Consider the following 49032-nt stretch of genomic DNA (forward strand, 5'->3'; position numbering starts at 1 on the left):
ATCTGCGATAAATCGCCGACCAAAGGAATCAATGCTGTGGGTTTCACTTCCGCGAGGGCCGAGAAGAGGATGACGTTGTCCACCAGGTCGATTTTTGCATCAAACACCCCGTCAAAATTCTGCATGTGCGGCAGGTGCAGTGCCTGGCAGGCATCGCATTCGAACCAGGTGATATTTTGTTGATCCAGCCAGCGACGCAGGATGTCGATGTCAGGAACGACCAGTGAATCCATCGTTATGTCCTGTGGGGTGAAGAAATAAGCGCCTTAGCTTACGGAAAAAGTCTAACTGATGCCACGAAAACCACGTAAAAGCGCGCCTAGCCCCCGGTTTTAAGACGATAGCCGGGGCAAGCATGCGCTTCTACCCAATGAATCATCATGGAAGCGATGTCGAGGCCGGTGGTGCCTTCGATGCCCTCAAGCCCTGGCGAGGCATTGACCTCCATCACCAGTGGGCCGCGATTGGCGCGTAAAATATCCACCCCTGCGATTTCCAGCCCGAGCGTGGATGCGGCTTTCACGGCGATTTCGCGCTCTTTTTCGGTGATGGTCACCGCGTGCGCTTTACCGCCACGATGAAGATTTGAGCGGAAATCCCCCTCTTTCGCTTCACGCTCAATCGACGCCACCACTTCATTGCCGATCACCAGGCAGCGAATATCTCGCCCCTGTGCCTCTTTGATAAACTCTTGCACCAGAATGTGGGCGTTTAGGCCACGAAAGGCATCAATCACGCTCTCCGCCGCCTGGCGCGTTTCCGCCAGCACCACGCCAATCCCCTGCGTGCCCTCTACCAGTTTCACCACCAGCGGCGCACCACCGACCATGGCGATCACATCCTGGGTATCATCAGGCGAAGAGGCGAACCCGGTGATCGGCATATCAATGCCTTCGCGCGCCAGCAGCTGCAGCGATCGCAGTTTGTCACGCGCCCGGGTGATGGCCACCGATTCATTCAGCGGATAGCTGCCCAACATCTCGAACTGGCGCAGCACCGCCGTGCCGTAAAAGGTGGTCGCCGTGCCAATACGCGGGATAACGGCATCAAAGTGGCCCAGCGGTTCGCCACGATAATGCACCGCGGGCGAATCGGAGTTGATGTTCATGTAGCAGGAGAGCGGATCGATCATCTGCACCTGATGGCCACGCTCTTCCGCGGCGTCGCGCAGGCGCTTACACGAGTATAGCGTTCCATCACGCGTGAGAATGGCCATCTTCATTGCAGAATTCCTTGTGCTTAGCGCGTTGCCCAGCCCTGTTGATGCAGATAATCCAGCATAAACGGACGCGTTTCTTTGATGATCAGGCGTTGAATCAGTTCGCTCCAGGTTTCCGAACGCTGGTTGCTGTCACGTTGCTGGTAATAAGCCGTGATTTGGTTATCGTACTGGTCCAGCACGCTTTTATCGACAGATTGATAACGATTTTCATGCACCAGCATCGCCGCTGGCATACGCGGTTTCACGTCTGGGGCAGAGGCTGGATGGCCGATGCAGAAGCCAAACAGTGGCAGCACAAATTTCGGCAGTTCCAGCAAATCGGTGACTTGCGCAATACTGTTACGGATACCACCAATAAACACGCCACCCAGCCCCAGCGATTCCGCCGCGACCATGGCGTTTTGTGCCATTAATGCGGTATCGACACAACCCAACAGCAGTTGCTCGGCGCGTCCGAGATGCGCATCCGGGCAAATCTGCTGATGACGATTAAAGTCGGCACAAAACACCCAAAACTCAGCGGCGGCACTCACCCATGGCTGCCCGCCGGTGAGTTGCACCAGCTGATCACGCTTTTCCTGGTCGGTAATGCGAATAATCGAGGAGCATTGTAAAAAACTGGAGGTCGAGGCCGCTTGTGCTGCAGCAATGATCGCGCTGCGCTGAGCATCATCAATGCCCTGCTCGGTAAAGGCGCGAATGGAACGGTGGCTGCACAGTAAATCGATGGTCGGCGTCATAATCCTCTCCGGTTACTTCTTTTTGTGGTTGTGATTGAACAACTGCGGTGCCATCGCTTGCGCGGTACGCCACATCATCAGCCAGGCGGCAGGCAGCATCAGCGCAATGCCAAGGAAAAAAAGCAGCGTCGCCAGCGACTTCTGCGCCATAAAATCAGGTGCCGCAATCCAGTTATTAACCAGTAATAGCGCACCAATCACCGCGAGCACGCCAAGCACTTCCAGCAGCAAAACCGGTTTCGGCAACGTGGCCAGATTACGCATGGGCGATTTCCTCAGTTGCTCAATAGGTCAGTCGCATTTTAGACCCGAATAATTCGCTCTGCAGCAAGGCATGGCTATCACCAGCAGCTTAACTGAAGCCAAACGCGTCTGCGGAGTGAAGTATGATGGACATAGATTGCGGTCATTAGAGTAACAGGCATTTTCTTCTTTGCTTAAGCAGGATGGGCGGGCATGATGTTAGCCATTATTCACGCTGTAATGTGAAACTGGTCACAAAACAGCAGCGGAAGGAGAGAAGCAATGATTGCAGTGATTTTTGGCCGTTCAAGCTGCCCATACTGCGTACGTGCGAAAGAGTTAGCCACCAAGCTGACCAGCGAGCGCGATGATTTCAACTATCAGTACGTCGATATTCAGGCGACCGGCATCACCAAGGCCGACCTGGAAGCACGTGCCGGCAAACCGGTAACCACCGTGCCGCAGATTTTCCTTGATGACCAGCACATCGGTGGTTACACCGAATTTGCGGCATGGACCAAAGAAAATCTGGGTGTTGAAGCCTAAGCAAACGGGCCTGCGGGCCCGTTTTTGATCGTGCTATTCGGCACGCATCGCCAGCATAATCCTCATCAGGCGGATCAGTAACGCCCCGCATCCAGCCCAAAACAGCGCACTTAAACTCCATGCAACAATCAGCAGCCAACTGTGCATCTGCGTGACGGTGAGCCACATCCAGGCCATACCCAAAAGCGTGCCCACCACGGCGACCCACAGTGTACTGACCAGGGGACTATCCGGCTGCAACAGCGCCATTAACATGCCCGGCAATAAAAACAGCAATAATTCAGGCTGTCCGCGCATCGCTTGTTCCGCGGCAACGGCCCAAAAATGGTGTGCAAAAATAAACACCAGCGTATAAAGCATCATACCCAGAACCGATGCTGGCCAGCGATTATTGCGCTGCAACATAACCATCCTCAACTTTGTTGTTAACAATATTGAAACGTTTACTGCCCTGATGCGCACAAGTGGAAATAAAAAGAAACAGCCGCTGGCAGAAGGATTAAAAACTGCTGATAGCTGAGGAAGTTATTTATGATTAGAATGACGCCGTTTTAAATAATGGTCTGCACCTTCCTGGCGGCAAGGACATTCACAGCTGCCACAAGATAGCGAAAAAAGGCCCTTTCATCAACTTGTTACAGGTAAAGAAGAAGTTAAACCGTGAACATTAACGTCGCAGAATTGTTAAGCGGAAATGACGTTCTGTTATTATTTGTCGTCTTAGCCCTGGGGCTGTGCTTAGGCAAATTACGTCTCGGCTCGGTACAGCTAGGAAATTCCATTGGTGTCCTCGTTGTTTCATTGATTTTAGGTCAGCAGCACTTTGCGATAAATACCGACGCACTCAGTCTCGGCTTTATGTTGTTTATTTTTTGTGTCGGTGTTGAAGCCGGACCTAACTTTTTCTCGATCTTTTTCCGCGACGGTAAAAACTACTTCCTTCTTGCCATTGTTATGGTGGTCAGCGCCCTGCTCGTTGCGTTGGGACTCGGCAAAGTGTTCGGCTGGGATATTGGTCTCACGGCAGGCATGCTGGCCGGTTCCATGACCTCCACGCCGGTGCTGGTGGGCGCGGGTGACACGCTGCGACAAAGCATCAGTGACAACCATCAGCTCAGCATGATGCAGGATAACCTCAGCCTCGGTTACGCCCTCACCTATTTGATTGGTCTGGTCAGCCTGATCTTTGGCGCGCGCTATCTGCCTCGTCTGCAACATCAGGACTTACCCACCTGCGCGCAGCAGATTGCACGGGAACGTGGTCTGGATGCTGACAGCCAGCGCAAAGTATTCCTGCCTGTGATCCGCGCCTATCGCGTTGGCCCGGAACTGGTGGAATGGAGCGGCGGTAAAAATCTGCGCGAGCTGGGCATTCATCGCCAGACCGGCTGCTACATTGAACGCCTGCGCCGTAACGGTATTCTCGCCAGCCCGGATGGGGATGCGATGCTACAACTCGGCGATGAGATCTCGCTGGTGGGCTATCCCGACGCACACGCACGCCTCGATGCCAGCTTCCGTAACGGCAAAGAGGTGTTCGACCGCGATTTGCTCGACATGCGCATCGTCACCGAAGAGATTGTAGTGAAGAACCACAATGCGGTGAATAAACGCCTGAGCCATCTGAAACTCACCGATCATGGTTGTTTCCTTAACCGAGTGATTCGTAGTCAGATTGAGATGCCGATTGATGACAGCATCATGCTGAACAAAGGCGATGTATTGCAGGTGAGCGGTGAAGCGCGCCGTGTGAAAAGCCTGGCGGATCGCATCGGCTTTATTGCGATTCACAGTCAGATGACCGATCTGCTGGCCTTCTGCGCCTTCTTTATCATCGGGTTGATGATCGGCATGATCACCTTCCAGTTCAGCAACTTCAGCTTTGGCATCGGTAACGCCGCCGGTTTGCTGTTCGCGGGTATCATGCTCGGCTTCCTGCGCGCCAACCATCCGACCTTTGGCTACATTCCGCAAGGGGCGCTGACCATGGTGAAAGAGTTCGGTTTGATGGTGTTTATGGCAGGTGTCGGCCTGAGCGCCGGTAGTGGCCTGCAACATGGCCTTGGCAGCGCGGGCGCCTTGATGTTGCTCAGCGGTCTGCTGGTGAGTCTGATCCCGGTGGTGATTTGCTATCTGTTTGGTGCCTACGTGCTGCGTATGAACCGCGCGCTGCTGTTTGGTGCCATCATGGGCGCTCGCACCTGTGCCCCAGCCATGGAGATTATCAGCGATACCGCACGCAGTAGCATTCCGGCACTCGGCTATGCAGGAACTTATGCGATTGCTAACGTTTTGCTGACGCTCGCCGGCACGCTTATTGTGATAATTTGGCCGCTTTTGCCTTTTTAAAAATATTTTTACTGCGTTCAGAACTTTCTATTTGGGGCGCAGTCTGAATAAGTGCCACTGCTTTTCTTTGAAATCCCCAAATTGTGGAGCCCGCCGGTCACTGACTTGCGGGTTTTTTTATGCCTGCAATTCCTGTTGCTTAAGGTTCTCCTAAGCGTAAATTGCGACCCTGCCACTCTGGTTTCGCTATTTTCCAATATTCATGCAACTTTCATCAAAGTTAAACACTCCAACAACCCACGATAAGATTAAGAGCCCGACTATTTATTGTTTGTCTGGTCGCTTTTACGCTATCAACTTTATTTTACTGGCAATTTCAGCACTGGTGTTTATGTGGTGGTCACGCCACGAAAGCCTGGATATCGCGATCAGCCAGCAGTGGTTTGACCCACAGACGCAGACGTTTCCATGGCAACACAACCGCTGGCTGGATCTGATCAATCATCGCTTGTTCAAGGATGTGATCATCGCTGGAGCGGTATTGATGTTGTTACGAGGTGTGCAGAAGCGTGATGGCCGCCGCGTGTTGGTGGCCCTGCTATTTGGTATGGGGCCGCTAGTGGTGGGCATCCTGAAGGCGCACAGCGCGCACTCCTGTCCGTGGGATTTGGCGATGTTTGGCGGTAAGGCAGCCAGTTTTGTGCTGCTGGATCCCACTCCGGTCAATAGCGGTGCGGGGCAATGTTTCCCTGGCGGTCACGCTTCCAGCGGCTTTGCCCTGATGGCGCTGTTCTTCCTGTGGTGGCCCGAGCGTCCGCGCCGCGCCGTGCTGGCGCTGTTGTTCGGTATCGCGGTGGGCTTACTGATGGGATACGGACAGGTGATGCGCGGTGCCCACTTTTTCTCTCACAACTTGTGGGCTGGCTGGTGGGTGTGGCTGAGCCAGGTGCTGATTTTTGCTGGTGTTTCTTTTTGGGTAGACAAGATGAGGAAAAGCAAACGTGATGGAAGCGCTCAACCATAGCCTGTTTCTATGGATCAACGCCACGACGGATTCACCGCCATGGTTGATTAATCTGGCGACCTTTATCGCCAAAGATGTGATTGCCATTGTCCCGCTGCTGATTGTGGCCTTATGGTTTTGGGGGCCGCGCGATCAGGTGCAATCTCAACGCGCGCTGGTACTGAAAACCGGCATGGCGCTGATTTATGCATTAAGCATTTCATGGTGTGTCGGCCAACTGCTGCCACATCCGCGCCCGTTTGCCATTGGCTTCGGACATCAATTCCTGGCACACGCCGCCGATGACTCTTACCCCAGCGATCATGGCACCACTATTTTCACCTTTGCGCTGGCGTTTATCTTCTGGCACCGACTGTGGTCAGGGGTGATTTTACTGGCGGTCGGCAGCACCATTGCCTGGTCGCGCGTCTATCTGGGCGTGCATTGGCCAATGGATATGCTGGGCGGATTTTTGGTGGGCTTGCTGGCGTGTCTGGCTTCGCATATGGCGTGGCAGCTGTATGGCGACCGCATGCTGGCTTTCACCCATCAGGTGTATCGCACGCTGTTCGCTACGCCGATTAAGAAAGGCTGGGTGCGCGGATAATGCTAAGGGCGGCCCGATCGGGTCGCCCTTATGCTGATTAGCCAAACCACTTCCCAAACCAGCCGTTAAATTTCATCATAATGAAATCCCAGATACGGCCAATAAATCCGCCCTCCGGCACCGCTTCCATCACCACCAGCGGACGCTGATCCACGGTTTTGCCATCCAGCTGGAAATCAATAGTCCCCACCACCTGATTCTTCTCCAGTGGCGCTTCCAGCTGCGGTGAGTTCAGGGTGAAACTCGCCTTGAGGTTTTTCATCTGCCCTTTCGGCACGGTGATCGCTGCGTCTTTCGCGACACCGAGATTGACCTGACTCTGCTCACCGAACCACACGCGCTGCTGGGCAAAAGGCTTATCGCTTTTAATCGGTGTCACTGTCTCGTAGAAACGGAAACCCCACGTGAGGAGCTTCTCACTTTCACGGAAGCGGATCGCATCGGTTTGCGTACCCAGTACCACTGAGATCAAACGCATGTCTCCGTCCACGGCGGACGCGACCAGGTTATTACCCGCGCCCGAAGTGTGTCCGGTTTTAATCCCATCCACCTTCAGGTTACTGCTCCACAACAGGCGGTTACGGTTCATCTGCTTGATGTGATTAAAGGTGAACTCTTTCTCACTGTTTAACGCATACTCTTCAGGTACATCGCTGATCAAACGCTGGCCGATAATCGCCATATCGCGCGCGGTACTGTATTGCCCATCGGCATCCAGCCCGTGCACGGTCATAAAGTGGGTATTCTGTAATCCAAACGCCTTAACGTAGTTGTTCATCAGACCGATAAACGAGTCCTGGCTACCGGCGACATAATCGGCCAGCGCGATACAGGCATCATTGCCTGACTGAATCACCACGCCCTTGTTGAGTTCAGAGACCGGAATACGGTCACCCGGTTTCAGGAACATCAGTGAAGAACCGCGCAGCTTCGGGTTGCCGGTTGCCCATGCATCCTGGCCGATAGTGACCAGGTCATCGTTGTGGATCTTGCCGGCTTTTAGCGCCTGGCCGACCACGTAGCTGGTCATCATTTTGGTCAGGCTGGCGGGGTCCAACCGCTGGTCGGCATTGGACTCAGCCAATATCTTGCCGCTGTTGTAGTCCATTAAAATCCAGGCTTTGGCCTCAATTTGCGGTGCAGCAGGCGCCTGTTCAGCCTGAGTGGTGATGGGAAGGAAAAGCACTAATAATGAAGTGGCAGCCAGCGGCCGCAAGGCAGAAATGACGGAGTTTTTTCTCATGAGCGTGACCAGATTGTCCTTGTTAAATCATGGTTTTCTAGCAGGTAAGACATGTCTTAATAAAAGCTACACGCTTACCACCTGCGAACAAAACCGTCCAACCGTAAAGTTTTATAGAGTTTATTAGAGTAACCCTGGCATCAACCCCGACCCGCTGCCACTTTTACTGTTACGCCGTAGTGGAAAAAGTGAGAGAAATTCCGATTTTTCGCAGAACGGTTAAGCCAGTCACAAAATTCCGCTAACCTGATGCCAATCAGCCCGAGGAGAACCACGATGGACTTAGCCGTTTTCGATCTGGACGAAACCCTGATTTGTGAAGACAGTACCAGCCTGTGGCTGCGCTGGCTGGTCTCACAGGGATTTGCCCCCGAAGCACTCATCTCTCAGGAACAAGCCTTAATGGAGAAATACCATGCCGGCACCCTGTCGATTGAAGAGTATATGAACACCACGCTTTCCCCGCTCGCCGGTATGGCGACCCTGACGGTTGAGGGTTGGGTACGGCGTTTCATCCATCGCGATATTCTGCCACGCGTCTTCCCCGCCGCACGGGAACGCATAAACTGGCATCAGCAACGCGGCGACACCGTGATGATCATTACCGCCAGTGGCGATCATCTGGCGGTGCCGATTGCGCAACGTCTGGGTGTACACGGCGCGTTGGCGATTGGCGTAGAAGTGGTTGACGAGCGCTACAGCGGCCAGATTTATGGCACCGCCACCTATCGCGAGGGGAAAGTCACTCGTCTGAGTGACTGGAAGGCTTTGCAACAGGATAAGCGCTTTGAAAAAACCTGGGCTTACAGCGACTCCATGAACGATTTACCCTTGCTCAACCATGCTGATCACGCCTGGGTCATTAACCCGGATGCGCTGCTGCAGCAGGAAGCGCAGCAGCGGGGTTGGGAAGTATGCAGCTGGGTGCGTTAAGTTAACCACGCGAGGCGCTGGCGGGTTCCGCCAGCCCGACTTTTAGCAGCTTACCGTTGGCTTCGTCGGTGAGCACATAGAGATAACCATCCGGCCCCTGACGCACATCGCGAATACGTTCACCGCGATCCTCCAGCAGTCGCTGCTCTTCGACCACTTTCTCGCCGTTCACCCGCAGGCGAATCAGGCTTTTTTCCTTTAATGCGCCGATAAACAGCGAGTTTTTCCACTGCGGGAAACGTGCACTGTTGTAAAACGCCATCCCGCTGATGGCTGGTGACACTTTCCACCAGAACTGCGGTTGTTCCGTGCCCGCCACGTGCGTGCCCTGCGCTTCCGGCACTTTCTGTCCGCTGTAATCAATGCCGTAGGTGGCCAATGGCCAGCCGTAATTTTTGCCTTTCTGCGGGATATTCACTTCATCGCCGCCGCGTGGGCCGTGTTCACTCTCCCACATTTGCTGTGTCCACGGATTGAAAGCTAATCCCTGTGGATTACGCATGCCGTAAGACCAGATTTCTGCCCGCGCGTCTTTGCGCTGGATAAAAGGATTGTCTGCCGGGATTTCACCGTTCTGGGTCAGGCGCACGATTTTTCCTGAAAGCTTGTCGAGCTGTTGGGCGCTGAGGCTGGAAAAGTTGTCGCCAAAGGCAATGTAGAGATAGCCCTGACCATCAAACGCCAGCCGGGTCCCCATATTGGCACCGCTGGAGAGTTTCGGTGTCTGCTCCAGCACCACCTTGAAGTCGCTCAATTGACGGTTATCGTCGCTGAGCCGACCATAGCCGACCACACCGCCCGCCCGCCCCTCGTCATCTGCCGTGGTGTAACTGAGCCACACGCGGCGGCTTTGGGCGAAATCCGGTGCCAGCACCACATCCAGCAAGCCGCCCTGACGATTTGCCCACACTTTGGGTACGCCGCTAATGGGTTGCGACAAGCCTTTTCCCGGCTGCCAAATGCGGAGTTGCCCGGAGCGTTCGGTAATTAACAACGTTTGATTGTCAGGCAGAAAAGCCACTGACCACGGATGATCAAGTTTGTCCTGTAATACCTGAACCTGAACATCAGCAGCCAGGGTCGAATGGGCATAACTCAATGCGCCAAGCAACAGCGCGACAGGCAGTAAACGCATGGGATTCTCCTTTATCACGGTCTGCCGTTAAGGGTAGTCAGCCCGTAAGAAAGGATGTGCAGGATTTACAAAACATTAAGCCCGACATCATGCCGGGCAACGAGATTAAGGCGCGGAGAAGGCCACGACATCACGAATCATTTCGTCTATGCCCGGACGAAGATCGTTGAGCGTAATTGGCGTACTGTTGTTCGGCAGGGATTTACCAAAGGCTTTGCGCACGACTTTGATCATTGGCTTACCGGTCTGCGCATCGACCGCTTCCACCTCGAGGAACAGCGCACTGTTTTGCGTACGGTGGCCAGTGGCCGCCATGGTGCTCGCTACAACTGCCGCAATCGGCACCACTTCGTAGAACTGCATCCCTTCGTTTTCTGCCGTCACGGCGGTGATGGCGCTTTTCACCCTGAGCGTATGTGCACCAGGCTTGCCCACAACCGGTTTACGTTCTGCGACCGCGCGTTTTAACTGACTATCGGTGTACTGACGGATTTGATCCAATGTCTGCTGGCTGATGCGTTCAGTCGGTCGCGCGGCGGGATAGTAAACCACGGGTTCGAACACCACGTTGGTGTAATCCGCGCTGTGATAATCCGGCGAGATCCAGCGCAATGTCGGTTTACCGCTGGGTGACTGTTCAGATTTTAACTGGCTGTAATCGCCGAGAAAGCCGGAAAAATGCTGTTTATCCGCAACATGAGAGGTACAACCTACCGCCAGCATAGCCAGCGTTAAAGCAGGAATATAAAGACGAAATCGCATGAGAAAGCCCTTATAAGAGGTAAATCGCTTCTCAAGTGTAGAGCGCACGCTGCGCTTTGGCGGGAAATTTTCACAGAGTGGGAGAAGAAACCACCTGCATTGCAGGTGGTTAGGGAATCACTCGAAGCAGGTCTCAGGATTCTCAGACAACGAAATGAACCTTTCGCCGCCTTTGGTCAGGGCAATAATGCCGCCGCTCTCAATATCATAAACCCACCCATGCAGACGCACTTTGCCTTTACGCAGCGCCACCGCTACCGAAGGGTGTGTTTTGATATTGTTCAGCTGAGCAATCACGTTCTCTTTGACCATTTCATTGAGACGGGTTTCCACCGCTTCATAATTGCGCTCTTCCACCACAGCTTTAGCTGCATTGGCGTAGTGCAACCAGTGATCAACCGCGGGCATGCTTTCTAAATCCGCATTAGACGCGATGGCGTTCATGGCACCACAGTTGGAGTGACCGCAAATGATGATCTCAGTCACACCCAGCGCAACGACCGCGTATTCAATCGTCGCGGAGACACCACCCGGTTCGGGACCAAACGGCGGCACAATATTACCGGCGTTACGGATCACGAACAGCTGGCCTGGCTCGGATTGGGTGACCAGTTCAGGCACCAGACGGCTGTCTGAGCAGGAGATAAACAGGGCTTTGGGATTCTGGTTTGACGCCAGACTTTTGAAAAGATCCTTCCTTTCAGGGAACACATTCTGTTGGAAATTCAGAAAACCTTTAACGATCTCTTGCATTTGTCTGCTCTCACTTTATCCGCATCTGCGCTGGCGGTACGATCTGCACCGTCAGCACGCGTTCAAATTCTTCAGTGCGGTGAATAACTTACAATCACCAACCGAACATTTAAGCAAAACAGGCTGGATTACACAACTCGGATCACCGTTAACGGTTCGCAGTCGCCAGCCTTATCGGCGACGATTTGAACGGATAACAGCTCCATTAAGCATAGCGGGAAACGCCCATTACGCGGTTAAGGAGATTCTTACATCACCTATACATTTTCCCTCGCAACCTCTGTACAATCCCCCGCCTATCCACACTAATTATGATGAATTATTATCCTTATGAGCCATGTCAAAAATCCGCCGCGCGTAGGCTTCGTCTCACTCGGCTGCCCAAAAAACCTCGTCGACTCAGAACGCATCCTGACGGAACTGCGTACTGAAGGCTACGATGTGGTGCCACGCTACGATGATGCGGAGATCGTCATCGTTAACACCTGTGGATTTATTGATAGCGCCGTACAGGAATCACTGGAAGCGATCGGTGAAGCGCTGAACGAGAATGGCAAAGTGATCGTCACCGGTTGCCTGGGTGCCAAAGTGGATCAGATCCGCGAAGTACATCCTAAGGTACTGGAAATCACCGGCCCGCACAGCTACGAGCAAGTGCTGTCGCACGTTCACACCTATGTGCCAAAGCCGGAACACAACCCGTTCCTGAGCCTGGTGCCAGAGCAAGGCGTTAAGCTGACGCCACGCCACTACGCTTACCTGAAAATTTCTGAAGGCTGTAACCATCGCTGCACCTTCTGCATTATCCCGTCCATGCGTGGCGATCTCGACAGCCGTCCGATTGGTTCGGTGCTCGACGAAGCCAAACGTCTGGTGGAAGCTGGCGTCAAAGAACTGCTGGTGATCTCACAGGATACCTCGGCTTACGGCGTGGATGTGAAGCACCGCACCGGTTTCTGGAACGGATCCCCGGTGAAAACCAGCATGGTCAGCCTGTGCGAACAGCTGGCGAAACTCGGCGTGTGGGTGCGTCTGCACTATGTCTACCCGTATCCGCATGTGGATGACGTGATTCCGCTGATGGCCGAAGGCAAAATCCTGCCGTACCTCGACATCCCATTACAGCACGCCAGCCCGCGCATCCTGAAGCTGATGAAGCGTCCTGGTGCGGTTGAACGTACGCTGGAGCGCATCAAACGCTGGCGTGAAATTTGCCCGGAACTGACGCTGCGTTCGACCTTTATCGTCGGCTTCCCCGGCGAAACCGAAGAAGATTTCCAGATGCTGCTCGACTTCCTGAAAGAAGCGCGTCTGGATCGCGTTGGCTGCTTCCAGTACAGCCCGGTTGAAGGCGCGACGGCCAACCAACTGCCGGACCAGGTGCCGGAAGAGGTGAAGCAGGAGCGTTTCGATCGCTTCATGCAATTGCAGCAGAAAATCTCCAGCGAACGTTTGCAGGAGAAAATCGGCCGTGAAGTGTTGGTGATCATCGATGAAGTGGATGAAGAAGGCGCGGTGGGTCGCAGCATGGCCGATGCACCTGAGATCGACGGTGCGGTGTATCTGAATGGCGATCGTCAGGTGAAAGTCGGTGATGTGGTGCGTGTCAAAGTTGAACACGCCGATGAGTACGATTTATGGGGTACGCGCGTTTAACCGTGCAGCTGCTGGTGCGCACGTTTGCGCGCCAGATAATCGGTGTCCGATCTCAGCCGATCCCAGCATGATTTGAAGATGGCCGCCGCAGCGGCCTTTTCTTTTTCTGTGGTACGAGGTAGCTCGTTACCGTCTGCATCATATTTGCGTCCGCCTTTGTGATTACTGTAGCGACGCGCGCGGGTATAGCCCATCTGAATAAATTTTCGCGCCATATCCATGCCGACAAAGTCGTCCTGTGCACGATAGTCCTCAAACAATTGCATAATCTGAACGGAAGATTCCTGAGCCAGTTCCACGGTACGGAAGCGCCAGAACGGCAGAATTTCGCTCTTGTAAGGCTCCACCATTAATACCCCCTGCTCACCGCGCCCAACCTGATAAAGGTCTGGCCGCTGTCGGAAATCGATATTCTTAAAGTCTTGTTCGTAATCAAAGGGTTTCACTGCATTTCTCCTGCACGACATTATCACTTACTGCAATTATTTTTTTGCGGCTCTTAAGCAATGCGCTTTTACACCGATAACTTCACTACTAGCCTACTTTGCTCTGAGAAAATCATGTTGACGAAAATGAAAATTGTGACTGCCATCATATTGATGCTGTTGGTATTCACCGCTATGCAGGCCATCTCCGGCTCGCTGTTTTTATCTTCCCTGATCGCTGGCCAGCATAATTTCACCGCCAGTAACCAGCTATCACATCAACAACGTGAGTTCTCCGATAGCTGGCAAACGCTGGTGAAAACGCGCGTTATCATCAACCGCGTGGCGATTCGCATTCTGAAGAATCAGACCGATGATGCTTCACGCGCTGCCATCAGCAAGCTGCTGGTTTCCGCGGGCGCCTCGCTTGATGAAGCGAAACAGCACTTTGACCGCTACAAAAGTGTCCCACGGATTGCGGGGCAAAGTGCGGCAGCCGCCGAGCTTATCGAAAGCAAATTCGCGAACTATTACCAACTGCTGAATCAATCCGCGACCTTTCTGAAAGCCAACAACTACGCCGCTTATGGCGAGCTGGATGCACAGCAAGCGCAGGATGATTTGGAAGCGGCCTACAAGCAGTGGCGCGGTGACAACGTTCAGTTAATCAATACACGCGCTGCAGATAACGATAGCACTTATCAGCATATGCTGGTGATGGTTGCTGTGATGGCAGTGATTGTGGTGCTGTTGCTGCTGGTGGTTTGGCTGCTGGTTCGCCGCATCCTGTTGGCGCCGATGAAGCAAGTTCAGCAGCAGATGGAGCGCTTTGCCGATGGCGACCTCTCCGCCAGTTTGAAGATTGAAGGACACAGTGAAATGGCCGCCATTGCCGCGAGCCTCAATCATATGCAGCAAGCACTGCTGGGCACGATCAACAATGTGCGCGACAGTGCCGATGCCATTTTCGGCAGTGCCAGCGCGATCGCCAACGGTAACAACGATCTCTCCTCCCGCACGGAACAACAGGCCGCCTCGCTGGAAGAGACCGCTGCCAGCATGGAAGAGCTGACCGCCACCGTTAAACAGAATGCCGATAACGCACGTCAGGCGACCCAGCTGGCGAAAACCGCATCGGAAACCGCTGACAAAGGTGGGAATGTGGTGGACGGCGTGGTGAAAACCATGCGCGACATCGCCGACAGTTCGAAGAAAATCGCCGACATCACCAGCGTGATCGATGGCATTGCTTTCCAGACCAATATTCTGGCGCTGAATGCTGCCGTTGAGGCCGCTCGCGCCGGTGAACAAGGTCGTGGCTTTGCTGTGGTCGCGGGTGAAGTCCGTAGCCTGGCGCAGCGCAGTGCACAGGCAGCGAAAGAGATTAAGCTACTGATTGAGGGCTCCGTGCAGCGCGTTAATTTAGGTTCACAACAGGTGAGCAGCGCCGGCGATACCATGCAGGAGATCGTCAGCGCGGTAACGCGCGTGACCGATATCATGGGCGAAATTGCGTCGGCCTCTGACGAGCAGAGTCGCGGCATCGATCAGATTGGTATGGCAGTGAACGAGATGGATCGCGTAACGCAGCAGAACGCCACACTGGTGCAGGAATCCGCTAACGCCTCGGCTTCGCTGGAGCAGCAGGCCAGCAGCCTGTCTTCGGCGGTGGCGCGCTTTAAAACCGGGACGCGTGCAGTGATGGCACCGGTGACAAACACGGTGAAAGCCCCTGTCGCAGCACCACCGCGTGCCCTTCCGGCTACCGGTGTGCAGAGCAACGATAATTGGGAAACTTTCTGAGTTAACGGAAAAACCAGGTCGCCATCAATGGCGACCTTACCGTTTCAAGCGCAGTCATATAGCTTGAGCATAAATAGTAATCCCACTTTGTACGAGTGGGATTCCGTAGGGTGCGCACTTACGCGCACCGATTTGATATTTCAGGTCTTTAACTTCGGATCTAACGCATCTCGCAGTCCATCACCCAACAGATTGAACGCCAGCACCGTCAGGAATATCGCCAGACTGGGGAAGATCGCCACATGCGGCGCAATCACCATATCGGCACGCGCTTCATTAAGCATCGCGCCCCACTCCGGCGTGGGCGGCTGCGCGCCCAGTCCGAGGAAAGACAAACTCGCCGCCGTGATGATCGACGTACCGATACGCATGGTGAAATAGACCACAATCGACGACACGGTACCGGGCAGAATGTGACGCATGATAATCGTCCAATCTGATGCGCCGATGCTGCGGGCTGATTCAATAAAGGTTTGGTGTTTCAGCACCAGCGTGTTGCCACGCACCAGGCGAGCAAATGCTGGGATACTGAAAATCGCCACCGCCACAATCACGTTGCTCATACCGCTGCCCATGATCGCCACCACCGCAATCGCCAGCAGAATACCGGGGAAAGCAAACAGCACGTCACAGATACGCATGGTAATCCGATCCCACCAGCCTTCGTAATAACCGGCCAGCAACCCCAGCAGCGTACCAATCAGCGCACCGATCGCCACCGAGAAGAAACCCGCAATCAGTGAGATGCGTGTGCCGACCAGCACGCGACTAAAAATGTCACGCCCTAGCGAATCCACGCCAAACCAGTGCATCATCGACGGCCCATCATTTAGCCGGTCGTAATCAAAATAGTTTTCCGCATCAAACGGAGCGATAAACGGAGCGATAAACGCCACCACAATTAACAGCAGCACAAATAAGCCCGCCACCATCGCCACATGTTGATGGCGAAAGCGGCGCCAGAATTCACGCCACGGCGTACGTACCCGGGTTTCCGTCATCATCGGCATGGTTTTCAATGCCGCTGCGCGTCGCCAGTTTTTCAAGTGCGACTCCTTACCTGTAACGGATGGCCGGGTTGATCGCCGCATACAGCATATCGACAATCAAATTGATCAAAATGAACTCCAGCGAGAACAGCAGCACTTCGGCCTGAATCACCGGATAATCGCGCATCTCCACCGAATCCACCAGCAAGCGGCCTAAACCGGGCCAGTTGAACACCACTTCCACCACAATCGAGCCGCCCAGCAGGAAACCAAACTGCAGGCCCATCATGGTCACCACCGGAATCATCGCATTGCGCAGGCCGTGCTTGATCACCACTAGCGACTCACGTACCCCTTTGGCGCGCGCGGTGCGCATGTAATCTTCCTGCATCACTTCGACAAACGATGCGCGGGTAAAGCGTGCCATCACCGCCGCCACAGCTGCACCCAAGGTTATCGACGGCAGAATGTAGTGTTTCCAGCTGTCGGCACCGACCGTTGGCAGCCAACCCAGCTCAACAGAGAACACCTGCATCAGCAGCATGCCTAAGGCGAAAGCGGGAAAAGAGATGCCAGACACGGCCAGCGTCATACCGATGCGATCGGGCCAGCGGTTGCGCCAGACGGCGGAGGTAATGCCGATGGTCATACCGAAAATCACCGCCCACACCATGCTGGTGAGGGTCAGCAACAGCGTCGGGAAGAAGCGCGCGGCTATCTCTTCCGAGACCGGGCGTTTCGACACCATCGACTGGCCAAAATCCCCCCGCAACACATTGAGAATAAAGTGCCAGAACTGCTGGATCAGCGGCTGATCGAGACCGAGTTCCTGACGCACCAGCGCCACCACCGAGGCATCCGCTTCCGGACCCGCAATCAGGCGCGCCGGATCGCCCGGCAACAGGTGGACAAACAGGAACACCAGCACCGCGACAATCAGCAGCGTAGGGATCAACCCCAGTAGTCGTTTGAGAAAATAGTTGAGCATGCAAAATCCTGCGCAGCAGCGGCCAGCCTCGCAAGGCTGGCCGCGCCTGTTACTTCAGATCCGCCTCATCAAAATTGAATGAGGTGTCGGGCATGACATAAAAACCGGTGAGATTTTTATTGTTCGCGGAGAGCAACTGCTCAACCACCAGCGGAATCCACGGATGGTCGTTCCAGATACGATCCTGAGCGTCTTTGTACAGTTTGGCTTTCTGCTCACGGTCGGTGGTTTTCAGTGCATCGCTCAGATCTTTATCCACCTGCGGATTGCTGTAGAACGCCGTGTTAAAGATGGCTGGCGGCCAGGAAGTGGTGGCAAACAGCGGCGTCAGTGCCCAATCTGCTTCACCGGTCGAGGCAGACCAGCCAGTGTAGAACATGCGTACACCGCTCTCTTTCTGCCCTTTACTCTCGACTTCTGCGGCACGCTGACCGGCATCCATCGCAGTGACTTTCACCTTCACGCCGACCTGCGCCAGCTGCTGCTGAGTGAACTGCAGCACTTTCTGCGCGGTACTGTGGTTGTGAGATGACCACAAGGTGGTTTCGAAACCGTTCGGGAAGCCTGCTTCTTTCAAAAGCTCACGTGCTTTGGCCGGGTCATATTTAATCGCTGGATATTTCTGCGCAAAATCAATCGCCGGTGGCACGATGCCGGTGGCTGGCGTGGCATAACCAGCAAACGCCACTTTAACCAGCGCCTCACGGTTAATGGCGTATTCCAGCGCTTCACGCACTTTTGGATTATCAAACGGCTTCTGCGTCACGTTGAGGCTGATGTAACGCTGCATAATCGATGGCGTGGTGACGACGTCGAGTTTGCTGTTGCCCTGCAGCAATTTAGCCTGCTCAAACGGTACCGGGAATGCAAAGGTCGCTTCGCCGGTCTGCAACATCGCCGCACGGGTGTTGTTGTCTACTACCGGGCGGAAAGTGATGCTGTCCAGCTTCGGATAGCCTTTCTTCCAGTAGCCATCCCACTTCTTCACTTTGACGAAGTCGGTCTGATTCCAGGTAACGAACTCATACGGACCGGTACCCACCGGATGGAAGCCAATGTCCTTACCGTATTTCTTCAGGGCGGTGGGCGAAATCATCACTGCCGCCGGGTGCGCCAGATTGTTGATGAAGGCCGAGAACGGCTGCTTCAGCGTAATCTTCACCGTGGTCGGATCCACCGCTTCGGTGCTGGCCACATACTTGAACAGGTTGTAACGCTTGAGATGATTATCCGGGTTGCTGGCACGGTCGATGTTGGCCTTGACCGCTTCCGCGTTGAAATCGGTGCCATCCTGGAACTTCACGCCCGAGCGCAGTTTGATAGTGTAAGTTAAGCCATCGCTGCTCGCCTGATAGCTTTCCGCCAACACGTTTTGCAGCTTCATGTCTTTGTCGAAGCCGAACAGTCCCTGATAGAACGCCTTGGCCACCGACTGCGACAATGTGTCATTGGCGTCGTACGGATCCATAGTGGTAAAGGTTGACGCCACAGCAATCACCGCGTCCTTCGCTGCCCACGCTGGCATCGCCAGCGCTGAACTCAACAACCCGGCAGTGATAACCCCTTTTCGCATAATGTGGTGCATTGTTATCGTTCTCCTGTAATCCCTGTCATGCGCGACATCCGTGGATGACGCGGTTGCTTGCTGCTCAGGCACCGCTAATGGCGTGGCGGGCAACAAAATGCCCCGGTGCCACTTCCAGTAACGGTGCCACTTCTGGCTCATCACCCAAGGGGCGGATCGGGCTGGGGATTTCATCCACCATTAACGCCCGCTCGCGATGACGGTGCGCCGGATCGGCGACCGGCACCGCGGCCATCAGTTTTTTCGTGTAAGGATGGCGCGGCTGCTCAAACACCGCCTGGCGCGGCCCCATTTCCACAATCTGTCCGAGATACATCACCGCCACGCGATGGCTGATGCGTTCTACCACCGCCATATCGTGAGAAATAAATAAGAAGGCGATGCCAAACTCGCGCTGCAAGTCGAGCATCAGATTGATAATTTGCGCCTGAATCGAGACATCCAGCGCCGAGACTGACTCATCGGCAATCACCACTTTAGGGTTCAGGGCCAATGCGCGAGCGATGCAGATGCGCTGGCGCTGGCCGCCTGAGAACTCGTGCGGATAGCGTTGCGCATGCTCCGGCAGCAAACCGACGCGCTCCAGCAGCCAGGCTACACGCTTCTCCGCCTGGCGCCGATCCATGGTTTTGTGCACCAGCAGCGGTTCCATAATCGAGAAACCCACCGTCAGGCGCGGATCGAGGGAGGCGTAAGGGTCCTGAAAAATGAACTGAATATCGCGGCGCAGCGAAGCCAGCGCGTTGCCCTGCAACGCATCAATACGCTGACCATTAAAAGTAATCGTGCCGCCCTGGCTGGCGACCAGGCGCAGCAGCGATCGACCGGTAGTGGATTTTCCGCAGCCGGATTCGCCGACCAGCGCCAGCGTCTCGCCAGCATGCAGATCAAAGCTGACCTTCTCCACCGCATGCACACGGCGTTTCACGCGATTCAATAACCCACCACGAATATCAAAGCGCGTCACCAGGTCGCGTACCTGCAAAATCGGCGGTTCATCGCTGCGCACCGTATCCTGCGGTTTGGCAATCTCTTCACGGCCATTGGTGTGCAGTAAGGGGAATTTAGCGGGCAGCGGCTGGCCGCTCATCGCTCCCAACTTCGGCACGGCCGCCAGCAAGGCGCGGGTGTAAGGCTGTTGCGGCGCATCAAACAGCTTCTGCACCGGCGCACGCTCAACCACATCGCCGCGATACATCACCTGTACGCGATCGGCCATCTCCGCCACCACGCCCATATCGTGAGTGATAAAAATCACCCCCATCTGCATCTCTTTTTGCAGCACGCGGATCAGCTGCAGAATTTGCGCCTGGATGGTCACGTCCAGCGCGGTAGTAGGCTCATCGGCAATCAACAAAGCAGGTTTGCATGACAGCGCCATGGCAATCATCACGCGTTGACGCATGCCGCCGGAGAGTTGATGCGGAAAGCGCGATAACACATTGTGGGCTTCAGGTATGCGCACCAGATCCAGCATGCGCCGTGCTTCGGCCTGCGCTTGTTGGTGGCTTTTGCCCTGATGTAAACGGATGGATTCGGCGATCTGCTCGCCCACGGTAAACACCGGGTTAAGCGAGGTCATCGGCTCCTGGAAAATCATCGCCATATCGGCACCGCGCACTTTGCGCATCTGGCTGGTGGTAGCGCGCATCACATCCAGCACCTCGCCGTTACGTCGACGCAGTTGGATCTCGCCACTGACATCGCCGCCCGCCTGCTGAATCAAGCGCATCAGCGCCAGCGAGGTGACCGATTTGCCCGAACCGGATTCGCCCACCAGTGCCAGCGTTTCCCCACGATGCAAATCCAGTGACAGGTTACGCACCGCTTCGGTGATTCGCCCTTCATGCTCAAACCGTACGTTGAGGTCACGCACCGCCAAAACCTGCTCGGGTGCAAACTGCTGATGCTGCTGCGTCATGCCTGCTCCTTAGCTATCGCGGTAAATCGCTACCTCGACTTCGCCACCGACGTAGGCGAATCCCCGATACATCCCTTCACTGTTAAAGGGCAGCACCACATTGCCGTGCCTGTCGACGGCAATCAGCCCACCGCTGCCTTCCAGCTCCTGGACTTTGTCATGAATCACGTTGGCAGTGGCTTGCTGCAGGCTACGGCCGCCGTACTCCATCTGTGCAGAAACGTCATACGCTGCCAGAGTACGAATAAACACTTCACCGGTGCCGGTGCAGGAAACCGCCACGGTCTCATTATTAGCGTAGCAGCCCGCGCCGACGAGCGGCGAATCGCCCACGCGGCCGACCTGCTTGTTGGTCATACCGCCGGTTGAGGTCGCAGCGGCCAGATTACCCTGAAGATCGAGCGCCACCGCACCCACGGTACCGAATTTGCGATCGGGGTCGAGCGGATCGTCGCTGTGGCTTTGCGCAGCGCCGTCATGATCGAGCACCATCTGCTGGCTGCTCAGCGCACGCTGTAGCTGTTCCCAGCGTTCAGGCGTGGAGAAGAAATCCGGCGCAACCTGTTCCAACCCCTGTTCTGCGGCAAAGGCTTCTGCTCCCGCACCGATAAACAGCACGTGCGGGCTGTTTTCCATCACTTTACGCGCCGCCAGAATCGGGTTACGAATGTGATTCACGCCCGCCACCGCACCGACATCCAGAGTGCGGCCATCCATAATGCTGGCATCCAGTTCGTGAGTGCCTTGATGGGTAAACACCGCGCCTTTGCCTGCGTTAAACAGTGGGCACTCTTCCAGCAGCCGCACCGCCTCGGTCACCGCATCCAGCGCGCTGCCGCCCGTGGCCAGAATCTGCTGCCCTGCGGTAACGATTGCGTGCAATTGCTGACGATATTGCTGCTCTTTTTCGGCGCTCATAGCGGCACGCGTGATTGCGCCCGCACCGCCGTGAATTGCGATAACTGCTTTAGCCATAACCGGTACCCTGTCAGGAAATCAGAACCAAAAACACTGATTTAGAATGGTTTTCATCTTTTTTAGGCAATTTTCGACTATAGAAAGGCACTCCCGGCTTGTAAAGCAGAAAGTGTATCTCCGGTCATAACCTTTTATTGTGGATTATGCTTTTTTAGTCACATGTGACTCGGCAGACAAATGTCACCATAATAGGCAGCAACTGAAATTCATCACGCAGAGACTGACATGGAACCTTTCACCGCAGGATTAATCTCCCTCGAAGACGCGCAGCAAAAAATGCTGCAACAGCTCACGCCCATTAGCGATTGCCTCAGCGTCTCGCTGTATGAAGCGGCGGGACGCATCACGGCGAAACCCGTGACGTCTCCACTGGATGTGCCGCCATTCGATAATTCGGCAATGGACGGTTATGCCGTACGTCTCAGCGATATCGTGCCGGACCGCGAATTTCCGGTCGCAGGCAAAGCTTTTGCCGGCGCGCCGTTCAACGGCGATTGGCCCGCTGGCAGCGTGATTCGTATTATGACCGGTGCGCCGATTCCAGCAGGCTGTGATGCCGTGGTGATGCAGGAGCAAACCGAACAGCGTGCGGGCGGTATCGTCATCACCGCTGAAGTGCGCGACGGCCAAAACATTCGTCGCATCGGCGAAGATATTCAGGCGGGCAAACAGGTGCTGGAGGCGGGTGTTCGCCTCGGAGCCGCCGAGTTGCCGCTGCTGGCTTCACTGGGGATTGCCGAAGTGAGCGTGCTGCGCAAACTGCGCGTGGCGATTTTCTCTACCGGCGATGAATTGCAGGCGGTCGGCCAGCCCTTGGCTGACGGTCAAATCTACGACACGAACCGCTTCACCGTATCGCTGATGCTTAACAAACTGGGCTGCGAAGTGATCGATTTGGGCGTGATTGCGGACGATCCCGAGGCGCTGCGCAAGGCATTCAGTGAAGCCGATCGTCAGGCGGATGTCGTGATCAGCACCGGTGGCGTCTCCGTCGGCGAAGCGGATTTCACTAAAGCGATGCTGGAAGAGTTAGGCGTGATTACCTTCTGGAAGCTGGCGATGAAGCCGGGCAAACCGTTCGCCTTTGGCCGCTTAGCCAACAGCTGGTTCTGCGGGCTGCCCGGCAATCCGGTGTCTGCCGCCGTGACCTTCTATCAGCTGGTGCAGCCGTTACTGGCCACCCTCACTGGGCAGACCACGCGCATTATGCCGCTACGTCAACGCGCTCGTGCCACTCAGCGTTTGAAGAAATCGCCTGGACGCCTCGACTTCCAGCGCGGCATTCTCAATCGTGGTGAAGATGGCGTGCTGGAAGTGCGCAGCACCGGTGCCCAGGGTTCGCACGTGTTTAGCTCTTTCGCCCTTGCCGACTGTTTTATTGTGCTGGATCGCGATCGTGCGGATGTGGAACCTGGCGAATGGGTTGAGGTTGAAGTTTTCAATAGCCTGCTGGAGGGCTAATGAGCGTCGAACTGAGCGATGAGGAGATGCTGCGTTACAACCGTCAGATCGTGCTGCGGGATTTTGATTTTGACGGTCAGGAGAAGCTCAAAGCGTCGCGGGTATTGATTGTGGGTCTCGGCGGGCTGGGCTGTGCCGCTGCGCCCTATCTGGCTTCGGCTGGCGTGGGCCATCTTACCTTGCTGGATTTCGACAGCGTCAGCTTAAGCAATCTGCAGCGCCAGATTCTTCACAGCGATGCCACCCTCGGCCAGCCCAAGGTGGAATCTGCGCGTCAACGGCTGGCGGCGATTAACCCACATTGCCAGCTCGAACCGATTGATGCACAGCTGGATGATGCTCAACTCAGTGCCCTGATCGCGCGCCATGATGCGGTGCTCGATTGCACGGATAACGTTGATGCGCGTGAGCAGATCAATCGTTTGTGTTACCAGCACAAGGTGCCGCTGATTTCCGGGGCGGCCATTCGTATGGAAGGCCAGCTCAGCGTGTTTACCTGGCAGCCGGGGGAACCCTGTTATCGCTGCATTAGCCGCTTGTTTGGCGATCAGACATTAAGCTGCGTGGAAGCCGGCGTGCTGGCGCCGTTGGTCGGTGTCATTGGTGCGATGCAAGCTTTAGAGGCCATAAAAGTGCTGACCGCGTTGGGGCAACCAGCCCGTGCACGCCTGTTGATCTACGATGCGATGAGTGCAGAATTTCGTAGCATGAAGGTGATGCAGGACAGGCATTGCGAAGTGTGCGGGAAACCATGATTTCCCGAAAATAATAACGGCGCGATTCTCCGCGCCGTAATTACTGTCATTCAATCATTTATAATTAAACAATACCCTGACTACGCAGATAATCTTCGTAGTTGCCGGTAAAGTCGATAATGCGATCACCCTTCATCTCCATCACGCGGGTTGCCAGTGAACTGACAAACTCACGGTCATGCGAAACGAAAATCAGCGTGCCTTCGTAACCTTCAAGTGCCAGGTTAAGCGATTCAATCGATTCCATATCGAGATGGTTGGTCGGTTCATCCATGATCAAGATGTTCGGCTTCTGCATCATCAGCTTGCCAAACAGCATGCGGCCTTTCTCACCACCAGAGAGCACTTTAGCAGGCTTCTTGATTTCATCATGACCAAACAGCAGACGGCCCAGAATACTGCGCACCGCTTGCTCGTCGTCACCTTCCTGCTTCCACTGACTCATCCAGTCGAAAACACTCAGGTCATCGGCGAAATCTTCTGCGTGATCCTGCGCATAATAACCAATCAGCGCATTCTCGGACCATTTCACAGTGCCGCTGTCAGGCGTTAATTCGCCGACCAATGTTTTCAGCAACGTGGTTTTACCGATACCGTTGGCACCGAGAATGGCCACTTTCTCGCCAACTTCAACCATCAGATTAAGCTTGCTGAACAGCGGTCCGTTATCGAATCCTTTCGTCAGTGCCTCAACTTCCAGCGCATTACGGAACAGCTTCTTATCCTGATCAAAACGGATATAAGGGTTCTGACGACTGGAAGCTTTCACTTCATCCAGCTTAATTTTATCAATCTGCTTGGCACGCGAAGTCGCCTGACGCGATTTAGAGGCGTTGGCACTAAAACGGCTAACGAATGATTGCAGGTCTGCAATTTGCGCTTTCTTCTTCGCGTTATCAGAAATTAAACGTTCACGCGCTTGCGTCGCCGCGGTCATATATTCGTCATAATTTCCTGGATACACGCGCAGTTCGCCGTAATCCAGATCCGCCATGTGCGTACACACCATATTCAGGAAGTGACGGTCATGCGAAATGATAATCATGGTACTGTTACGTTCGTTTAGCACCTGCTCCAGCCAACGAATGGTATCAATATCCAGGTTGTTCGTCGGTTCATCGAGTAGCAAAATATCCGGGTTTGAGAATAATGCCTGCGCCAACAGCACACGCAATTTCCAACCTGGTGCGATTTCGCTCATCGGACCGTAATGCTGTTCCACCGGAATGCCCACGCCCAGCAATAATTCACCGGCACGAGATTCCGCGCTGTAACCATCCATTTCGCCGTATTCAACTTCCAGGTCGGCAACTTTATAGCCTTCCTCTTCGCTCATTTCTGGCAAAGCATAAATACGGTCGCGCTCTTCCTTCACCGCCCATAATTCGGCGTGACCCATAATCACCGTATCCAGCACGCTGAATTGCTCAAAGGCAAACTGGTCCTGACGTAACTTACCGATACGCTCGTTAGGGTCGAGTGAAACATTACCGTTGGTCGGTACCAGGTCGCCGCCCAGTATTTTCATGAAGGTCGATTTACCGCTGCCGTTCGCACCGATTAAACCGTAACGATTACCGCCGCCAAACTTAACGGAGATATTCTCAAACAGCGGCTTACTGCCGAACTGCATAGTAATATTGCTGGAAACTAACACGGCATTGACCTTTGTTACGCAGTGGAGGAAAAAACAGCGGGCATTATGCCAGAAAGCAGCACCGGGACGCCACCTCTGCGCCTGCAGGCAGCGAGCGAAGGCGCTAAACGCGTTGTTGCAAATAGAGAAATAAAAAAGCCGAAGACAACGTGGTCTTCGGCTCCCGCTTACAAGGATTGTGTCGATTATTTGATCAGGAAGCTGTCCAGGCTTTTACCAGAGTCCAGCGCTTTCTTAATCGCTGCTGGGGTACGGCCCTGGCCGGTCCATGATTTCTCTTCACCGTTCTCATCGGTGTAAGAATATTTAGCCGGACGCGGTGCACGCTTCGCGCGTTTTTTACCGGTTTCCAGCGCACCCAGCAATTCGTTCGGGTCAATACCGTCAGCCAGCAGCATTTCGCGGTATTTAGACAGCTTTTCTTCTTTCTCGCGATTCTGCGCTTCTTCTGCATGAACTTCGTCGCGGCGCTCAGTCACCACCACGGTTAATTTCTCCAGAATCTCTTCCAGATCGGTCAATGGCAGTTCACGAGCCTGCGCACGTAATGTGCGAATGTTGTTCAGAACTTTAAATGCGTCACTCATCACAAGGTCCTTGCTTAAGGGGGGTTTAAATAAACTGTAGTGGCAAGATTACCCAATTCAAATAAAAAAATAAATTAATTTATGCGGACGGATAATTCCTAACTGATTAACGTATTCACAATTTGAGCGATATCCCCAGCGAGAAGCTTTAATTAACGGTGAATTAACAACAGCACTTTAGTACCACCAACTGGAACTGGTACCGATATCAGAGGTTATTCTCGGCTGATAAACAAGCATTTAGCGGTTAATGCCTTGCCTGGCTGATGTGTGTTAGCAGATTAATGAAGATTAATGTTATGGCCGAAAATCTATTTTCACAGGTGATTATTCTATTCTGACAGTTGAGACCACAATCGCATTTTTATCCCCACTTATCGATAAAAAGCCAGTGCATGCACCGGCTTTTACCCTCATAAAAACGTCACCTCAGGTTACGAGCTTTTCTTCACAGCGTGCGTCAACTGCGGTTGCGGTTCTTCATTTGACAGCCAGTCGTGCAAATAATGCTCGATCTGTTCCAGTGAACGATTTCGTGTTTCCGGTACAAAGCGAACCACAAAAATGGCTCCCCCTATTCCGATTAGCGCAAAAATAAAGAACGCTCCCGATAAACCCACCGATGCCAACAGGATTGGGAACATCAGCGAGATAAGGAAATTAGCGATCCACATTGCAAACACGGCGCCGCCCATAAATATCCCACGCAGACGTGTAGGGAAAATTTCAGACAATAGCAACCAGGTCACGGGTGAGAGTGCACCTTGCTGGAAGCTCAAAAACATCAGCATTCCCAGCAACACTATATAACTGCGCAGAACATCAGGTTGACCATTTACCGTCTCCGGCATGAAATAACTGACGGCACCAATAAATACCAGACAGGCGGTACAGCCAAACTGTCCTAACATCGTCATGGTACGGCGCCCAATGCGCCCCAGCAGCCAGATACCGACGAAAGTCATTAATACTGAAATAACGCCATTGGCGATGGTGGCAATTAATGCTGCGTTATCGCTCATGCCCACGGCTTTTAACATGGTCGGAGCGTAATACATGATGGTATTCACCCCGGTTAACTGCTGTATGACCGCAATACCCACGCCAATCAAAAATAATTTAAACAGCCAGGGTTGACGAAGTTCACGCAGGCGTGGGCGCGTTTCATGTTGCTCTTCAGCTAAGGTTTCTTCTATTTCCGTGAGTTCCCACTCAACATCTTGTTTAGCTCGCGTGCGTTCCAGCACCTGACGCGCTTCTGCTAACCGCCCTTTCATCGCATACCAACGCGGTGAGTCGGGCATAAACAGCATGCCAAACCACAGCAGCACGGCAGGCACCGTCGCTACCGCCAGCATCCAACGCCAGGTGGTATCACCGCCCCATACCGCGTTAAAACCGGCGTTGGAGATGTAAGCCAACATCTGCCCGGAGACGATCATCAGTTCTTGCATGGTCACTAACTGGCCACGTTTGTTGGCGGGCGCCATCTCCGCGATGTACACCGGGACTGTCGCTGACGCGCCCCCCACCGCCACACCCAATACCAGGCGGAAGAAAATCATCCATTCAACGTCAGGTGCTAACGCGGTGCCGATTGCGCCAATGGCGAAAATCACCGCCAGCACCAGAATGATTTTTCTCCGCCCGGCCGCGGCGGCAAAGTGGCCTGATGCCAGGGCACCAAAAGCCGCGCCAAACAGCAGGCTGCTGGTGACCAACCCCGTGGTAAAGGGTGTCAGATGGAGATCGTTGCCCATAAATAGCAGTGCGCCAGAAATCACACCGGTGTCATAGCCGAACAGCAACCCCCCTAAGGTGGCAATCATTGCTATCACCTTCACAAAGGGTTCAGTGCGCGTGCTGCTGTTCGGCCCTGATGCTTTGTTGGGAGTAAGGTAGTTTTCCCGCGGCATAATCCACTCCTTAACAGTAAGAGAAGATTTAAAAATAGTTTATTTCAACCAACAGGAATAATTATGAAATTTAAATTTTGCGCTACAGATCATAAACCCCGCATTTACATGCGGAGCAGATCACAAAAAGGGGCTTTACTGCGTGTAAATCGGTGAAGAGTGATCAGAGGGGAATTCGCATTTAGTCCAAAATGAAAACTTTCGTTTCAAAATGGGCGAATTGTGATGCCTGATGCTGGGGCAACCCGCAGACTGCCCCCTTTTACGACTAAGGCACCGTGGTAGCAGGGCCAAACACAGAATATTCCGGCAAATTAACGTTCTGATAAGGTTCCCAGCCGCCGCCCAGCGCTTTGTACAACGCGACTAAATCCAGTGCACTCTGCATTCGTGCCTGTGTCGATTGTGCTTCTGCCTGCGCTAACTGACGCTGTGCGTCCAACACATCCAGGAAGCTGGAAATCCCCTGCTTGTAGCTATCACTGGCGAGATCAAATGCTCTCTGCAATGCGCCAGTGGTTTCATCCAGAGCTGCCACCTGCTGCTGATCGGCGCGATAACTGACCAGGGCATTCTCGACATCCTGCAAGGCAGTCAGCACCGTCTGACGATATTCAAGCGCTGCATTGGCCTGCTGCGCGCGTGCCAGTTTCACGCTGGAGACCAAACGCCCGCCCTGAAAAATCGGAATGGAGAGCGAGGGCCCGATACTGTAGAAATGGCTGCTCCAGTCATCCAGATAGCTGGCATCGGTGTTGCGCACCCCGAGTTGACCCGTCAGTGACAGGCTGGGGAACAGATCCGCCACCGACACGCCAATGTTGGCAGTCTGCGCATGCAGATTGGCTTCCGCCTGGCGAATATCCGGACGTCGTCGCGCCAGCGTGGATGGAATCCCCACCGCCACCATTTTCGGCAACGCCGGTAACGCTTTACTGCTCATCAGCTCGTTATCCAGTGCGCCCGGCGTTTTGCCCAGCAATACCGCTAAACCATTCATGGCCTGACGTTCCTGCGACTGATAGCCCGGCAATTGCGCGTTCAGCGAGGCAAGTTGTGCGCGCGCATTTTCCACATCGGTGAGCGGCGCCATGCCGTTACGCTGCTGGCTTTGCGTCAGTTCCCAGGTTTGCTGCGCCACATCGATTTGCTGCTGCAGAGTATTGAGTACCGCTTGCGCGCCGCGCAATTGCAGATAGGCACGTGCCACTTCTGCTTCGAGTGACACCAGCGCATCATTGCGTTGTTCGATGGCAGCCTGCTGCTGCGCATCTGCGGCTTCCATCTGACGGCGCACTTTGCCCCACAGATCAAGCTCCCAGCTGGCGTCAAAGCTGCCTTGATAAAGGGTGACAGAATGATCGAGGCCGTTCAGTTGATTGGCGACGTCACTGTCCACCTGATCGTAAACCCCGTTGGATTTCAGTATGCCTTTTAGGCCCAACTGCTGACGTGTGACTTTAGCCGAGCCATTGAGTGACGGAAAAAGCCCGCCGCGCGCCTGCGCCAGTTGCTCACGCGCGCCAGCAATGCGCAACACCGACTGCTGCAGGGATAAGTTACCGGCAATGGCGCGTTCAATCAGGCTATCCAGTTGTGGATCATTAAAGCTTTTCCACCACAGCGGGTTGGTGGCCGCCGATTGCGGTTTTGAGGCTTCCTGCGACGGCAAATCGCGATAGCTGCCCGGCGTCTGCGCATGGGGTGGCTGATAATCAGGGCCCACAGCGCAACCCGCCAGAAGCAGAGACAGCGCCAGCAAACTCAAGCGCGGAGAGGTGATCATCTTAGTGTGCTCCTGCACTGCCTTCGCTCTTGATCGGCGAAAGCAACCAACAAAATGGAATCAACAGCAAGGCCACAATACTCAGGCCCATAAATACGTCGATGTACGCCAGGATTCGCGCCTGTGCAATCATCTCTTTGTACAGCTGACCGGTCGCCAGCGTCAGGGGATCGCCCACCGCAGACGTAAAGTCGCGAATCGACTGCGCCCAATGCTGCAAAGTGAGATTGAACGGCTCGTTGAGCGGCGTCATGTTATGCACCATACTCGCCGACCGCGCCTGCATACGCTCAGTGATCCCCGCCGTTGCCAGTGAAATACCGATCGATCCCGCCACATTACGGAACATGGTAAACAATGCCGATGCATCCGCATTGAGCCGTTGCGGCACCGTAATAAAAGCAATGGTCGTCAGCGGTACAAACAGGAAACCCAGCCCTATCGATTGCGCACTGCGCATTAATACCAGGGTGGTAAAATCAACGTTCGGCGTCAAGGTCGTGGAATAGAAGAAGGCGCTGGCGAGACAAGTAAAACCGAAAGCAATGATGTAGCGTGTTTGCACAATCGGCATCAGCTTCAGCACTAGCGGAATGGTCAGGACGATCAATATCGCACCGGGCGAGAGTACCAGCCCCGACCAGGTCGCGGTATAGCCCAGATCCTGCTGCGCCAGTTGTGGAAGTACTACCGAACTGCCGTACAGAATCATCGCCATGCCTGCCATCAGCAAACCGGCCACCCAGAAGTTACGATCTTTCATGACCGTGATATCTACCACTGGTTTACGTGCATACAGCAGCCAGTAGACGGCGCCGACAATGCCGATCACCGCCAGCATGCAAAACAGGCGAATAAAGTGCGAGGCGAACCAGTCTTCATCTTCACCACGGTCAAGGAACACCTGCAAACAGCCGAGTCCAAGAGTGATCAAGCTGATACCGATGTAATCGATCTTCAGCTTGCCCTTCGCCCATTTACGCTCCCACGGTGGATCTTCCAGCAGTTGATAGATAGCCAGCACCGTTAAAATTCCGACCGGGATGTTAATGAAGAACACCCAGCGCCAGCTGTAGTTATCGGTGATCCAGCCGCCGAGTGTTGGGCCGATCACTGGCGCGACGATAATCGCAATCGAGGAGAGACCAAAAGCTTTGCCACGATCTTCCGCTTTAAAGTAATCGAGGAGCACCGATTGCTGCACCGGCTGCAAACCGCCGCCGAAAAAGCCCTGCAACACGCGGAACAGAATGATTTGCCATAGCTCAGTGGCGATACCGCACAGGAACGAGCAGATGGTGAACATGACAATACAGATCAGGAAGAACTGTTTACGCCCAAACAAGCGGCTAAAGAAGGCGGAAATGGGCAACACAATGCCGTTAGCCACCAGATAGGAAGTCAGCACCCAGGTGGATTCGTCGTAACTGGAAGAGAGTGAGCCGGCAATGTGCGGTAGCGCCACGTTAACGATGGTGGTGTCGAGGATCTCCATAAACACCGCCAGCGTCACCGTGATGGCGACCAGCCAGGGATTGCTGGCCGGACGCCAGCTTTCGCTCGCACTCATTCTACGGTGACCTTCGGCTCAACCGACAGGCCCAGTGGCAGCGGATGATTCGGATCCAATCCTTTATCGATGACGATTTTCACCGGCACGCGCTGCACAATTTTCACGTAGTTACCGGTGGCGTTTTCAGCCGGGAAGGTGGAGAAACGCGAGCCGGACCCCATCTGCACGCTATCAACGTGCCCTTCCAGCTTCATATCTGGCCAGGCGTCGATACTGATATCCACTTTGTCGCCGGGATTCATCCGCGCCAGTTGGGACTCTTTGAAGTTGGCATTGATCCAGATATCCGGCGACACCAGTGAAAACAGTGCCGTGCCAGCCTGTACCAGCGTACCGACCTGCACGTTGCGCTTGGTGACAAAGCCATCGTAGGGGGCGCGCACTTGGGTATAAGAGAGATTCAGTTCGGCGGTATTGAGCTGAGCCTGCGCCTGCTCAACCTGCTGCTGACGCGCTTCTACGTTGGTTTCCTGCTGACGAATCTGCAATTGCACCTGTGAAGCCACTTCGACCTGCGCTTTGGCGCTTTGCAGTTGTGCTTCAGCGGATCGCAGCTGCGCGGCTGCGGTATCGATGTTGCGTTGTGACGTCGCGCGCGGATCCACGCCGCGCTGACGACGATAGTCCGCCTGCGCATTCAAAAGATTGGCCTGCGCTTTGGCTTGATCGGCTAACGCCTGATCGCGCTGCGCAGGATACTGCACGCGTGACAGCGCTAACTGTGCCTGCGCCTGATGCAGTTGCGCCTGAGCCAGGCCAAGCTGGGCTTTAGCCTGATCGCGTTGGGCACTGGTATCGCGTGGGTCGATCTCCACCAGCAAATCGCCCTGCTTCACCCGCTGGTTATCTTTCACCAGCAGTTTCACCACATAACCGGCCGCTTTCGGTGCGATGGTCACGGCATCACCTTCGGTAAAGGCATCATCCGTGGATTCAATGTTGCGCGTGGTAAACCAGAACCACAGGCCCACCAACAGCATGATCACCACCACGATGGCGAGAATGACCAGTGGCTTTTTGCCGGGGCGTTTACGTTGTGGTTCGTTGTTGTCTTGACTGGAGTCTGAAGCGTGCTGCGCATCCTGCTGCTCGCGTGCGGGCGGCTGATTGTGGTTATCACTCATAGGTTATCATCGCTGGCTGTGATCCCGATCCACGGGCAAAAACGGTCAACTTAACCTTAGATCGAAAATTGACAAATGCCAGTACAACTTTACACAAGCCAACAATCAACGCATTTTCTGCCACTAAGTGCGATAACGCGCTGAATAATCAGCGCGTCAGCTCATCGGGCAGAACAAAATGGCAGGCTTAGTGTAGCCAGCGCAACAGCAACCAGCCACACAGCATCGACCACGCCAGCATGGGTAAAGAAAACAGGTGAAAGCGCCACCAGACTTTGCTGTCTTGCGCCATACGCAGCGCAATCAGGTTAGCCAATGAACCCGGCAGCAAGCCAAATCCACCAATGTTGACGGCCCAGGCGAGCACCTCTGAAGGCGGCACTTTTTGCAGCAACAGGATGGTGGCTGGCACATTACTGATCACCTGTGAAAGACCTATCGCCAGCAAGTATAAACCGCCTTCACTCAACTGGCTTATCGCGGCGAAATGCGGTTGTAGCAGGGGAAGATGCATCAGTAAAAACACATCGATGAACATCGCGACAAATACCAGCAACAAGCTCCAGTCAATACTGATCAATACGCTGCGCGCCATAATCAGGAAGCAGCCTGCCACCAACAACAGCGCCCATCCGGTCATTTTCAGCTCTAAAGCCACAATAAACATCAGATACAGCAGCACACTGATGATAAATAATGGTTTTTCCCATTGATGCGCTTCGCTTTGCGCGTGCTTTTGGATGGTTTGTTTAGGAAAACTCCACCAGGTGAGCGCCATCAGGCTGATCATCAACACGGCAACTAACGGTGCCATTTGCAAGATAAAGCCCGGCACGCTGAGCGTGCCGTGGCTCCATAACAGAATGTTTTGCGGATTACCCACCGGCGTCAGCAGCGATCCGGCATTTACCGCCAGCGCTTCAAAAATAATCAGACGAGAAATCGGCAGACGCGAGAATTTGCGTAGCGTCAGGGTCAGCGGCACTAGAATAAACAGCGCCACATCGTTGGTGAGAAAGGTGGAAAGCAGCGCAGCGGCACACACCATAAACAGTGCCAGTGTACGCTCATGTTGAAAGCGCTGCACCAGACGCGCGCCGAGCACATCAAAATAACCGCTGTTTTCCAACCCTTTGGTTAGCATCAATAGCCCGGTGAGCGTCATGATAGTGTGCCAGTCAACGGCGGCAGGCAATTGCGACCAACGATACTCTGCCAGCGGCAATAAAATCACACCCAACAGCAACAGCAAATGCAAAATACGATCACGCATTAAGGAACGCAGCACGATGGGCATGATGGCGGAAGACCTTGTAAGTTAGCGGCTCTCGTAAAACTTCTGGAAGACGGCGAGGGTTTCATCACTGACGTGATGTTCCAGGCCTTCAGAATCCCGGCGGGCAGTTTCCGGGCTGACACCCAACGCCAGCAGGAAAGTTTCAACAATATGGTGGCGTACGCGGCTCGCTTCAGCCAGCTTTTCACCTTCAGGCGTCAGAAACACACCGCGATAAGGAACCTGTTCCACCAGACCGGTGGTGCCTAAACGCTTCAACATTTTTGCCACGGTGGGCTGTGAAACGCCGAGGCGCGCGGCCATATCGACCTGGCGGGCTTCACCAAATTCACGAATCAAATCAGAGATTAACTCTACGTAGTCATCAATAAGTTCACGTCGATGCGCTTCGCGCACCTGGCGAAATCCTTCGACATGCTCCTCTATATCTTTAAGCGGCCCCTGGGGCGTATTGGTGGCGCTCTTTGCACGACGACTCATTCAGCTTCCTCATTATTATCTGCCGCACTTTACCTGCGGTGCGGGCCTGGCTGCGCTCATTGTAAACCAGGCACAAATAAGCACAAATTTTTCCTAAATAGTGTTGGCTAAAGAGTATAGCCAGTGCTATCTTTGTTCGTAATGTAAGCGAATAGCTTATTTAGGAGGCAACGATGAACGCACCCTATCTGCTGCTACTCCTTTTCCTGCTGTTTATCGCAGGTTTGTGCTTACTGTTACGTCGTTATTCATTCGGGAGGTGAACATGACCACCATGAAAAACTGCCTCGACTGTGGCAAATGCTTCCAGGTTGAGCAAAGCAAACCGGCTTTTGAGCTGAAATCGCTGCTGTGCCTGTTTAAACGCTCGCCTTTTGCCCTGCGTCTGATGCTGATTGAAAAGCTGACCGGCAAACAGCTGACCGAGCGCCCTTGCCCCAATCTCATCTGGCGCGGCTGATTCATCCATAAATTTCTTCTCAGGATCCGTTTCCTCAACGGATCCTTTGCACGATCTAACATTTTGTTACCTTTTTAGTCCTACTCTTTCTATTGTTATTGAACGAATTTCCGATCCCTGCGCTCACTGTGGCTGAATCGCTTCAGGCACTGACATAACTTTACCTTCAATAACGCTTAAACGATTAGGCTGCTAACTTTTAGCTTGCAACCTGTTGTGACGTCTGATTAATCTCCTCATAACAAAAAATTACATACTTATAACAAAATCAACCCAGGGTGGGTTTTTCGTAAGGAAGATTAGCAATGTCACTTAAAAAGCCTGAAGAGCAACCATCGGGCAGGAGACGATTTTTACAAAAATCGCTCTCGCTCATTCCCCTCGCCGCCGCAGCCAGTTCCGGTGTGGTGTCACTCTCCTCCCCCGCTGCCGACAAGCCGCAAGGCGTGTTATCCGACTATGTTCCCGCTTACTTCAACGATAAAGAGTGGAAATTTCTGCTCGCCGCGCTGGATCGCCTGATCCCTGCCGATGCCAACGGTCCTGGCGCCGTCAGTGAAGGTGTACAGGTGTTTATCGATAAGCAGATGGAATTGCCCTACGGCTATGGTCGCTTGTGGTACATGCAAGGCCCGTTCGCCGATTCGATTCCGGAAATGGGTTACCAATCCCATCTGGTGCCACGCGATACCTATCGGTTAGGCATCGCCTTAGCTGACCAGCACTGTCAGCAGCAGTACCAAAAAGATTTTTATCAACTGGAAACGGCGCAACAGGAAGAGGTTTTGCGTGCGCTGGAAGCCGACAAACTGCATAACGATGCCATTCACGGCAAGCTGTTTTTCGAGCAACTGCTGGAGAACACCAAAGAGGGTTATCTCGCCGATCCGATTCACGGCGGCAACCAAACGCTGGCCTCGTGGAAAATGATCGGTTTCCCCGGTGCACGTGCGGATTTCGTCGATACCGTACAGCAGCCTAATAAACCCTACCCTCTTGGCCCAGTCAGCATTTCCAGTAAAAGGAGCGTGTAATGGCGGCAGTAAAAAAAGCGCCCGTCGATGTGGTCATCGTCGGGTTCGGCTGGACCGGTTCGCTCATGGCGATGGAACTGGCCAGTTCTGGTTTGAATATTGTGGCACTGGAGCGCGGCGAAAATCGCGATACCTACCCCGACTTCTCCTATCCGCGTATTGCCGATGAACTGACTTACGGCATTCGTTTAAAACTGTTCCAAAATGCCTCGAAAGAGACCGTGACGGTTCGTCACACTACGCAGGAAACCGCGCTGCCCTATCGCCGATTCGGTTCCTTCCTGCCCGGTGATGGTGTGGGCGGTGCCGGTACCCACTGGAACGGTCAGCTGTGGCGTCCGCTGGAAGCGGACTTAAAAATGCGCAGCACAGTCATCGAAAAATACGGTGCTGACTTCATTCCTAAAGACATGACGGTGCAGGATTACCCCTTCTCTTATGCCGAGATGGAGCCCTACTTCGATAAGTTTGAGAAAATTTGCGGCGCGGCCGGTCAGGTCGGTAACCTCAACGGTGAAACCGTCGAAGGCGGTAACCCGTTCGAATCTCCGCGTAAAAATGGCTATCCCACCAAGCCGTTAAAAACGCTGTATGCCGGCGAATTATTCTCTAAAGCCGCAAAGCAACTGGGCTATCACCCCTTTGAGTGCCCTGCAGCCAACACCACCGAACCCTGGACCAACCCTTACAACGTGCAACTTGGCGTGTGTAACTACTGCGGTTATTGCGAACGCTTCGGCTGTTTCAACTACTCCAAAGGCTCCCCGCAAAGCTGTGTTATCCCTGCTCTGAAGCCGTTTAGTAACTTTGAGTTGCGCACGCAGGCGCACGTGATTCGTGTCAATACCGACAGCAGCGGTAAAAAAGCCACTGGCGTCACCTATATCGATGCGCAAGGTAATGAAGTCGAGCAACCGGCTGACCTGGTGATCCTCAGTGCCTTCCAGTTGCACAATGTGCGCTTACTGCTGTTGTCAAAAATCGGTAAGCCATACGATCCACAAACCGGTGACGGCGTGGTGGGCAGAAACTATGCCTACCAGATGACCGGCGGTATCAAGCTGTTCTATGACAACGACAATTGGTTCAATCCATTTGCCGCCACGGGTGCCACCTCCACCGTTATCGATGATTTCAATGCGGAAAACTTCGATCACAGCAAAGTCGGCTTCGTTGGCGGCGCCACGATATCTGCGGCCTTCTCCGGTGGACGTCCCATCCAGCAGATGGGCATCCCTAAAGATGCGCCGCGTTGGGGTTCCGGCTGGAAACAGGCCATCAAAGATAATTATCTGCACAACATGAACGTCGGCTCGTCAGGTTCAGTGATGCCGTATAAGCAGTGCTATCTCGACCTTGATCCTACGTACCGTGATATCTACGGCCAACCGTTGCTGCGTATGACCTTTGACTGGCAGCAGAATGAACTGAAGATGACCAACTTCATCAAAGATAAGGCCGAGGAGATCGTCAAGGTGATGAATCCTAAGCACTATGAAGTGGGCTTCAAAACCCTCAACAGCCATTACGATGTCCGCCCTTACCAATCAACGCACACTACCGGTGGTGCAGTGATGGGCGACGATCCGCGCACCAGCGTGGTGAACAAGTTCCTGCAAAGCTGGGATGTACCGAACGTATTCGTTACGGGCGCATGCTGCTTCCCGCAAAACCTGGCGTACAACCCAACCGGGATTGTCTGTGCCACCGCATTATTCGCGGCGGATGCGATTCGCAACCGCTATCTGGCTAACCCTGGTCCGCTGGTTCAGGCCTGATAAGGAGCGTTATAGTGAAATTTTCCGCACTCTTTTTCGCTCTCGGCGGCGCACTGATCAGCCACGCCGCATCGGCCGCGACCGATGCCTCGGTTAAGCAAGGCGAGTATCTGGCCAAAGCGGGCGATTGTGCCGCATGCCATACCGCAGCAGGTGGGCAACCTTTCGCCGGTGGGCTCAAAATGAGCACGCCGATTGGCGCCATATACTCCACCAACATTACGCCAGATAAAACGCACGGCATTGGCGACTACAGCTACGACGACTTCGTCAAAGCGGTACGTGGCGGTGTGGCGAAAGATGGCAGCTCGCTCTACCCCGCCATGCCGTTCCCGTCGTATGCCAAAATCAGCGACAGCGATATGCACGCGTTGTATGACTACTTTATGCAGGGTGTGAAACCGGTGAGTCAGGAAAATCGCAAAAGTGATATCCCCTGGCCGCTCAGCATGCGTTGGCCGCTGGCGTTTTGGCGCTGGACCTTTGCCGATGACCGCACTTACGCTCCTGTAGCCGGTCAATCGGCACAGTGGCAACGCGGTGCTTATCTGGTGCAGGGGCTTGGCCACTGTGGCTCATGCCATACGCCTCGTGGCATCGGCTTCCAGGAGAAAGCCATGGATCAGAACAGCAAAGGCTATCTGACCGGCGGCACGCTGGAAGGCTGGCATGCGCCAGATCTGACCGCCAGCCCGGCAGCGGGTTTGGGCAGTTGGTCTGAGCAAGATATCGCCACCTTCCTGAAAACCGGCGCGAATAAGCAAGGCGCTGCCTTTGGTTCGATGACGGATGTGATCGCGCACAGTACCCAGTATCTCAGTGATGAAGATCTGAATGCGATTGCCGTTTATCTGAAGTCTTTACCGGCTGCGGATAACACCGCTGCACCACAGGTCAGCGATGCGACGTCGCAAGCGCTGTTCAAAGGGGATGTCAGCCAGCCAGGTGCGCAGGTGTACGTGGATAACTGCGCTGCCTGCCATCGTACGGACGGTAAAGGCTATGCCAGTACCTTCCCGGCGCTGGCACACAATCCGGCCTTGTTGAGTGAAGACCCGTCATCAGTGATCAGTGTGATTCTGAAAGGCGGCCAGCGTGCGATTACGCAACAGGCGCCGACCGGTTTCACCATGCCAGATTTCGCCTGGCGCCTGGATGATCAGCAGGTCGCTGATGTCGCTAACTTTATTCGCAATGGATGGGGTAACAAAGCGGCGCCGGTAACGGCCGATCAGGTGAAGAAGATCCGCGCCACGCTTCCTCCCGCCCCGCAAAAGTAAGCATAAAAAAACGGCCCGTAAAGGGCCGTTTCTTGTGCAACTCTGGTCTAAGCAAAAACTTAGAAGCTGTAGCCTACGCCAGCAATCCAGGTGCCTACGTCTACGCTACGGATACGGCTCTGCTCGTAACCCACGTCAACTGCAACGTTCTGGATTGGGTTGAACTGCATGCCTGCGCCGTAAGAGAAGCCAACGTCGCTTGAATCAGTTTTGTACTGTGCAGCAGCGTCAGTTGCCTGGTATTTACCGTAACCGATACCCACAACGCCGTAGATGCTTGCCCAGTCGTTCAGACGGTAAGCAGGACCACCGGTGATGCCGTAGTACTGGCCTTTGTTGTAAACGCCAGCGTCAGTGCGGTCTTTCTCGGTGTAGGTGAAAGAACCGATCCAACCCAGTGGGTTAGTACCATCTTCGTAACGGTATTTCAGGTTGAAGCCGTTTGCTTTGTTAGCAACGCCCTGATAATCGCTCTGCGCGTAACCAGCAGAAACGGTGCTCTGCGCCATGGCTGAACCTGCTGAAACTGCCAGTACACAAGCCAGTGCTGAAAGACATGCAATTTTTTTCATAAACCACCTCAAATGTGAATATACTTCTCTCCTGACAACGCTGAAAATATAACAAAAATTAGTAAGAAACTCTGCCCGCTATTTGTTGTCTAACAGATTGTTTGGTGTAACAGAAAGTTAATGAAGTTTCCTATGTCATTCATTTTACTTATAAAAAGCGTCATCTTTCTGCAAGAATATTTCGGGCTGCAAATAATGCCTTTAAGGATATTCCTAAACTAACCTGACATTTCTTTACTTAAATGGCCCGAAAAACGGTTATTTTCCAGGCGGTCACTGCATTTATTTTCCCTCTTACACTCCTCCTTATTTCCTGAAGATTCCTTTACACTGACGTTTTGTTGCTGTGTTGTTAATCACTACAGGATTGAATTACAGGATGTCTACGCCTCTGACGAACACCAGAATGGCCCCGGTTTTGTTCCCGATTGCCGTGCTACTGATTGCTATGCTCTCGCTTCAGGGCGGTGCTTCCCTGGCAAAATCGCTGTTCCCCAGCGTGGGGGCGCCGGGCATCACCGCACTGCGCCTCGGATTGGGCACCCTGATTTTGTGCGTCATCTTTAAGCCGTGGCGTTTACGATTTACCTCTGCACAGCGCAAACCGCTCTTAATCTACGGTCTGGCCCTGGGTTGTATGAACTATCTCTTCTATTTATCCATTCGCACCGTGCCGCTGGGCGTTGCCGTTGGCCTGGAGTTTCTCGGCCCTTTGACCCTGGCATTGGCCGGTGCGCGCCGTCCGCTCGATTTCCTTTGGGTGCTTCTGGCGGTCACCGGTTTGTGGTTTCTGCTGCCGATTGGTGATGGCATCAGCCATATCGATCCGCTGGGTGCGCTGTTAGCAGTGGGGGCCGGTGCCTGCTGGGCGGTCTATATTCTGGCAGGGCAACGCGCCGGTGCGGAACATGGTCCAGCAACCGTTGCCATGGGATCGTTGATTGCCTCGGTGATCTTTGTTCCGCTTGGATTAACCTTTGCGGCACCCGGCATCTGGCACTGGGAAATTCTGCCCCTGGCGCTGATTATCGCCCTGCTCTCCAGTGCGATTCCTTATTCACTGGAGATGATGGCCCTGACCCGTCTGCCCGCTCGCATTTTTGGCACGCTGATGAGCCTGGAACCCGCGATGGCAGCGCTTTCAGGGATGTTGTTCCTCGGAGAATTGCTGACGCTGAAGCAGTGGATCGCGCTGCTGGCCATTATTGCCGCTTCAGCGGGTTCGACCCTCACCATGAAACAGAAGAGTGCCAAAATAAGCGAAGTGGATATTAATAATCCGCAATAAATAATGCCAAATTCAGCCTGTTAAGCTGCAGGCTGAATATATAAGCATTCTCATTCTCTTTTTTCTCATCACCGCCTTCACTTTTGTTATTATTTTGCAACATCATTGATAAGTAATTAACACATAACATAATTCATTGATATAAATGAAAAATAAATAAAACGCTCAAATCCCGCACAACATTAAGGTTTATCTATTCCTGTCATCGGTTTAAACAATCCGGCACAGCCAAAAACTACTGCTATACTTATTCCCGTGCTTGATTAGGACAACCATCAATTAGAGGATATTAATGATGAGTACCGCAAAACTGGTTAAAACTAAATCGTCTGATCTCATTTACACCCGTAATGATGTTGCTGATAGCGATAAGAAAGCGACCATCGAGGTGCTCAACCGTCTGGTAGTGGAGTTTATTGATCTGTCACTGATCACTAAGCAGGCGCATTGGAATATGCGCGGCGCCAACTTTATCGGTGTGCATGAAATGCTGGATGGCTTCCGTACTGCCATCACCGATCATCAGGACACCATTGCAGAGCGTGTTGTACAGCTCGGCGGCGTGGCGCTGGGTACCACTCAGATCGTCAACGACAAGACGCCATTAAAAAGCTATCCGCTCAACATCCATACCGTTCAGGATCACCTGAAAGCGCTGGCCGATCGTTACGCGATTGTCGCGAACGACACGCGTAAGGCCATCAGTGAAGTCAGTGATGAAGATACCGCTGATATTTTCACGGCGGCATCGCGTGATTTGGATAAATTCCTGTGGTTTATCGAATCCAACATCGAATAATCCACGTTACAGCGAAGGCGGGTTATCCCGCCTTTTTTTATGTCTGTAACATTTTGGTGCTTTTTTTGACGTCGTTAACAAAATCTTAATCCTGCCTTTCCCTTGCTAAGCCCTTGGTGCACACTGTGCCTGCACCACAACAGCACGACGCACTATTTTGGTGATCCATATTAGTGCAGACTTTTCGACTATAGCAAAATCGCTTCAGCCAGGCCCTGCATCCTGCTGATTTCGACCAAAATGAAAAGTTGGCATAATTTTTTCATATGAATAGCCGTACATCAGGCCATCAGGTCTGAAGGGTAATAAGGAAAATAATGATGAAGTCTTTGATTAAAGTCTCCGTGGCCGCGCTGGCGCTGGCCTTCTCGCTTTCTTCCACTGCAGCAGATAAGAAACTGGTTGTTGCGACCGACACCGCTTTCGTTCCTTTTGAATTCAAACAGGGTAACGAATATGTTGGTTTCGACATCGACCTGTGGGCCGCTATCGCCAAAGAACTAAAGCTGGACTACACCCTGAAGCCAATGGATTTCAGCGGCATTATCCCAGCACTGCAAACCAAAAACGTTGACGTGGCTCTGGCCGGTATCACCATTACCGACGAGCGCAAAAAGGCTATCGACTTCTCTGACGGCTACTACAAAAGTGGTCTGTTGGTGATGGTGCGTGAGAACGAAAACAACATCAAAGGCATCGACGATCTGAACGGCAAAGTGGTTGCGGTGAAGAGCGGTACCGGTTCTGTTGATTACGCGAAAGCGCACATCAAGTCTAAAGATCTGCGTCAGTTCCCGAACATCGACAACGCTTACATGGAGTTGGGTACCAACCGTGCTGACGCCGTGCTGCACGATACGCCAAACATCTTGTACTTCATTCACACCGCCGGTAAAGGTCGCTTCAAAGCGGTTGGCGAGTCTATCGAAGCTCAGCAGTATGGTATCGCCCTGCCTAAAGGCAGCGATGAACTGCGTAACCAGATTAATGGCGCGCTGAAAACCCTGCGCGACAACGGCACTTACAACACAATTTATAAAAAATGGTTCGGCAGCGAGCCAAAATAATTCCGGCCTAAGCCGATTTTTCCAGCAGGGAGCTTAGTCTCCCTGCTTTTTACATTTCCATTGCAACAGATTTTGGAGTTACACCATGGAGTTTGACTGGAGCGTCATTTGGCCAGCCCTGCCGATTTTGATCGAAGGCGCCAAAATGACCCTGATAATTTCCGTACTCGGCTTAATTGGCGGGTTAATCATTGGTTTAGTCGCCGGTTTCGCGCGCGCGTACGGCGGATGGATCGCCAATAATATCGCGCTGGTGTTTATCGAGCTGATCCGCGGTACGCCAATCGTGGTGCAGGTGATGTTTATTTACTTCGCCTTGCCGATGGCCTTCCCGGACCTGCGTATCGATCCGTTTACCGCCGCCGTGGTCACCATCATGATTAACTCCGGTGCCTATATCGCGGAAATCACGCGTGGTGCCGTGCTGTCGATCAACAAAGGCTTCCGTGAAGCAGGTCTGGCGCTGGGTCTTTCCCGCCGTGAAACCCTGCGTTACGTCATCATGCCGTTGGCATTGCGTCGTATGCTGCCACCGCTCGGTAACCAGTGGATCGTGAGTATAAAAGATACCTCGCTGTTTATCGTGATCGGCGTGGCGGAACTGACCCGTCAGGGCCAGGAAATCATCGCCGGAAACTTCCGCGCGCTGGAGATCTGGAGTGCCGTTGCCATTATCTATTTGGTTATTACGTTGGTGTTGAGCTTTGTACTGCGCCGTATTGAGAAGAAGGTGAAAATCCTGTGATTGAATTTAAAAACGTCTCTAAAAACTTCGGCCAGACCAAAGTCCTGCATGACATCAACCTGAAGATCAATCAGGGTGAAGTGGTAGTAATTATCGGGCCATCAGGCTCAGGTAAATCTACCCTGCTGCGCTGCATCAACAAGCTGGAAGAGATCACCACCGGTGACCTGATCGTTGATGGCATGAAAGTTAACGATCCTAAGGTCGATGAACGCCTGATTCGCCAGGAAGCTGGCATGGTATTCCAGCAGTTCCATCTGTTCCCGCAGATGAGTGCGCTGGATAACGTGGCTTTCGGCCCGATTCGCGTGCGCGGTGCGAAGAAAGACGATGCACAGAAACTGGCACGTGAACTGCTGGGTAAAGTCGGCCTTGCCGAGCGTGCGCACCACTTCCCAGCTGAACTGTCCGGTGGTCAGCAGCAGCGTGTAGCCATCGCTCGTGCGCTGGCGGTGAAACCGAAGATGATGCTGTTTGATGAGCCAACCTCTGCACTCGATCCAGAACTGCGCCATGAAGTGCTCAAGGTGATGCAGGATCTGGCCGAAGAAGGCATGACGATGGTCATCGTAACGCACGAAGTGGGCTTTGCTCAGAAAGTGGCTTCGCGCCTGATCTTCATTGATAAAGGCACCATCGCGGAAGATGGCAACCCGGATGAGTTGATCACCAACCCACCGAGCGATCGTCTGCGCGAGTTCCTGCAGCACGTGTCATAAATGACGAGGCGGCTGTAAAGCCGCCTCTTCTTCCGTAAAGAAATTTCCTTTCAGAATCTTCACCTTCCATCGCTGACTATACTTTTTCTCTTGTGCAGTTGTGCGTTGCTCAACGAGAAGGTCATGTCGTTTGCCCGCCCATCATGGTGCCTGACCATATGGATGCTGATCTGTCTGTTACTCGTTCCCACCGCAAACGCGGTCAATCTACCGCAGGCCGCCGTCGCCGCTCAGCAAACGTCAACGCCCGCTTCCAGCACCACCGCTGCAGGTGAACCTACGCTCGAAGATAAAAAAGCCGCTTATGCCGCGCTGGCCAATATTCTGGAGAATAACGATTCGCGTCAGGAACTGATCGATCAACTTCGTCAGGCCGCCACCAGCAAAGCCAATAATGAACAGCCGGTATTGGCTCCGCCGCAGGCCGATCAGGAAGATCCCACGGTACTGGAGAGCGTCACCAACGTCACACGCGAATACGGAGGAGCCGTTGCCTCGCAGTTTGTCCGTTTGCACGACAACATCGTTAACGCACCGCACAAATCGTTTAATCAGCAAACCTTCTTCAATGCCCTGAAGTATTTCGCCGGGCTCGCCGCTGCCGTTTTTGCTTTCTACTGGTTCACGCGGCTGTTGATGTATCCCGTGTGGCAGCGCATGGGCCGATGGGGGCGCAATCATAATCTGGATCGCACCAAGTGGCTGCATCTTCCTGCCACCATTATCGTCGCCTTTCTTCTCGACTTAGTGCTTCTGGCGCTGACGCTGTTTGTTGGTCAGATTATCAGTGACAACTACCACAACAATAACCGCACCATTGCCTATCAGCAGGGGCTATTCCTCAATGCCTTCGCGTTGATTGAGTTTTTCAAAGCGGTGTTGCGATTGATATTCTGCCCACGCTTCCCCACCCTGCGCTTCTTTCATCTTTCCGATGTGCGTGCCGCTTACTGGAACACACGTCTTAGCTGGCTCAGCGGCATCATCGGTTATGGCTTACTGGTGGTGGTGCCGATTGTCGGCAATCAGGTGAATATGCAAATCGCTGCGATGGTGAATGTGTTGATCATGTGCATCATGACTGGCTGGGCGCTGTGGCTGATTTTCCGCAATCGACGCAACATCCACGACGAGTTGTCGCGTTTGGCCGATCGCAGTATGAGCTTCTTTGCCTTGTTTATCCGCGCCTTCGGTATGGTGTGGCATTGGCTGGCGAGTGCCTACTTTATCGCGCTGTTCCTGTTCTCGATCTTCAATCCGGGTGACAGTCTGAAGTTTATGATGTCGGCCACGGTGCGCAGCATGGCGATTATTGTTATCGCCGCGCTGATTTCCGGCATGCTAACGCGCTGGATTGGCAAAACGCTGACGCTGTCGCCGGATCTGCGCCGTAACTATCCGGAACTGCAAAAACGCGTCAATGATTGGGTCAAAGCGCTGCTAAAACTGGCGCGTGTGATCACCGTGTTCGCCACGCTATTGCTGCTGCTCAACGCCTGGAATCTGTTTGATCTCTGGCACTGGCTCACGCTGGGAGCCGGGCAGAAAATGGTGGATGTGCTGATTCGTATCGTGATGATTTTGCTGCTCTCCGCCATCGGCTGGACGCTGCTGGCCAGCCTGATCGAAAGCCGTCTGGCTTCGGATTCACACGGAAGGCCGATGCCCAGCGCACGTACGCGCACCTTACTGACGCTATTCCGTAATGCGCTGGCGGTGGTGATCAGCACCATCACCATTATGATTCTGCTGTCAGAAGTGGGTGTTAACATCGCGCCGCTGCTGGCGGGTGCCGGGGCGCTCGGCCTGGCGGTGTCGTTCGGTTCGCAAACACTGGTGAAGGATATTATCACCGGTATCTTTATTCAGTTTGAGAACGGCATGAATACCGGCGATTTGGTGACCATTGGCCCGATCACCGGCACGGTGGAGCGCATGTCAATTCGCTCCGTCGGCGTGCGTCAGGATACCGGCGCATATCACATCATTCCGTGGTCTTCGATTACCACTTTCGCCAACTTTGTGCGCGGTATTGGCTCGTTTGTCGCCAACTATGATGTAGACCGCAATGAAGACACCGAGCGTGTGAATACGACCTTGCAGGCAGCGGTGAAGGAGTTGCTGGAGAATCCGGATATTCGCGGCATGGTGATTGGCGAACCGAGTTTTTCCGGACTGGTGGGCCTGACCAACCAGTCCTTTACCGTGCGTGTGTCGTTCACCACCCAACCGCTGAAGCAGTGGACAGTGCGTTTTGCGCTGGATGACAAGGTGAAGAAGCATTTTGATGCCGCAGGGATTAAAGCGCCGCATCAGACGGTGGAAGTGATGCAGACCGGCAACGATGTGGGTTCCGCGGCCACGCTGGCAGCACTGCCGCCGCCCAATCCATCGTAGACTCGCCCAGGGAGCGGAACTGGGCTGCCAGATTCGCTCCCGCATTTTGGGCTAAGCTCGCCCCTGTATCCTGACGGATAAGGGCAAACGGTGGGTTCAGCGCGCGAAGCGTTTAGTGCGCGCGGCTGGCGGCAGGAATGTCCAGGCGATAAAGCGGCTCTGTTTCTGCCCCTGTGCCATCTCGATGATGCGCACTTCCTCAACCTCGAGATCGCGCAACTGATCGCGCAACGCAGGCAGGTTCTCTTTGCGCGAAACCAGTGAGGTAAACCAGACAATACGATCGGCATAAGCCACGCTTTCATCGATCATCTTACCCACGAACTGGCGCTCGCCGCCCTCGCACCACAGTTCCTTGTGTTGACCGCCAAAGTTAAGCGGTGCATCTTTGCCTAAGCCCAGATTTCGCGTTTTGCGCTGACCGACCATCGCCGCTTCCTGCGCCGAACCGTGGAACGGTGGATTACACAGCACCGCATGATAGCGTTCATTTTTGTGCACCACACCGGCGAAAATGGCGGACTCGTCTTTCTGACGACGCAGACGCACGCCGCGCTGCAAGCCGGGATTGCTCGCGACAATCTGGTTTGCCGCCGTGATGGCTTCCGCCGTAATATCGGTGCCGGTAAAGCGCCAGCCGTACTCCGCATGCCCGATCAATGGATAAATAAGATTGGCCCCGCAACCGATATCCATCACATCGACATCGCGTGGCACTTTGCCGCCGTTGTCACTGGCCAGCAAATCTGCGAGCGCATGCACATAGTCAGCACGGCCCGGTACGGGTGGCGTCAGGTAGCCTTCCGGTAGTTGCCAGTTCAGGTTATAAAACAGCTTAATCAGCGCCTGATTGAGTAGCATTACCGCTTCAGGATCGGCAAAATCCACCGACAACTCGCCGTAGCCATTTGGACGGACTTTCACCGCCAGCGGCGGATGAGCCGCGGTCAGAGCAGCAAAATCATAACGGCCCTGATGGCGATTACGGGGATGGAATGGCGAGGTGGCGGTTGGCTTGTTCATAGGTTCTCCGGATAGTAGCGCGGGCGTAAGATACGCTGGATGGCGGCATCGCACAATCCGCTTACACGATTATCTGTATTGCATTTAAACCTGATATCCCAAAATTGAGTCCAAAATAATTCGTGCTGCAGCAAGCTGTCGTTATGGTCATCCGCTAGCGTTTCCTGATGATAGCGACAGGAATGCCATGACACCGTTGCGGTGCGAAGTTTAACAGACGAGCCAGGAGCGCTAATGCGACAACGTTATACTTATCAGCCAAGGAGCGGGCATGGTTTGCCACACGATCCGCTGAACGCTATTGTTGGTCCTCGCCCGATCGGCTGGGTGAGTTCGCTGAGCGCCAGTGGCCAGCGCAACCTGGCCCCGTACAGTTTCTTTAACTGCTTTAACTATCATCCGCCGATTATTGGTTTTGCCAGCAGCGGCTGGAAAGACAGTGTGCGCAATATCAGTGAAAGCAAAGAATTCGTCTGGAATCTGGCTACTCGCCCGCTCGCCGAAGCGATGAATGAAAGCTCGGCTTCTGTGCCGCCTGAACAAGATGAGTTCGCACTCGCGGGATTGACACCCATCGCTGCCTCGCACGTGAACGTCAGTATGGTGGCAGAGAGCCCGGTGAATTTTGAGTGCCGCCTGACTCAGCTGATTCGCCTGCAGGATGTGCAAGGCACTGAACTGGAGAGTTGGCTGGTGTTGGGTGAAGTGGTGGCAATTCATATTGATGAAGCGCTGCTGGAAGATGGCATTTATCAGACCGCCAAGGCACAGCCTATTCTGCGAGCCGGCGGCCCATCGGCGTATTACGGCATCAGTGAGGATTTGCGGTTTGATTTGGTGCGCCCGGATGCGCGCCGCGGTTAAATTGTGTGGGTTGGCGGTTGCGGTTGGACTGCGGGTTTGAATGCAGTTTGAAACACGAGTTTGGATTGCTGACTGAAATACGGGTTGGCTTAAAATCGAGTTAACGCTGGCTGGGGGCGCAGGGGGTCTAGCGTCCTCGCGCCGCTGACGCGGTTCCCTCACTTCGTTCGTCTGCCTCACGGAACGGCGGGGATGGCACATCCCTGTGCCGCCCCGCCTTTCGCCCGCGTCCTGCGGGCTATCCTGGCAGACTCACTCAGCTCGGCGCTGCGGATTGCCTGCCCCCCTGCGCCCCCAGCCTGCTCATAAACTTTCGTGCGTTTTGTTAAAGGCACTTTCATTCCCATAAGCTTCAGTGTGTTTATCACCAAGCTTATTTCTGTCCATAAGATTGAATTTGTGATGCTAATGAGAGCATCAGCCGACTCATAAACTTCAACCAGTAAGAACTCACATCGGCTCACAAACTTGAATGCGAGTTGAAAAATACCGCACAAGTGTTAGTGGCCGTAGCACCTCTGATGCTGCAAGGGCTATCCGCAACGCTGA

The 49032-nt window shown here is 53.8% G+C and carries 45 protein-coding genes (1 of these 45 cut by a window edge); 20 read left to right on the top strand and 25 right to left on the bottom strand.

Features of this window, described 5'->3' with window-relative positions:
- From CRO33_RS20125 to CRO33_RS20140, 4 genes are all read right to left on the bottom strand, one after another.
- A protein-coding gene (locus tag CRO33_RS20125) for a YbjN domain-containing protein (RefSeq protein WP_038647881.1) crosses the window boundary here: on the bottom strand, positions 1-233 show its beginning. 247 nt of this gene lie to the left of the window's left edge; 233 of the gene's 480 nt are visible here — the first part of the coding sequence; its start codon is at positions 231-233; the stop codon falls past the left edge of the window.
- A gap of 86 nt (positions 234-319) precedes the next feature.
- Entirely contained in the window at positions 320-1222 is a 903-nt protein-coding gene (gene rimK, locus CRO33_RS20130; RefSeq protein ID WP_038647884.1) for a 30S ribosomal protein S6--L-glutamate ligase, read from the bottom strand.
- A gap of 17 nt (positions 1223-1239) precedes the next feature.
- Complete coding sequence (gene nfsA / locus CRO33_RS20135; protein WP_097119350.1) at positions 1240-1962, bottom strand: oxygen-insensitive NADPH nitroreductase; 723 nt, start codon at positions 1960-1962, stop codon at positions 1240-1242.
- 12 nt (positions 1963-1974) lie between these two features.
- Positions 1975-2226 (bottom strand): DUF1418 family protein, encoded by a 252-nt coding sequence (locus CRO33_RS20140; protein WP_097119351.1) that lies wholly within the window; start codon positions 2224-2226, stop codon positions 1975-1977.
- A 261-nt stretch (positions 2227-2487) separates the two neighbouring features.
- Between CRO33_RS20140 and CRO33_RS20145 the strand changes: the two genes are divergently transcribed.
- The gene (locus CRO33_RS20145; protein WP_034820748.1) at positions 2488-2751 is read left to right on the top strand and encodes a GrxA family glutaredoxin; all 264 of its coding nucleotides are present in this window, start codon (positions 2488-2490) and stop codon (positions 2749-2751) included.
- Positions 2752-2784: 33 nt separating this feature from the next.
- Here the strand turns inward: CRO33_RS20145 and ybjM are convergent, their stop codons facing one another.
- A complete protein-coding gene (ybjM, locus tag CRO33_RS20150) occupies positions 2785-3156 on the bottom strand; it encodes an inner membrane protein YbjM (RefSeq protein ID WP_034820751.1) in 372 nt (123 codons plus the stop codon).
- Positions 3157-3411: 255 nt separating this feature from the next.
- On the opposite strand from ybjM, the gene CRO33_RS20155 reads away from it, so the two are divergent.
- The 3 genes from CRO33_RS20155 to ybjG all read left to right on the top strand — a co-directional run bounded on the left by CRO33_RS20155 (position 3412) and on the right by ybjG (position 6650).
- Positions 3412-5100, top strand: a complete 1689-nt coding sequence (locus CRO33_RS20155; protein WP_097119352.1) for an aspartate:alanine antiporter — start codon at positions 3412-3414, stop codon at positions 5098-5100.
- Positions 5101-5371: 271 nt separating this feature from the next.
- Positions 5372-6064, top strand: coding sequence for a phosphatase PAP2 family protein (locus CRO33_RS20160; RefSeq protein WP_441339641.1), 693 nt, complete (start codon positions 5372-5374; stop codon positions 6062-6064).
- Complete coding sequence (ybjG, locus tag CRO33_RS20165) at positions 6045-6650, top strand: undecaprenyl-diphosphate phosphatase (RefSeq protein ID WP_097119354.1); 606 nt, start codon at positions 6045-6047, stop codon at positions 6648-6650. The genes CRO33_RS20160 and ybjG overlap by 20 nt, the downstream gene beginning before the upstream one ends.
- Before the next feature lie 37 nt (positions 6651-6687).
- On the opposite strand, the gene CRO33_RS20170 is transcribed toward ybjG, so the two are convergent.
- A complete protein-coding gene (locus tag CRO33_RS20170) occupies positions 6688-7893 on the bottom strand; it encodes a serine hydrolase (protein ID WP_097119355.1) in 1206 nt (401 codons plus the stop codon).
- Between the two features lie 276 nt (positions 7894-8169).
- Between CRO33_RS20170 and CRO33_RS20175 the strand changes: the two genes are divergently transcribed.
- Entirely contained in the window at positions 8170-8826 is a 657-nt protein-coding gene (locus tag CRO33_RS20175; RefSeq protein ID WP_034820768.1) for an HAD family hydrolase, read from the top strand.
- Between the two features lies 1 nt (position 8827).
- Here CRO33_RS20175 and CRO33_RS20180 read toward each other — a convergent pair whose 3' ends face one another.
- The 3 genes from CRO33_RS20180 to CRO33_RS20190 form a co-directional block, all read right to left on the bottom strand.
- A complete protein-coding gene (locus CRO33_RS20180; RefSeq protein ID WP_097119356.1) occupies positions 8828-9961 on the bottom strand; it encodes a PQQ-dependent sugar dehydrogenase in 1134 nt (377 codons plus the stop codon).
- Between the two features lie 105 nt (positions 9962-10066).
- On the bottom strand, positions 10067-10723 hold the full coding sequence (locus CRO33_RS20185) for a DUF3313 domain-containing protein (RefSeq protein ID WP_097119357.1): 657 nt from the start codon (positions 10721-10723) through the stop codon (positions 10067-10069).
- Positions 10724-10840: 117 nt separating this feature from the next.
- Positions 10841-11476: a carbonic anhydrase gene (locus CRO33_RS20190; RefSeq protein ID WP_058961964.1), complete on the bottom strand. Its 636-nt coding sequence runs from the start codon at positions 11474-11476 to the stop codon at positions 10841-10843.
- 330 nt (positions 11477-11806) lie between these two features.
- Here CRO33_RS20190 and rimO point away from each other — a divergent pair, with 330 nt between their 5' ends.
- Positions 11807-13132, top strand: a complete 1326-nt coding sequence (gene rimO / locus CRO33_RS20195) for a 30S ribosomal protein S12 methylthiotransferase RimO (RefSeq protein WP_039336388.1) — start codon at positions 11807-11809, stop codon at positions 13130-13132.
- On the opposite strand, the gene CRO33_RS20200 is transcribed toward rimO, so the two are convergent.
- On the bottom strand, positions 13129-13578 hold the full coding sequence (locus CRO33_RS20200) for a DUF4385 domain-containing protein (RefSeq protein WP_097119358.1): 450 nt from the start codon (positions 13576-13578) through the stop codon (positions 13129-13131). The genes rimO and CRO33_RS20200 overlap by 4 nt on opposite strands.
- Before the next feature lie 114 nt (positions 13579-13692).
- Here CRO33_RS20200 and CRO33_RS20205 point away from each other — a divergent pair, with 114 nt between their 5' ends.
- Positions 13693-15360, top strand: coding sequence for a methyl-accepting chemotaxis protein (locus CRO33_RS20205; RefSeq protein WP_097119359.1), 1668 nt, complete (start codon positions 13693-13695; stop codon positions 15358-15360).
- Positions 15361-15500: 140 nt separating this feature from the next.
- Here the strand turns inward: CRO33_RS20205 and gsiD are convergent, their stop codons facing one another.
- The 5 genes from gsiD to CRO33_RS20230 all read right to left on the bottom strand — a co-directional run bounded on the left by gsiD (position 15501) and on the right by CRO33_RS20230 (position 21818).
- Entirely contained in the window at positions 15501-16406 is a 906-nt protein-coding gene (gene gsiD, locus CRO33_RS20210) for a glutathione ABC transporter permease GsiD (protein WP_038647910.1), read from the bottom strand.
- Positions 16407-16416: 10 nt separating this feature from the next.
- Positions 16417-17337: a glutathione ABC transporter permease GsiC gene (gene gsiC, locus CRO33_RS20215; protein ID WP_097119360.1), complete on the bottom strand. Its 921-nt coding sequence runs from the start codon at positions 17335-17337 to the stop codon at positions 16417-16419.
- 49 nt (positions 17338-17386) lie between these two features.
- Positions 17387-18922 (bottom strand): glutathione ABC transporter substrate-binding protein GsiB, encoded by a 1536-nt coding sequence (gene gsiB / locus CRO33_RS20220; protein ID WP_034820792.1) that lies wholly within the window; start codon positions 18920-18922, stop codon positions 17387-17389.
- A gap of 64 nt (positions 18923-18986) precedes the next feature.
- Positions 18987-20843 carry a glutathione ABC transporter ATP-binding protein GsiA gene (gene gsiA / locus CRO33_RS20225; protein ID WP_097119361.1) on the bottom strand — a complete coding sequence of 619 codons (1857 nt, stop codon included), beginning with the start codon at positions 20841-20843 and terminating at the stop codon, positions 18987-18989.
- A 9-nt stretch (positions 20844-20852) separates the two neighbouring features.
- Positions 20853-21818: an isoaspartyl peptidase/L-asparaginase family protein gene (locus CRO33_RS20230; RefSeq protein WP_097119362.1), complete on the bottom strand. Its 966-nt coding sequence runs from the start codon at positions 21816-21818 to the stop codon at positions 20853-20855.
- 228 nt (positions 21819-22046) lie between these two features.
- Here CRO33_RS20230 and moeA point away from each other — a divergent pair, with 228 nt between their 5' ends.
- Together moeA and moeB are read left to right on the top strand one after the other, a co-directional pair.
- Positions 22047-23282 carry a molybdopterin molybdotransferase MoeA gene (gene moeA / locus CRO33_RS20235; protein ID WP_097119363.1) on the top strand — a complete coding sequence of 412 codons (1236 nt, stop codon included), beginning with the start codon at positions 22047-22049 and terminating at the stop codon, positions 23280-23282.
- Entirely contained in the window at positions 23282-24037 is a 756-nt protein-coding gene (moeB, locus tag CRO33_RS20240; protein ID WP_097119364.1) for a molybdopterin-synthase adenylyltransferase MoeB, read from the top strand. The genes moeA and moeB overlap by 1 nt, the downstream gene beginning before the upstream one ends.
- A 64-nt stretch (positions 24038-24101) precedes the next feature.
- Here the strand turns inward: moeB and CRO33_RS20245 are convergent, their stop codons facing one another.
- The 8 genes from CRO33_RS20245 to mntR form a co-directional block, all read right to left on the bottom strand.
- Positions 24102-25694, bottom strand: a complete 1593-nt coding sequence (locus tag CRO33_RS20245) for an ABC-F family ATPase (RefSeq protein ID WP_097119365.1) — start codon at positions 25692-25694, stop codon at positions 24102-24104.
- Positions 25695-25879: 185 nt separating this feature from the next.
- Positions 25880-26281, bottom strand: coding sequence for an H-NS family histone-like protein (locus CRO33_RS20250; RefSeq protein ID WP_034820857.1), 402 nt, complete (start codon positions 26279-26281; stop codon positions 25880-25882).
- Positions 26282-26715: 434 nt separating this feature from the next.
- Complete coding sequence (locus tag CRO33_RS20255; protein ID WP_097119366.1) at positions 26716-28197, bottom strand: sugar porter family MFS transporter; 1482 nt, start codon at positions 28195-28197, stop codon at positions 26716-26718.
- A 268-nt stretch (positions 28198-28465) separates the two neighbouring features.
- On the bottom strand, positions 28466-29983 hold the full coding sequence (locus CRO33_RS20260) for an efflux transporter outer membrane subunit (RefSeq protein ID WP_097119367.1): 1518 nt from the start codon (positions 29981-29983) through the stop codon (positions 28466-28468).
- A 1-nt stretch (position 29984) separates the two neighbouring features.
- On the bottom strand, positions 29985-31553 hold the full coding sequence (locus CRO33_RS20265) for a DHA2 family efflux MFS transporter permease subunit (RefSeq protein ID WP_034820876.1): 1569 nt from the start codon (positions 31551-31553) through the stop codon (positions 29985-29987).
- A complete protein-coding gene (locus CRO33_RS20270) occupies positions 31550-32680 on the bottom strand; it encodes an HlyD family secretion protein (RefSeq protein WP_058961954.1) in 1131 nt (376 codons plus the stop codon). Before CRO33_RS20270 ends, CRO33_RS20265 begins: the two co-directional genes overlap by 4 nt.
- 187 nt (positions 32681-32867) lie before the next feature.
- Positions 32868-33977 carry an SLC13 family permease gene (locus tag CRO33_RS20275; protein WP_097119368.1) on the bottom strand — a complete coding sequence of 370 codons (1110 nt, stop codon included), beginning with the start codon at positions 33975-33977 and terminating at the stop codon, positions 32868-32870.
- A gap of 21 nt (positions 33978-33998) precedes the next feature.
- Entirely contained in the window at positions 33999-34457 is a 459-nt protein-coding gene (mntR, locus tag CRO33_RS20280; protein ID WP_034820884.1) for a manganese-binding transcriptional regulator MntR, read from the bottom strand.
- Positions 34458-34722: 265 nt separating this feature from the next.
- Between mntR and CRO33_RS20285 the strand changes: the two genes are divergently transcribed.
- From CRO33_RS20285 to CRO33_RS20300, 4 genes are all read left to right on the top strand, one after another.
- The gene (locus CRO33_RS20285; protein WP_045814029.1) at positions 34723-34917 is read left to right on the top strand and encodes a hypothetical protein; all 195 of its coding nucleotides are present in this window, start codon (positions 34723-34725) and stop codon (positions 34915-34917) included.
- Between the two features lie 305 nt (positions 34918-35222).
- On the top strand, positions 35223-35951 hold the full coding sequence (locus tag CRO33_RS20290) for a gluconate 2-dehydrogenase subunit 3 family protein (protein ID WP_058961952.1): 729 nt from the start codon (positions 35223-35225) through the stop codon (positions 35949-35951).
- Positions 35951-37729 (top strand): GMC family oxidoreductase, encoded by a 1779-nt coding sequence (locus tag CRO33_RS20295; RefSeq protein ID WP_097119369.1) that lies wholly within the window; start codon positions 35951-35953, stop codon positions 37727-37729. Before CRO33_RS20290 ends, CRO33_RS20295 begins: the two co-directional genes overlap by 1 nt.
- 11 nt (positions 37730-37740) lie before the next feature.
- Positions 37741-39009 (top strand): c-type cytochrome, encoded by a 1269-nt coding sequence (locus tag CRO33_RS20300; RefSeq protein ID WP_441339655.1) that lies wholly within the window; start codon positions 37741-37743, stop codon positions 39007-39009.
- A gap of 59 nt (positions 39010-39068) precedes the next feature.
- Here CRO33_RS20300 and ompX read toward each other — a convergent pair whose 3' ends face one another.
- Positions 39069-39581 carry an outer membrane protein OmpX gene (gene ompX, locus CRO33_RS20305; RefSeq protein ID WP_045834179.1) on the bottom strand — a complete coding sequence of 171 codons (513 nt, stop codon included), beginning with the start codon at positions 39579-39581 and terminating at the stop codon, positions 39069-39071.
- Between the two features lie 406 nt (positions 39582-39987).
- On the opposite strand from ompX, the gene rhtA reads away from it, so the two are divergent.
- The 6 genes from rhtA (at position 39988) to ybiO (ending at position 46596) form a co-directional block, all read left to right on the top strand.
- Complete coding sequence (gene rhtA / locus CRO33_RS20310; RefSeq protein ID WP_409566134.1) at positions 39988-40869, top strand: threonine/homoserine exporter RhtA; 882 nt, start codon at positions 39988-39990, stop codon at positions 40867-40869.
- Between the two features lie 295 nt (positions 40870-41164).
- Positions 41165-41668 (top strand): DNA starvation/stationary phase protection protein Dps, encoded by a 504-nt coding sequence (gene dps / locus CRO33_RS20315; protein ID WP_038647945.1) that lies wholly within the window; start codon positions 41165-41167, stop codon positions 41666-41668.
- A 320-nt stretch (positions 41669-41988) separates the two neighbouring features.
- A complete protein-coding gene (gene glnH, locus CRO33_RS20320) occupies positions 41989-42735 on the top strand; it encodes a glutamine ABC transporter substrate-binding protein GlnH (RefSeq protein WP_038647947.1) in 747 nt (248 codons plus the stop codon).
- 85 nt (positions 42736-42820) lie between these two features.
- Positions 42821-43480 (top strand): glutamine ABC transporter permease GlnP, encoded by a 660-nt coding sequence (gene glnP / locus CRO33_RS20325; protein WP_038647949.1) that lies wholly within the window; start codon positions 42821-42823, stop codon positions 43478-43480.
- Positions 43477-44199 carry a glutamine ABC transporter ATP-binding protein GlnQ gene (gene glnQ, locus CRO33_RS20330; RefSeq protein ID WP_038647952.1) on the top strand — a complete coding sequence of 241 codons (723 nt, stop codon included), beginning with the start codon at positions 43477-43479 and terminating at the stop codon, positions 44197-44199. Before glnP ends, glnQ begins: the two co-directional genes overlap by 4 nt.
- Before the next feature lie 162 nt (positions 44200-44361).
- Positions 44362-46596 (top strand): mechanosensitive channel protein, encoded by a 2235-nt coding sequence (gene ybiO / locus CRO33_RS20335; RefSeq protein WP_255253302.1) that lies wholly within the window; start codon positions 44362-44364, stop codon positions 46594-46596.
- Between the two features lie 96 nt (positions 46597-46692).
- Here ybiO and rlmF read toward each other — a convergent pair whose 3' ends face one another.
- On the bottom strand, positions 46693-47619 hold the full coding sequence (rlmF, locus tag CRO33_RS20340; RefSeq protein ID WP_058961945.1) for a 23S rRNA (adenine(1618)-N(6))-methyltransferase RlmF: 927 nt from the start codon (positions 47617-47619) through the stop codon (positions 46693-46695).
- 234 nt (positions 47620-47853) lie between these two features.
- Here rlmF and CRO33_RS20345 point away from each other — a divergent pair, with 234 nt between their 5' ends.
- Entirely contained in the window at positions 47854-48483 is a 630-nt protein-coding gene (locus CRO33_RS20345; protein WP_034820918.1) for a flavin reductase family protein, read from the top strand.
- Positions 48484-49032: the final 549 nt, after the last annotated feature.

The organism is Pantoea sp. GL120224-02, from assembly GCF_900215395.1.
Classification (GTDB): Bacteria; Pseudomonadota; Gammaproteobacteria; order Enterobacterales; family Enterobacteriaceae; genus Pantoea; species Pantoea communis.

Excerpts from the sequence above, each read along its gene's own strand:
- rimK (WP_038647884.1), bottom strand. The coding sequence starts at position 1,222 with ATGAAGATGGCCATTCTCACGCGTGATGGAACGCTATACTCGTGTAAG.
- nfsA (WP_097119350.1), bottom strand. The coding sequence starts at position 1,962 with ATGACGCCGACCATCGATTTACTGTGCAGCCACCGTTCCATTCGCGCC.
- CRO33_RS20140 (WP_097119351.1), bottom strand. The coding sequence starts at position 2,226 with ATGCGTAATCTGGCCACGTTGCCGAAACCGGTTTTGCTGCTGGAAGTG.
- CRO33_RS20145 (WP_034820748.1), top strand. The coding sequence starts at position 2,488 with ATGATTGCAGTGATTTTTGGCCGTTCAAGCTGCCCATACTGCGTACGT.
- ybjM (WP_034820751.1), bottom strand. The coding sequence starts at position 3,156 with ATGTTGCAGCGCAATAATCGCTGGCCAGCATCGGTTCTGGGTATGATG.
- ybjG (WP_097119354.1), top strand. The coding sequence starts at position 6,045 with ATGGAAGCGCTCAACCATAGCCTGTTTCTATGGATCAACGCCACGACG.
- CRO33_RS20170 (WP_097119355.1), bottom strand. The coding sequence starts at position 7,893 with ATGAGAAAAAACTCCGTCATTTCTGCCTTGCGGCCGCTGGCTGCCACT.
- CRO33_RS20175 (WP_034820768.1), top strand. The coding sequence starts at position 8,170 with ATGGACTTAGCCGTTTTCGATCTGGACGAAACCCTGATTTGTGAAGAC.
- CRO33_RS20180 (WP_097119356.1), bottom strand. The coding sequence starts at position 9,961 with ATGCGTTTACTGCCTGTCGCGCTGTTGCTTGGCGCATTGAGTTATGCC.
- CRO33_RS20185 (WP_097119357.1), bottom strand. The coding sequence starts at position 10,723 with ATGCGATTTCGTCTTTATATTCCTGCTTTAACGCTGGCTATGCTGGCG.
- CRO33_RS20190 (WP_058961964.1), bottom strand. The coding sequence starts at position 11,476 with ATGCAAGAGATCGTTAAAGGTTTTCTGAATTTCCAACAGAATGTGTTC.
- rimO (WP_039336388.1), top strand. The coding sequence starts at position 11,807 with ATGAGCCATGTCAAAAATCCGCCGCGCGTAGGCTTCGTCTCACTCGGC.
- CRO33_RS20205 (WP_097119359.1), top strand. The coding sequence starts at position 13,693 with ATGTTGACGAAAATGAAAATTGTGACTGCCATCATATTGATGCTGTTG.
- gsiC (WP_097119360.1), bottom strand. The coding sequence starts at position 17,337 with ATGCTCAACTATTTTCTCAAACGACTACTGGGGTTGATCCCTACGCTG.
- gsiB (WP_034820792.1), bottom strand. The coding sequence starts at position 18,922 with ATGCACCACATTATGCGAAAAGGGGTTATCACTGCCGGGTTGTTGAGT.
- gsiA (WP_097119361.1), bottom strand. The coding sequence starts at position 20,843 with ATGACGCAGCAGCATCAGCAGTTTGCACCCGAGCAGGTTTTGGCGGTG.
- CRO33_RS20230 (WP_097119362.1), bottom strand. The coding sequence starts at position 21,818 with ATGGCTAAAGCAGTTATCGCAATTCACGGCGGTGCGGGCGCAATCACG.
- moeA (WP_097119363.1), top strand. The coding sequence starts at position 22,047 with ATGGAACCTTTCACCGCAGGATTAATCTCCCTCGAAGACGCGCAGCAA.
- moeB (WP_097119364.1), top strand. The coding sequence starts at position 23,282 with ATGAGCGTCGAACTGAGCGATGAGGAGATGCTGCGTTACAACCGTCAG.
- CRO33_RS20250 (WP_034820857.1), bottom strand. The coding sequence starts at position 26,281 with ATGAGTGACGCATTTAAAGTTCTGAACAACATTCGCACATTACGTGCG.
- CRO33_RS20255 (WP_097119366.1), bottom strand. The coding sequence starts at position 28,197 with ATGCCGCGGGAAAACTACCTTACTCCCAACAAAGCATCAGGGCCGAAC.
- CRO33_RS20260 (WP_097119367.1), bottom strand. The coding sequence starts at position 29,983 with ATGATCACCTCTCCGCGCTTGAGTTTGCTGGCGCTGTCTCTGCTTCTG.
- CRO33_RS20265 (WP_034820876.1), bottom strand. The coding sequence starts at position 31,553 with ATGAGTGCGAGCGAAAGCTGGCGTCCGGCCAGCAATCCCTGGCTGGTC.
- CRO33_RS20270 (WP_058961954.1), bottom strand. The coding sequence starts at position 32,680 with ATGAGTGATAACCACAATCAGCCGCCCGCACGCGAGCAGCAGGATGCG.
- CRO33_RS20275 (WP_097119368.1), bottom strand. The coding sequence starts at position 33,977 with ATGCCCATCGTGCTGCGTTCCTTAATGCGTGATCGTATTTTGCATTTG.
- mntR (WP_034820884.1), bottom strand. The coding sequence starts at position 34,457 with ATGAGTCGTCGTGCAAAGAGCGCCACCAATACGCCCCAGGGGCCGCTT.
- CRO33_RS20285 (WP_045814029.1), top strand. The coding sequence starts at position 34,723 with ATGACCACCATGAAAAACTGCCTCGACTGTGGCAAATGCTTCCAGGTT.
- CRO33_RS20290 (WP_058961952.1), top strand. The coding sequence starts at position 35,223 with ATGTCACTTAAAAAGCCTGAAGAGCAACCATCGGGCAGGAGACGATTT.
- CRO33_RS20295 (WP_097119369.1), top strand. The coding sequence starts at position 35,951 with ATGGCGGCAGTAAAAAAAGCGCCCGTCGATGTGGTCATCGTCGGGTTC.
- ompX (WP_045834179.1), bottom strand. The coding sequence starts at position 39,581 with ATGAAAAAAATTGCATGTCTTTCAGCACTGGCTTGTGTACTGGCAGTT.
- rhtA (WP_409566134.1), top strand. The coding sequence starts at position 39,988 with ATGGCCCCGGTTTTGTTCCCGATTGCCGTGCTACTGATTGCTATGCTC.
- dps (WP_038647945.1), top strand. The coding sequence starts at position 41,165 with ATGAGTACCGCAAAACTGGTTAAAACTAAATCGTCTGATCTCATTTAC.
- glnH (WP_038647947.1), top strand. The coding sequence starts at position 41,989 with ATGAAGTCTTTGATTAAAGTCTCCGTGGCCGCGCTGGCGCTGGCCTTC.
- glnP (WP_038647949.1), top strand. The coding sequence starts at position 42,821 with ATGGAGTTTGACTGGAGCGTCATTTGGCCAGCCCTGCCGATTTTGATC.
- ybiO (WP_255253302.1), top strand. The coding sequence starts at position 44,362 with ATGCTGATCTGTCTGTTACTCGTTCCCACCGCAAACGCGGTCAATCTA.
- rlmF (WP_058961945.1), bottom strand. The coding sequence starts at position 47,619 with ATGAACAAGCCAACCGCCACCTCGCCATTCCATCCCCGTAATCGCCAT.
- CRO33_RS20345 (WP_034820918.1), top strand. The coding sequence starts at position 47,854 with ATGCGACAACGTTATACTTATCAGCCAAGGAGCGGGCATGGTTTGCCA.